Genomic DNA, 54630 nt, shown 5'->3' on the forward strand with positions numbered 1-54630 from the left:
AGCGCCTGCGTGGCGACGAAGTGGAGGCCAGGGAGCCTGCACTGAAGCCCGGCGTGACCGGTGGCCTGTTCCATCCCGGCGACGCGCGACTGCGGCCGGATCGCTACGCCGCCGAACTCGCGCAACGCGTGCTGGCCATGGGCGGCACCATCGAATCGGGCGCGCGCATCGACCAGTTCGGAACGCAGGGAGATCGTATCGCGCACGTGCGCACCACGCGCGGTGTATTCCACGGCGATCGCGTCGTGATGGCACTGGGCGCCTGGTCGCCCCTGCTGGCACGGCAACTTGACCTGCGCCTGCCGATGCAGCCGGGCAAGGGATACTCCATTACCTATTCGCGCCCGGCGCTGGCGCCGCGCCATGCACTGGTGCTGCGCGAGCCGGCGGTGTGCGTCACCACCTGGGAGAGCGGTTTCCGGCTGGGCAGCACCATGGAGTTCTCCGGTTATGCCGAGGGGCTCAATCGCACGCGCCTGGACGCGCTGCGTCGCGGTGCGGCGCAGGGGCTGCACGTGCCCGAGGGGCCGGAACTGAAGGAAGAATGGTGGGGCTGGCGACCGATGAGCGAGGACGAAGTGCCGATCATCGGGCCGAGTTCGCGCTGGTCCAACCTGATGCTGGCGACGGCGCACGGCATGCTGGGCGTCAGCATGTCCGCCGCCACCGGCGAACTGGTGGCATCGATGCTGCGCGGTGGCACCACGGTGCTCGATCCCACGCCTTATGCGCCCTCGCGCTTTGGCGTGTAAGCCTTATGCAAGCAGGAGAACGGCATGGCCGAAACGTTTGACCTGATCGTGCTGGGCGGTGGTTCGGGAGGTTTGGCCACGGCTTTTCGCGCCGCGCACCACGGTGCGCGCGTGGCTCTGCTGGAGCCCGGTGCGCTGGGAGGCACCTGCGTCAACGTGGGGTGCGTGCCGAAGAAGGCGCTGTGGTATGCCGGCCAGCTCGCGCTGGGGCAGCAGCTGGCGCTCGACTATGGCTTTGCCTCCACCCCCGGCCCGCTCGACTGGGAACACTTCCGCCAGCTGCGCCAGCACTACATCGACGGCATTCGGGGACGTTACGCCGCGCGTCTGGCGGATGTGGGCATCGAGCTCTACACCGAGACCGGACGCTTCGTTTCCGCCGATACCGTGGCCACGGCCTGCGGTGAAGAACTGCGCTCTGGGCGTATCGTGATTGCCACCGGAGGGCGCCCGCGCCGGCTTGAGCTGCCTGGCTTCGAGCTGGGCATGGTGTCGGACGACATGTTTTCCCTGCGTTCGCTGCCGCGGCGCATGGCGGTGATCGGCGGCGGTTACATCGCGGTGGAATTCGCCGGCCTGCTTCATGCGCTGGGCTGCGAGGTGACGCTGCATGTGCGCCATCGCATGCTCACCGACTTCGACGAGGAACTGGTGGACGGGCTGGACCGCCGCATGGTGGATGCGGGTGTCCGGCTTATGCGCCAGGTGGAGGTGACCGGGCTGCACCGCGAAGGCGACGCCATCATGGTCGATGACGCCGTCAACGGGTCGAACGGTCCTTACGACGCCGTGTTGTGGGCGATTGGTCGTGAACCCAACAGTGACCGGCTGGATCTCGACGCCGCCGGCGTGAACAGGGATCAAAACGGACGCATCGTTACGGATGCCTGGCAGAACACGAATATCGACGGCATCTTCGCCGTGGGCGACGTCACCGAGCGTCCCGAACTCACGCCGGTTGCCGTGGCGGCAGGGCGTCGCCTGGCCGATCGGCTGTTTGGCGGTCTGCCGGACAGCCGGCTCGACTACGACAACATTCCCAGCGTGGTGTTTGCCGAGCCGCCGATTGCACGGGTCGGGCTTACCGAGGCGCAGGCGCGTCAGTTCCACGGTGATCAGGTGCGCATCTACCGCGCGGCCTTTACGCCGCTGCCGTGGGCGGTGGGTGGGCGCAAGCAGCAGAGCCTGATGAAAATCGTCTGCGAAGGCGCTGACGAGCGCGTGGTTGGCATCCACGTGCTGGGTAGTGGTGCCGACGAGATGCTGCAGGGCTTCGCCGTGGCGATGAAGATGGGTCTGCGCAAGCGGGATCTCGACGCCACGGTGGCGATCCACCCGAGTTCGGCCGAAGAGCTGGTGCTGATGAGTTGATGCACTGGCATCGGCCTTGCGCCGGTCGCGCTAAACTCGGGCGATGACCGACACCTACGTGCTTCATCGCGGCAGCGCGCCGCTGCTGATCAGCCTGCCGCACGATGGCAGCCACATTCCCGACGACATCGCTGCGCGCATGCGCCCCGATGCACGGCGTTCGGTCGACACCGACTGGCACGTGGGGCGGCTGTATGAGCCGCTCGCCAGGGCGCTGGGCGCCAGCGTCATTCGTCCGATGGCATCGCGCTACGTGGTGGACCTCAATCGTCCTGCCGACGGCCATGCGCTTTACCCGGGCAAGCGCGAAACCGGGCTGGTCTCCACCATCGGGTTCGATGGCGAGCCGCTGTACCTCGATGGTGCCGAGCCCACGGCGGAAGAAATGCAACGCCGGGTAAACACGTACTGGCGTCCGTATCACGATGCGTTGTCGCAAGAACTTGGTCGCCTTCGGGCGGAGCATGGCCGCGTGGTGCTGTGGGATGGGCATTCCATCCGCAGTCGCGTGCCCATGCTGTTCGAAGGGCAGTTGCCCGACTTCAACCTGGGTACGGCCGAGGGCGCGAGTTGTTCGGCAGCGCTGCAGCAGAAGCTCAAGGACGTGCTGGAAACCCAGTCGCGCTACAGCTTCGTGGTCAATGGCCGCTTCAAGGGCGGTTACATCACGCGCCATTACGGGCAGCCGGAAAAAGGCGTGCAGGCCGTGCAACTGGAGCTGTCGCAGCTCAACTACATGGATGAAGACAGCTTCGCGTATGCCGAGGATCGCGCCGTGCAGGTGCAGGAAACCATCGCGCGCCTGCTGGCGCTTTGCGTTGGTTGACCGCAAGTAAATTCGGCAGTCGTTAGGGTCGTGCAATGTCAAGGTGCGGGCGCGGGAAATCTGGCGCGCCGCAGGGGAAAAAGCGGTTCCGGGCGATAGGAAAACGTGCGATGTTTCAGCCGTCGCGCCACTCGCGTTGCCGGGTTCCGGCCGGGTCCGTGACGGTTAACAGATAGACACGTCGAGGCTTATCACATGCGCAAGTTCGCGATCGCTTCCCTGCTCGTAGCGGGTATGGCTGTTTCCGGTTCACTGCTGGCCCAGGCCGCAGCTCCGCAGCCTGCGCCCGCGACCCCGTCGGCTGCACCGGCTGCTGCCGCGCCGGCCAGTACTTCGCATCACCACAAGAAGGACAAGAGCAGCAAGAACAACGGCCAGCCCAAGCAGAAGGGCAGCAAGTCTGCCAAGCGTACGGCCAAGTCCACGCTGCCGCAGACCGAAGCCAGCCACTGAGGCGAGGCCCAGCAAAAAGCCCCGGCGCGTGAGCGACGGGGCTTTTTGTTGGAGAAGTGAGTGAAGAGAAGTGAGTAGTGAGAGATGGCGTGAGAGAGACGCTGGTGCTTTCTCTCGTCTCTCACTCCTCTCAACTCACTCCTTGATGGCCGCGACGCACTTCAACTCGATGGCAATGGGCGTGGGCAGCGCCGTGATGCCCAGCGTGGTACGGCAGGCGTCCACGCCTGCGAAGTACTCGGCGTACAGTTTGTTGTAGACCGGGAAGTCGCGCGCCATGTCGGTGAGGAACACGGTGACGTCGACCAGGTCCTCCCAGCGCGCACCGCTGGCTTCCAGCACGGCGCGCACGTTGGCGAACACCTGGCGACACTGCGCCTCGATGTCGTAGCCGACGAGCTTGCCGTCACCGTCATGGACGTTGCCGGGAATGACATTGCTGCCCGGCGTGCGTGGACCCACGCCGGAGAGAAACAGCAGGTGCCCCACGCGACGGGCATGCGGGTACGCACCTACTGGCGCCGGCGCCTGGTTGGTGCGGACGACGTCACTCACCGGTTGAACTCGGGCAGGGTGCCCAGGCGCTGGAACGCATGCTCGTAAGCGGGCAGCAGCCCTTCGCGTGAACTCACGTGCATGCCCAGGTCGTTCACGTGACCGTCGAACAGGCTGTAGCACCACGCATGCACGGAGAGTTTCTGGCCGCGCTCCCAAGCATCCATCACCATCGTGGTGTGGCACACATTGACTACCTGTTCCATCGCGTTGAGTTCGCACAGGCGCGCGTTGCGCAGGTTCATCAGGTCGATGGAGGTGAGCAGCGATTTGTGCTTCTGCGCGACATCGGCCACGTGGCGCAACCAGTTGTCGACCAGGCCAAGGCGGCGGTCGTCCAGCACCGCCTGCACGCCACCGCAGCCATAGTGGCCCACCACGATGATGTGCTCGACCTTGAGCACGTCCACCGCGAACTGGATGGTGCTCAGGCAGTTCAGGTCGGTGTGCGACACCACGTTGGCGACGTTGCGCTGCACGAAGATGTCGCCCGGCGGCAGGTCCACGATCTGCGTGGCGGGCACGCGCGAATCGGAGCAGCCGATCCACAGGTACTTGGGCGCCTGTTGTTCGGCAAGGCGCTCGAAGAAGCGCGGATCCTGGTCACGGACGGCGGCGGACCACTGGCGGTTGCTGTCGAGCAGGTTTTGGAGAGGGCTTTTCACGGCGGCGTCCTCAATAGCGAATGCAGATGTTTTTCGGCTCGGTGAAGAAGCGCAGCGCATCGGCGCCGCCTTCGCGGCCGAGGCCGGATTGTTTGGTGCCACCGAACGGCGTGCGCAGGTCGCGCAGCAGCCAGCAGTTGGTCCACACGATGCCGAAATCAAGCTGGGCGCCGAAGCGGTGCGCGCGCGACAGGTCGCGCGTCCACACCGAGGCGGCCAGGCCATAACCCGTACCGTTGGCGGTGGCGAGCGCTTCGGCTTCGTCCTCGAACGGAATCAGCGTGACCACCGGCCCAAAGATCTCGTGCTGGTTGGTGGCAGCGTCACTGCCCAGGCCTTCGATGACAGTCGGTGCAACGAACCAGCCGTTGCCACAGCGTCCTTCCACGTTCACGGACTCGCCGCCGCAAAGGATGCGGCCACCTTCCTCACGTGCCGTGGCGATGCAGCCCATCACCTTGTCGAAGTGGTCGCGCGATACCAGCGCGCCGAGATCGCTGCCTGCTTCGTTCGGGTCGCCGACACGCAGCGCTTTCACCCGGGCGAGATAACGTTCGCGGAAGGCATCGACGATGGAGCGCTGGACCAGCAGGCGTGACCCGCACAGGCAGATCTCGCCCTGGTTGGCGAAGCCCGAACGCACGATGGTGTCGAGGTTGGCGTCGCTGAGGTCGGCGTCTTCGAACACCACGGCGGGATTCTTGCCACCGAGCTCCAGCGAAACCTTCTTGAACTGCGGTGCGGCGACGGCGGCAATCTGCGCGCCGGTGCGCGTGCTGCCGGTGAAGGACACGGCCTTCACCGCCACGTGTTCCACGATGGCCTGGCCGACCGTGGGGCCGCGTCCCTGCACGATGTTGAACACGCCGGGCGGAAAGCCCGCTTCAATGCTCAGCTCGCCCAGCAGGGCGGCCGTGCACGGCGTGATTTCCGAAGGCTTGGCCACCACGGTATTGCCGCTGGCCAGCGCCGGGGCGATCTTCCAGGTGAACAGATACAGCGGCAGGTTCCACGGGCTGATGCAGCCCACCACGCCCAGCGGCTGGCGCAGCGTGTAGTTGATCGCGCCCATTTCCATGGCGTGCGATTCGCTGCTCCAGCCCATGATGGCGGCCGCGAAAAAACGCAGGTTGGAAACGGCACGCGGAATATCGAGGCTGCGCGCCTGGGCCAGCGGTTTGCCGCTGTCACGCGATTCCAGCGCCACGAACTCGTCCATGCGTGCTTCGACCAGGCTGGCCAGCCGGTGCAGCAGGTTGGCGCGTTGCTCTGCCGGCGTGGCGGCCCAGGCGGGCGCGGCACGCCTGGCGGCGGCCACGGCGTCGGCGACGTCATCGGAAGAGGAATCGGGACAGTGTGCGAAGACCTGGCCGGTAGCCGGTTCGAACACGTCCAGCCATTGATCGTTGCGTGGCGCCGAAAGGCGGCCGTCGATCAGGTTGGCGAGGCGCAGGGTAGGCATCTGCGCAAGCTTAAGGCCTGAGGCCCCCAATTGCACCGGACGCGGGCGTATGCGTTGGGCGTTGGCGGGTGCGCTCCCACAACGTCGCTGGGCCGTTCAACTCAGCGAACGCGTCCTGCCGCCGTCCACCGCGATGCTCACGCCGTTGACGTAGGCCGCGGCCGGCGTGCACAGGAAGGCGATCACGGCAGCGACTTCCTCGGCATCGCCAAAGCGGCGGGCCGGGACGGTTGCCAGCATGCCCTGGGCGATGTCTTCCTCGCTGCGGCCGCTGCTGCGGGCCTGGGCGGTGAGCAGGCCATCGAGGCGGGCGGTGCGGGTGTAGCCGGGCAGCACGTTGTTGACCGTGATGCCATCGGCAGCCAGTTCGCCGGACAGCGTCTTGGCCCAGCTCGCCACGGCAGCGCGGATGGTGTTGGACACGCCCAGCCCGGGGATGGGCTCTTTCACCGACGTGGAAATCACGTTGACGATGCGGCCATAGCCGCTGGCGCGCATGCCGGGCAGCAGGGCCTGCACCAGCGTCTGGCCGGCCAACAGGTGCTGGCGGAACGCCAGCTCGAACGCATCGGCGGTGGCCGTGTGAGCCGGGCCGCCCGGTGGGCCGCCGGTGTTGTTGATCAGGATCTCGAGCGGGTGCTCGGCCACCATGTTGGCCAGCGCGTCGCGCAGGCTGTCGGTCTGCGTCATGTCCACCGCGAACCAGCGGTGCTGCTGGCCGTGCTTGCGGGGCAGGCTGTCGGCGACCGCATTGAGTGCATCGGCCGAGCGCGAAAGCAGGGTGACGCTGGCGCCCAGTTCGGCCAGTTCGATCGCGCTGGCGCGTCCGATGCCCTGTGAGGCACCGCAGACCAGTGCATGGCGTCCGCTCAGATCCAGTTGCATGGCCGGCTCCTGTCCGGAAAAGAGATCAGCGTGCGGTGTACTGCAGGGCGAGTGCGCCGAACCAGCACAGCCACGCGGCCCACAGACTGTAGCGCCACGCGGAGCGCCAGCGGGTGACGGCGTTGTCTTCCAGTGCGGGCAGCACCGGCGAGCGCAGGGCCAGCTGCAGGCGTACCCAGGTGCGCACCGCGTTGGTGGGCTGACCATCGCTTTCGGAGATGATCTTCCACTCGTTCGGATGGCGGCTGCGCAGCAGCGACGCAATGCGGTACTGCGCACCGAAGTGCAGCAGGAAACAGGCGACGCCGGCCAGGAGTAGCGAAAGATAGAGCTGGATCATGCCGTGCCTGTCGTTGAGGGTTTGCCGACGGGGACTCAGCTCTTGGCCGAGCCGTCCGTCGTCTGCGTGGCGTTGGTGTTGTTCGCGCCACCCGGCGCTGCCGCGGGTTTGCCCGCATCCGGTTTGGCGGTGTCCGTGCCGATGCCGGGCAGCGGAATGGCTTCGCGCAGCGTACTCAGCACACCCTTGCCTTGCTCAGGCTTGGCGCAGATCGCGCTGTCCACGGCGTTCTGATAGGTCTTGTCCATCAGGCCAACCCACACGGTGCCATCCGGCCCGTGTGGCACTTTGAAGGTGCCTGCGGCGGCCATCTTCACCGGGGCTTCGGCGGAAAACGCCGCGGGCGACTGCTCCCAGTAGGTGCTGCCGGCCTGCTGCTTGGCCGAGCTGTACAGCACCAGATAGCGCGCACGCTCGTCGGTGATGTCCATGCTGCCGAAGGCGCCGCTGGTTTCGTCAGTCCAGCCCATGTGCTCGCACAGGCTGAGGTCCTTGCTGTCGATCGGCTGGAAGGCCTCGTCCAGCACCACCACGGTGGGTGCGAACAGATAGCTGGCACGCAGCCAGCGGCCGTTCAATTCGGACTTCACGGCCACGCGGTAGGGCGTCTGCGTTTCACGCGGCAGCGCAAAGCTCAGGAAATAACTGCGGTCGCCATTGAGGTTGGCCACCATGCTGCCCGGGCCAAGCTCGAACTTCTTGGGCTGCCACGGCAGCGCGTTCTGGTAGGAGAAATCCGCGAACGTGCTGCAGCAGGGCGTGGCCTGCTGCAGCTGCTTCTTCGCGTGGTCGAGGCTGCTGTTGGCGTTGTCCGGCGCGCGCAGGTTGGGCGGCACCAGCGATTTCACGCTGCAGCCGCCCGCCATGGCGGCGGACACGAAAAGGGCAGTGGCGACGAGAAGACGGTAGCGCATAACTTGACCGGGTATCAGAACTCCGCTGTCCCCGCCGCACGCGGATAGGGGATGGCATCGCGGATGTTGGAAAGGCCGCACACATAGACCAGCAGGCGCTCGAAGCCGAGGCCAAAGCCGGCGTGCGGTACGGTGCCGTAACGGCGCAGGTCACGGTACCAGCCATAAGTGGCAGGATCGAGGCCAAACTGGACCATGCGGCGGTCGAGATAATCCAGGCGCTCTTCGCGCTGCGCACCACCGATGATCTCGCCGATGCCCGGGGCCAGCACGTCCATCGCGGCAACGGTTTTGCCGTCGTCGTTCAGGCGCATGTAGAAGGCCTTGATCTGCTCGGGGTAGTTCATCACCACCACCGGGCGGCCGACGTGCTTTTCGGCGAGGTAACGCTCGTGTTCGGTCTGCAGGTCGATACCCCAGGCCACCGGGAACTCGAATTTCTGTTTGGAGTTCTTGAGGATCTCGATGGCGTCGGTGTAATCGATGCGCTCGAACGGTTCGGCAATAAAGGCTTCCAGACGGCTGATTGCATCCGGCTGCACGCGCTCGGCGAAGAACGCCATGTCATCCGCACGTTCGTCGAGTACAGCCTTGAAGATGGCCTTGAGGAAGCCTTCCGCGCAGTCGGCGTTGTCGTTGAGATCAGCGAAGGCGATCTCCGGTTCCACCATCCAGAACTCGGCTAGGTGACGCGCCGTGTTGGAGTTCTCGGCACGGAAGGTCGGGCCGAAGGTGTACACCTTGCTCATCGCCAGGCAGTAAGCCTCGACGTTGAGCTGGCCGGACACGGTGAGGAAGGCTTCGCGACCGAAGAAATCCTTGCGGAAATCGATCTTGCCATCCGGCGTGCGCGGCAGGTTGGCCAGGTCCAGCGTGGACAGGCGGAACATGTCGCCCGCGCCTTCCGCATCGGACGTGGTGATGATGGGCGTGTTGATCCAGAAAAAGCCCTGTTCGGTGAGCCAGCGATGGATTGCCATCATCATGGTGTGGCGCACGCGGGTGACGGCGCCGAACAGGTTGGTGCGCGGGCGCAGGTGCGCCACTTCGCGCAGGAACTCCATGGTGTGCGGCTTGGGCTGGATCGGATAAGTCAGCGGATCGTCCACGAAACCGGTCACCTCGACCGTGTCGGCCTGGATCTCGAAACGCTGGCCCTTGCCCTGCGACGGCACCAGCGTGCCGGTCACGATCAGGCCCGCGCCGGTGGTGAGGTGCTTCACCTCGGTCTCGTAATTGGCCACCTTGTCGGTGACCACCGCCTGGATGGGGTCGAAGCAGGAACCATCGGTCACATTCACGAAGGACAGGCCGCCCTTCGAATCACGGATCGTGCGCACCCAACCGCGCACGGTCACGGTGCTGCCAGCAGCAATGCTGCCGGAGAGAGCCTGCTTGACGCTAACCACCGTCATGGATTGAAACTCCTGCTGGGCGCCGCATATCGGACGCGTAAGTCGAACTGGGCATGATGCCGAACTGGGCATGATAATGTACGTATCGTTCAGGTTCGACCCTTCGCGTCCCATTTCGGACAGTCTCAGCTGCCAGTAGTTGCATCGCCCATGACCATCACCATCACTCCCGCCGCCAGCGAACGCATGCGCTCCTTCCTTGCCGGCACCCCCGGCGCCGCCGGCGTGCGCTTTGGCGTGAAGAAGACCGGCTGCTCCGGTTTCGGCTACGTGGTGGACCTGGCCCAGTCGCTGGGCGAGGGCGACGAGCTGGTGAACGTGGACGGCGTGCCGCTGATCGTGGACGGCAAGAGCCTGCCCCTGATCGACGGCACGGTGATCGATTTCCAGCGCCAGGGCTTGAATGCCAGCTTCGTGTTCCACAACCCCAACGCCACCGGCGAATGCGGTTGCGGCGAGAGTTTCACCGTCGGCTGAGATACGCCGCGGCGCGGCAGGACGTCGTCCGCTTGCCCCAAAGTACTGAATTCCCTTACACTTCCGCTTCTGTCCAAGCCCCATAGGCCTGGGCAGAACCTTGCCTCACCGCATATGCGGGCGGCTGCCAGGCCCTAAAAAGGCCGCATCCTCAAGGAGTTAACCTACGATGTCCCTGCGACATTACGAAGTCGTGTTCCTGGTCCACCCTGACCAGAGCGAGCAGGTCCCGGCCATGATCGAGCGCTACAAGGCGCTGATCGAGACCGACGGCGGCAAGATCCACCGTCTGGAAGACTGGGGCCGTCGCCAGCTGGCGTACCCCATCGTGAACCTGGCCAAGGCTCACTACGTCATGCTCAACATCGAAGTCAGCCAGAACGCGCTGAACGAACTCGAGTCGGGCTTCCGCTTCAATGACGCCGTCCTGCGTCACCTGGTCATCAAGCGTGACGAGGCTGACACCGAGCAGTCCTTCATCCTGAAGTCCAAGGAAAAGGATGACGCCAAGTCCTCGCGTCGCCGCGATGACGACAGCGATGGTGATGAGCGTCCGGCCCGTCGCGAACGCGACGACCGTGACAACGATCGCGACAGCGACGACTGATCAGGAGCACAGACATGTCCAAGTTCTTCCGCCGCCGCAAGTTCTGCCGCTTCACGGCCGAAAAGGTCAAAGAGATCGACTACAAGGATCTCAACACCCTGCGCCAGTACGTGACCGAGAACGGCAAGATCGTTCCGTCGCGCATCACCGGCACCAAGGCCAAGTACCAGCGTCAGCTGGCGACCGCGATCAAGCGCGCTCGCTTCCTGGCTCTGCTGCCGTACACCGACAACCACGACGTCTGATCGTGGCGTGCGCCGGGTGGTAACGCCCGGCGCACCGTCAAACTCTTCGGACAACCGTCCACGGCTGCGCCGGGCCCATCCGGTGCTAACGAAAAGGAACCATCATGGAACTGATTCTTCTCGAGAAAGTCCGCAACCTCGGCAACCTGGGCGACAAGGTCAAGGTCAAGCCGGGTTACGGTCGTAACTACCTGCTGCCGCAGGGCAAGGCCGTGCCGGTCAACGCCGCCAACCTCGAAGCTTTCGAGAAGCGCCGCGCCGAATACGAAGCCAAGGCTGCCTCGCAGCTGTCGGGCGCTGAAGGCCGCAAGGCCAAGCTGGAAGGCGCTTCGGTGACCCTCACCGTGAACGCCAGCCCGGAAGGCAAGCTGTACGGCTCGGTCGGTCCGCGCGAAATCGCCGAGGCTCTGGAAGCCGCCGGTTTCGAAGTGCACAAGAACGAAGTGATCCAGGGCGAAGGCCCGATCCGTCACACCGGCGAGTTCGAAGCCGTGATCGCGCTGCACGCTGACGTGCAGACCTCGGTCAAGGTGATCGTGGTCGGCGAGAAGTAAGTCGCCCCATCGCCAGCAGTACCCAGACGGGCGCCTCCGGGCGCCCGTTTGTTTTTGCCCGGTTCGCCTCGGTTTATCCACAGCGAACCACAGCTTATCCACAGACTTATTGTCTCGTCGCCTGAGATGGCGCCGCGTATGCTCTGTCGTCATTGCCATACCACCGGCGGCCTGCCGTCGGTTCGCTCCGAGGAACCGCGATGTCCTTCGTTTCCGACCGCTCCGATGAACCCGGGCGCCGGCGCCGCTCTGATCGCGACCGCGATCGCAAGCCGAGCCCGAGCATCGACGCGCTGCGCATGCCGCCGAACTCCATCGATGCGGAGCAGGCCGTGCTGGGCGGTCTCATGCTCTCGCCCGATTCGATGGACAAGGTTGCCGACCGCCTGAGCGAGCAGGACTTCTATCGCAAAGACCATCGCCTGATCTGGCGTGCCATCACCGAGCTGGCGGCCAAGGGCATGCCTTGCGATGCGGTGACGCTGGGTGACTGGTTCGAAAGCAACGGCCTGGCCGAGATGGTGGGTGGTGCCGCCTACCTGATCGAGCTGGCGAACACGACGCCCAGCGCCGCGAACATCGCGGCCTATGCAGAAATCGTGCGCGAAAAGTCGGTGTTGCGCATGCTGATCGACGCCGGCACGGGCATCACCGAAGACGGTTACCAGCCCGAAGGCAAAACCGTGCAGGAGGTGCTGGAGCGCGCCGAGCAGGCGGTATTCAAGATCGCCGAGTCGGGCGCGCGCGGCAAGAAAGACACCGTGTCCATGCGCGAGGCAGTGAAGGATGCGTTCCGCATTCTTTCCGAGCGTTTCGAGATGAAAGGTCAGCTCACCGGTGTGTCCACCGGCTTCAATGACCTGGACGAACTTACCTCGGGCTTGCAACCGTCCGACCTGATCATCGTGGCCGCGCGACCCTCCATGGGCAAAACCGCGTTCTCGGTGAACATGGCCGAAGCCGTGGCCATGCGTGGCAAGAAGGCCGTGGCGATCTTCTCGATGGAAATGTCGGCCTCTCAGCTGGCCTTCCGAATGATTTCCTCGGTGGGCCGCATTCACGCGCAGCACCTGCGCAATGGCGATCTCGCCGAGGAAGATTGGCCGCGCGTCACCAATGCCATTGCGCTGCTGTCCGAAGCCAAGATCTTCATCGACGACACGCCGAGCCTGTCGCCGGTGGAAATGCGTTCCCGTGCGCGTCGCCTGCATCGCGAGCATGGTGGCCTCGGGCTTATCGTCATCGACTACCTGCAGCTCATGCAGGTACCGGGCATGAACGAAAACCGCGCCACCGAAATCTCCGAGATCTCGCGCTCGCTGAAGGGCCTGGCCAAGGAACTCAATTGCCCGGTGATTGCGCTGTCGCAGTTGAACCGCTCGCTGGAACAGCGCGCCGACAAGCGTCCGATGATGTCCGACCTGCGCGAATCGGGCGCTATCGAACAGGACGCGGACGTGATCATGTTCATTTACCGCGACGAGTACTACAACAAGGAATCGCCGGATAAGGGCCTGGCCGAAATCATCATCGGCAAGCAGCGTAACGGCCCGACCGACACGGTGAAGCTGACCTTCCTCGGTCACTACACCAAGTTCGAGAACTACGCGCCCGATTCCTTCGTCGGCGCCTTCGAATAAGCCACAAGCCGCACGTACAGGTGCCGTTCCGCTAGAGGAATGGCGCCTGTACCGCCTTGCGCCCGTTGCGGTTTCTGCACGCGAAAGCCGTGCGCGATTCACATATCGCGGCGCAGTCTCGTAGGCACACTCTTGCACGAGGCACGACACATGTCGCTGATCCTTCTGCTCATCATCGTTTTGCTTCTGCTTGGCGCGTTGCCGTCATGGCCTTATAGCCGCGGATGGGGTTACGGCCCCAGCGGTGGCCTGGGCCTGATCCTGGTGATCCTGATCGTGCTGCTCATCCTGGGTGTCCTCTGAGCGAGGTGCTTTCATGAAGCGGACCCTGACTCCCCTTGCACTGATGTTCGGATGCCTGGCCCTGGCCGGTTGCGGCAGCGACACGCGCATGGTGCAGAACAACGAAACCTGCGGCCGGCAGATGACCGATCTGCAGAATGCGCTGGCCTCCGGCGCGATGACCCAGCACGAATACGACAAGGCACGACGCGTCGCCATAGAGCGCTGCAACTCCCGTGACGATCGCTGAGTGGGGCGTTGGCCACTGGTGAGGGTGGCCCTTGCCCGGGGAATGCCACGGGGGCGCCCCGGGAGTGCCGGACCGTCGGGTTAGGTTGGGCACGTGGGGCCGGATGGTCGTGGACAAGACTGGTAAGCTTCCCGTCCTGTCTGAGGCCAGCCGGCCCGTCCTTTTGACATTCCTCACCGCGCCCACGCGGGCGCCAGGCACGCATGAGCCGCACTACTGTCGCCACCGTCCATCTCGGCGCACTGCGCCACAACCTTGCCCGCATCAAGCAGCTGGCTGCGCCGGCGAAAGTCATGGCGGTGGTCAAGGCCGATGCCTATGGGCATGGCCTGGAGCGCGTGGCACGGGCGCTGGATGGCGAGGCGGACGCGTTCGCCGTGGCGGCCCTTGGCGACGGGTTGCGGCTGCGTGCGGCCGGCCATCGCCAGCGCATCGTGGTGTTGTCCGGGCCGGATCGCGCCAGCGACATCGCCGAGATGCAGCGACTGAACCTCGATGCGGCCATCCATCATGAAGAACAGCTGCATTGGCTGAAGGAAGCCTCGCCATCGCGCGGCCTGCTGCGCGTGTGGCTGAAGGTGGACAGTGGCATGCATCGCCTGGGCTTTGCACCGGAAGCCGTGTCTTTTGTGCACGCGCAGCTGGCGTCGATGCCCGGCATTGATCCGGACATCGGCCTGCTCACCCACTTCGCCGAATCCGAAGTGTTCGACGGCACCGAAACGCCGGCACAGATCGCGCGCTTCACCGAGGCGACGCAAGGGCTGCGCGGTCCCCGTTCGTTGTCCAATTCCGCCGCGGTGCTCGGCTGGGCCAGCGCGCGTGGCGACTGGGTGCGCACCGGCGGCCTGCTGTACGGCTTGTCGGTGGTCGACGGCAAGGTGGGAGCGGATTTCGGCTTCCGCCCGGCGATGACGCTGAGCACTCGCCTGATTGCCATCAATCGCATCGGCAAGGGCGAACGCATCGGTTACAACGGCACCTGGACCTGCCCCGAAGACATGCCCGTCGGCGTGGCAGCGGTAGGTTATGGCGATGGTTATCCCCGCAGCGCGGTGGCGGGCACGCCCGTGCTGGTGGGTGATCGCCGGGTGCCCCTGATCGGTCGCGTGTCGATGGACCTGATTACGCTGGATCTGCGCGAGGCGCCCGATGCGAAGGTGGGGGACCGCGTGATGCTGTGGGGGCCGGAATTGCCGGTGGAAATCATCGCGGCCCAGGCGGGCACGATTTCCTATGACCTGACCTGCGGCATGACCCGGCGCGTGCTGTTCGTTGAGGACGAGGACTGAGCCGGCAATCCGCGCTCAGCCAGGGTTTTTCCCCGCCCGCACCTTGGCCCGTGCCACTTCTTCGGGGTCGAAACCCCAGTCACCCTGCTCGAGCCAGTCGTCACCGAGGACTTCAATCGGGTGGGGTGTGCGGCCTGAGCCGTTGCCGCAACGCAGTGCGTCGGCGGCGCAGTATTTGTCGCAACCCCAGCAGATGCGCTCGGGATGCGTGGGAAAGAGGGCGATCTTCTTGGCCATGGTCGGGGCGGTGGGTAAAGCGCCGACCTCCACGCTAGCAAACGCCCCATGATCGACCCGTGATCCAGGTCAGCCGGGTCCTCCGGCTGCGTCTCGCCGATTGCGATGGCGCCCGGCTAAGCTTGCCCATCTACCGACGTTTTCAGGAAGCCCGCATGGCCAAAGCCAAAACCGCCTATGTCTGCACGGATTGCGGGGCGGAACATTCCAAGTGGCAGGGCCAGTGCGTGGACTGTGGGGTGTGGAACACGCTGAGTGAAATCGTGCTGCAGCCGGCCGTGAAGTCGGCGGGTGCGGCGCGCGGCACGGCGGGCTATGCCGGTGCGGCGGCCGGTTCGCCGAAAGTCACACCGCTCACGTCGGTGGCGCTCCATGCGGAAACGCGCACGCTCACCGGCATCGGCGAGCTGGACCGCGTGCTGGGCGGTGGCCTGGTGGATGGCTCGGTGGTGCTGATCGGCGGTGACCCGGGTATCGGCAAGTCGACCTTGCTGCTGCAGATGCTGGGTACGCTGGGCGCTCAGATTCCCAGCGTGTATGTCACGGGCGAGGAATCGCTGGCGCAGGTGGCATCGCGTGCGCAGCGGCTGGATCTTCCGCTGGGGCCCTTGCATGCGCTCGCGGAAACCTGCATCGAGCGCATCATCGAACAGGCATTGAGCAGCCGCCCGCGCGTGCTGGTGATCGACTCCATCCAGACCATCTGGACCGAACTGCTCACCGCGGCACCGGGTTCGGTGAGCCAGGTGCGTGAATCCGCAGCCAAGCTCACGCGCTTCGCCAAGGAAACCGGTACGTCGGTGTTCCTGGTGGGGCACGTCACGAAGGAGGGCGGCATTGCGGGGCCGCGCGTGCTTGAGCACATGGTCGATGCCGTGCTGTATTTCGAAGGCGAATCCGGCAGCCGTTTCCGGGTGCTGCGCGCGTTCAAGAACCGCTTCGGCGCGGTGAACGAGCTGGGGGTGTTCGCCATGTCGGAGAAGGGGCTGCGTGAAGTGCCCAATCCCTCGGCGATCTTCCTGTCCGCCCACAGCGGGCCGACCTCGGGCAGTGCGGTGATGGTGACGCGCGAAGGCACGCGTCCCTTGCTGGTGGAGGTGCAGGCGCTGGTGGATCAGTCCTCGCTGGGCAACCCGCGTCGCGTGGCGCTGGGCCTGGAGCAGAACCGCCTCGCCATGTTGCTGGCGGTGCTTCACCGTCATGGCGGCGTCGCCGCGTATGACCAGGACGTGTTCGTCAACGTGGTGGGTGGCATTCGCGTGCAGGAGACCGCCGCGGATCTTCCGGTGTTGCTGGCGGTGCTGTCGTCGTTGCGGGATCGGCCCTTGCCTGAAAAGACCATCGCGTTTGGCGAAGTGGGTTTGTCGGGGGAGATCCGTCCGGTGCCCAATGGCGAGGAGCGCCTGAAGGAAGCGGCGCATCATGGCTTCCACAAGGCCATCGTGCCGAAGGCGAATGCGCCAAAGAAGGCGAAGGTGGGGGAGATGGAGATTGTGGCGGTGGAGCGGTTGTCGCAGGCGATCGACGCTTGTCGCTAGCTCTTGCTCCCTCTCCCCTTTGGGGAGAGGGTTGGGGTGAGGGGCGGGTGCTTGCCTCGCCGCGTCTATCCGTCATCCCGGCGCAGGCCGGGATCCAGTTTCCGTAGCGGTCGGTTATCGACCCACCGCTGCATTCTTTTGACCGTCATTCCAGCGAGAGCTGGGGTCCAGTGCCTTTGCTCTCGGCCTTCGGTAGTCACGCAGGCGCCAGGTTGCCGCTTACGCAGCGGAGGCGTTTCGACCTCCTGCCGGAGGCCGAGTCACTTTTCTTTGCTGGCCCAAAGAAAAGTAACCCAAAGAAATGGCCTTAAAAGCTGGCAGCATTCCGTGGGGATAAGCCCGAACGGCCGAGGAACGTTGTTGCTTGGCAACCTTCGCCTCCACACAGCGGGTACTTCAAGGCGCTTCGCAACGCGCCGAAGCGAAGAGGACTTAACGCGGAGCGTCGTGCCGCTGCGCGGCACCTCCTTCCTTGCCACTAGGGTGTTCACGTTGAACATCACCTGTCGCTCGTCCTCTCCCGTTCGGGAGAGGACTGGGGTGAGCACTGAGGCGAGCATGAAGCGGGCTTCACAGGGTGGGTGAGACCCCCTGTAGGAGCGCACCTTGTGCGCGACCGCAGCGCCCTGTCGATTCCGCTCCGTCAGGTTGTCGCGCACAGGGTGCGCTCCTACAGGCAGGCCGCCGATTTGTATCGCGCTTACGTCTGCGGCAATGCCGCGAAATCCGGGTGTTTCTCCGCGCGTTCCGCGAATGCCCGCACGTTGGGGTAGGCCTTGGCATCGACCACGTCCGCCACCACGAGCTGCGCGAATCCCCACGCCACGGCGATGGAAACATCGGCCTGTCCCGGCGTGGTGCCGAACAGCCAGCCGTCCACGTCTTGCAGTTCGCTTTCCAATCGCTGGAAGGCGGCGCGCAGCTGGCCTTTGACGCGGGTCATCCAGCCTTCGTCGCGTTTGTCGGCGTCGCGCTTGTGTTCGTAGACGATCTGCACGCTCTTTTCGCTGGCGGCCAGGGCAAGGCCGACCAGGCGGATGGCGCGGGTGAATGCCAGGCGATCGGCGGGCATCAGGGTGCGTCGGCTGCTCTGCGCCTGGGCCCAGTCGATGATCAGGCTCGATTCGGTGAGCAGGCTGCCGTCATCCAGTACCAGGGTGGGCGCTTTCACCAACGGATTGATCTGCTGGAACTCGTCGAAGTTGCGGAACACCGACAGCGAGCGGTGTTTGAACGGGATGCCCAGCAGTCGCAGCGAAATGGCGGCGCGGCGCACGTAGGGCGAGTCGAGCATGCCGATCAGTTCCACGGGATTCTCCGTCAGGAATGGAAGACCACGGTCTTGGCATCGTTGAGCAGGATGCGGTCGTCGAGGTAAAGGCGCAGGGTGCGTGCCAGCACGCGGCGTTCGATATCGCGGCCGATGCGGATCAGGTCGTCCGGCGTATCGGCATGCGTCACGCGTTCGATGTCCTGTTCGATGATCGGCCCTTCGTCCAGATCCGCCGTCACGAAATGGGCGGTGGCGCCGATCAGCTTGACCCCCCGGCGGTGCGCCTGATGGTAGGGGCGCGCGCCTTTGAAGCCGGGCAGGAAAGAGTGATGGATGTTGATGCACTTGCCCGCGAGCTTGCGCGCGAGGTCGTTGGACAGGATTTGCATGTAGCGTGCGAGCACCACCAGATCCGTGCCGGATTGCTCGATCAGCTGCCACAGCGCCGCTTCCTGCGCGGCGCGGCTGTCGCGGTCCACGGACAGGTGGCGGAACGGAATGCCGTCCAGATCCAGATGGCGATACGTGTCGCGGGGATGGTTGGCCACCACGGCGGCGATATCCATCGGCAGCTCGCCGATGCGCCAGCGATACAGGATGTCCGCCAGGCAATGGTCGAACTTCGACACCAGCAGCATCACGCGGCGACGCTGGTTGCGGTCGCGCAGCGTCCACTGCATGGCGAATTGCCGGGCGAAGTCGGCGAAGGCTGAATCGAGCGCGGCGAGATCACGTTGGGTGTCTTCGAACACCAACCGCATGAAGAATCGCCCGGTTTCGGCGTCGCCGAACTGCTGCGCCTCCAGGATGTTGCCGCCTTGCCCCGCGAGGTGATTGGAGACTGCCGCCACGATGCCAGCACGGTCAGGACAGGAGAGTGTCAGGACGAACTGGCCGGGCGTGGTCATGGTCATGGGGTGCGATGGAGGATGAGTTCCAGCACCGCCTTGGTGCCGAAGAAGGCGAGCAGCAGCACACCCATGCCCACCAGCGTGAGGTTCACCGCGCTGCGGCCGCGCCAGCCGTGTCGCCAGCGACCGTAGAGCAGGGTGCCGAACACCAGCCAGGCGATGATCGACAGCACCGTCTTGTGGATCAGGTGCTGGCCAAACAGGTTGTCGACGAACAGCACGCCCGTCAGCAGCGTCAGCGTCAGCAGCAGGAAGCCCGCGCCGATCAGCCGGAACAGCAACGTTTCCGTCAGCGTCAGCGGGGGCAGGGCGCGCAGCCACGGCCCGAACTGGCGATGGCGCAGCGCGCGTTCCTGCACGGCCAGCAGGATGGCCAGTGCCGCGGCAATGGAGAGCACGCTGAAGGCGAGCAGCGCCACGGTGACGTGCAGCTTGATCTGCCACTCCATCGGCAGCGGCGAGGTGATGGGCGCGGCAAACGTATCCAGCCCCAGCAGCAGCGCGGTCAGCGGAAACACGATGACGCCCAGGGCAGCCACCGGACGCCAGATGTTCACCACCAGGGTTAGCGCGGACACCACGCAGGCCACCAGCGACAGTGCGGAAAAAAAGTGCAGATCCAGTGAGCCGCGATGCACGCTCAGCAAGGTGCCGGCATGGATGGCCACGGCGCTCCCTGCCAGCACCAGGGCGGAGCGGTTCAACGGTTGCCCGCCGCTCAGCAGCGGCCGGGCCAGGGCCGTCGCTGCGGTGAGGTAGAGCACGATGGCGAGCAGGGCAAAGAAGACGATGGCGGCCATAGCCGTCGAGTGTGGCATAGGCCCCGGAGCGGCGGGAGGGGTGAGGCAACGCGGCGCGCGCCCAGTCACCGCAAGGCCCGGCGGGCCGCCCGATGAGCGGGATGTTGATGGCCTCACGACCCGGCCCCATTACCCGGCTATAATCAATCCTTTTCCGCCCAACGGCCCGGTCCATGTTCGAGTCCCTCAGCCAACGCCTCTCCGCCACCGTCAACCGCCTGCGCGGCCGTGGTCGCCTGACCGAGGAAAACATCCGCGAATCGCTGCGCGAGGTGCGCATTGCCCTGCTGGAGGCCGACGTGGCCCTGCCGGTGGTGCAGGCACTGGTCGAGCGCGTGAAGGTGCGTGCGGTCGGCCAGGAAGTGCTCAAGAGCCTTTCCCCGGGCCAGGCGCTGGTCAAGGTGGTCAGCGACGAGCTCACCGCCCTCATGGGCACCGCCAACACCGAGCTCAACCTGGCACAGCAGCCGCCGGCCGTGGTGCTCATGGCGGGCCTGCAGGGTGCCGGCAAGACCACCACGGTGGCCAAGCTCGCGCGCTTCCTGACCGAGCGCAAGAAGAAGAAAGTGATGGTGGTGAGCTGCGACGTTTACCGTCCGGCCGCCATCGAGCAGCTGCGCACGCTGGCCGAACAGGTGGGCGTGAAGTTCTTCCCGTCCGAAGCGGGCCAGAACCCGGTCGACATCGCGAAGAACGCCATCGCTGCCGCGCGCCGCGAAGTGGTCGACGTGCTGCTGGTGGATACCGCCGGCCGTCTGCACGTGGACGAAGCCATGATGGCGGAGATCAAGGCGCTGCATGCCGCGATCACGCCGATCGAAACGCTGTTCGTGGTCGACTCCATGACCGGCCAGGACGCGGCCAACACGGCCAAGGCGTTTGCCGAAGCCCTGCCGCTCACCGGCGTGGTGCTCACCAAGACCGACGGTGACGCCCGCGGTGGTGCCGCGCTCTCGGTGCGCTATGTCACCGGTCGTCCGATCAAGTTTCTGGGCGCCGGCGAAAAGACCGACGCGCTGGAGCCGTTCCATCCCGATCGCGTCGCGCAGCGCATCCTCGGCATGGGCGACGTGCTGTCGCTGGTCGAGGAAGTGGAGCGCAAGGTTGACCAGGAGAAGGCGCAGAAGCTGGCCGAGAAGGTCATCAAGGGCAAGCGTTTCGATCTCAACGACATGCGCGACCAGCTCGAGCAGATGAACAACATGGGCGGCCTTGCCGGCCTGATGGACAAGCTGCCGGGCGTCTCCGCACTGCCGGAGAACGTCAAATCCAAGGTCAACGACGGCGAGATCAAGCGCATGGTCGCGATCATCCAGTCGATGACCAAGAAAGAACGCCGTCATCCGGACCTGCTCAACGGCTCGCGCCGCGCCCGCGTGGCGCGTGGTTCGGGCACCCAGCCGGCCGACGTCAACCGTCTGCTGAAGCAGTACATGCAGATGGAAAAAATGATGTCCAAGCTCTCCAAGGGCGGCACCAAGGGCCTGTTGCGCCAGATGCGTGGCGCCATGAAGGGCATGGGCGGCATGGGTGGTGGTTTTCCCCCGATGCGCTGAGGCTGAACTGACAGGACGGCCTTTTCGGCCGGATCTGCCTGTCAGCTCTTCCTTTTTCTCCAAAATTCATTAAAATGTCGCGTTCACCGCGCACCGCAGTGTGCGTGCTGCCGGCATCCCGGCAACTCTGGAGCTTTTACTTATGGTCAAGATTCGTCTTTCGCGCGGCGGCGCCAAGGGCCGTCCGTTCTACCACATCGTTGTCACCGACCAGCGCAACAAGCGCGACGGCCGCAGCATCGAGAACGTGGGTTTCTACAATCCGGTTGCCTCGGGCAAGGACAAGCGCCTTGAGCTGAACGTTGCCCGCGTGCAGGAGTGGATCGGCAAGGGTGCGCAGCTGACCGACAAGGTCGCCTCCCTGCTGAAGGAAGCCGGCAAGCAGCAGGCTGCCTGAGCATGACGGCAGCCGGCCGGCGCGTCCTGATGGGACGCATCGTCGGGCTGTACGGCGTGCAGGGCTGGATCAAGATCGAATCCTGGTCCGAGCCCCGTACGCGGATCTTCACTTACCAACCCTGGCTGCTGGTTTCGGCGCCGGGTGTGGAAACGGAGGTCACGGGAGTCAAAGGTCGTCCGCAGGGCAAAGGGCTGGTAGCCCAGTTGCCCGGGGTGGATGACCGAGATGCAGCAGAAGCGCTGGTGGGGCAGGACATCTACGTCGCCCGCGAGCTGCTGCCACCTCCCGGCAAGGATGAGTTTTACTGGGTCGATCTAGAGGGTCTCGAGGTCGTCACCACGGAAGGCGTGGCACTGGGTCGGGTCAGTCATCTGTTCGCGACCGGTGCCAACGACGTCGTGGTGGTAAAGGACGGTACGCGCGAGCGGCTGATTCCTTTCATCCAGGGATCTTTCGTGCGTTCGGTGGATTTGTCCGACGGGCGCATGGTGGTGGACTGGGATCCTGAATTCTGAGCGCGCTTCGCGCCGCCAAATGGGTTGAGGATCATGCGCATCGATGTCGTCACGTTGTTTCCCGACTTCATGCGTCAGTGTGCTTCGGTTGGCGTGGTTGGTCGGGCGCAGCAGCGTGAATTGCTCCAGGTGGAAACCTGGAACCCGCGCGATTTCGCCACCGACAATTACCGCACCGTGGACGGCCGCACCTGCGGCGGCGGGCCCGGGATGGTGATGCTGATCCAGCCTTTGCGTGATGCCCTCAAGGCAGTGCGCGAAGCGGCACCGGAACCGGTGCACGTGATTTATCTCAGTCCGCAAGGTGCGAGGCTGACGCAGGGTAGGGTGGAAGCGTTGGCGAAACTGCCGCGCATCGCCTTGCTCTGTGGGCGTTACGAAGGTGTGGACGAGCGTCTGCTGGCGCACGAGGTCGACGAGGAGCTCTCCATCGGCGATTATGTGCTGTCCGGCGGTGAGCTGGGCGCGGCAGTGATCATCGATGCCGTGGGCCGCTTGCAGGACGGTGCGTTGAATGACGCGCAGTCGGCGCAGCAGGATTCGTTCTCGGACGGACTGCTGGATTGCCCGCACTATGCAAAACCGGTGCATGACGCACTGGGCGACGTGCCGGACGTACTGCTCTCCGGTGACCACGCGGCCATCCGCCGCTGGCGCCTGAAGCAATCGCTGGGACGGACCTGGTTGCGGCGTCCCGATCTTTTGGCGCAGCGCGCGCTGGATGCAGAATCCCGAGCGCTGTTGGATGAATTCCGCCGCGAGCATGCTCAGCAGACGCGGCACGACGATACGGCCCATTAAGGGCGAGAAATTAGACAGGTGTTGCCATGAACAAGATCATCGAACAGTTCGAAGCCGAGCAGATCACCCGCCAGCTGCCGGAATTTGGCCCTGGTGACACCGTGGTGGTCAACGTGAAGGTGAAGGAAGGTAACCGCGAGCGCGTCCAGGCGTTCGAGGGTGTCGTCATCGCCAAGCGCAGCCGCGGCCTGCATTCGGCCTTCACCGTGCGCAAGATTTCGCACGGCACCGGCGTGGAGCGCGTGTTCCAGGCTCACAGCCCGGCCATCGACTCGCTGGAAGTGAAGCGCAAGGGCAAGGTGCGTGGCGCCAAGCTGTACTACCTGCGCAACCTGGAAGGCAAGGCTGCCCGCATCAAGGAAGACGTCGCTGCCGTCTCCGCCGCCAAGGCTGCGAAGAAGGCTGCCGGGGAGTAATTCTCCCGGCGTCTTACCGGAATACCAGAAGCCCCGCGGAGCGATCCGCGGGGTTTTTGTTTGTGCGTGGGATTTGTGTTTGCTGCTTCGCGGTGTAATGGCGCGCTTTCTCCCTCTCCCCTCTGGGGAGAGGGTTGGGGTGAGGGGCGGGTGCTCGCCTCACCGCTTCTATTCGTCATCCCGGCGAAGGCCGGGATCCAGAGCCTCGGTGTTTGGTCTTCGACCCGCCGCTTCTTCTTGTCCGTCATTCCCGCGAACCCCGAAAAAAAGGGGGGCTAGGGCGGGAGGCGCTCTTCGACAGCCGAAGGGCTGGTCATCTTGTGCCTTTGCTCTCGGCCTTTGGTCTCGCGCGGTTCCGCGACCGGGCCGCTTACGCAGCGGAGGCGTTTCGACCTCCTGCCGGAGGCCGAGTCACTTTTCTTTTGCTGGCCCAAAAGAAAAGTAACCCAAAGAAAATGGCCTGAAGAGCTGGCAGCATTCCGGTGGGATAAGCCCGAACGGCTGAGGAACGTTGTTGCTTGGCAACCTTCGCCTCTACACAGCGGGTACATCCAAGCGCTTCGCAACGCGCCCAAGCGCAGAGGGCTTAACGCGGAGCGTCGTGCCGCTGCGCGGCACCTCCTTCCTTGCCACTAGGGTGTTCACGTTGAACATCCCCTGTCGCTCGTCCTCTCCCGTTCGGGAGAGGACTGGGGTGAGCACTGAGGCGAGAAAGAAACGGGCTTCACACGGTGCGAGACACCCCTGTAGGAGCGCACCTTGTGCGCGACCGCAGCGCCATGTCGATACCGCTCCGTCAGGCTGTCGCGCACAGGGTGCGCTCCTACAGACAAGCCAAGCCGGCACGCGATATGCCATTGCAGCGCGATGCGATGTGCAGCGAAGCTGCACGAGCCTTCAGCTCGACGCTTTTGACCTACCTCCCCCTCTTGAGCGGCGGTGAGTGCCGGACGACAGGCCCGCAGGGGGATCGGCAGGGATGCCGATCCCTTTTCGACAGGACAGGGACGCCCTGTCGAAAAGCCCGGCCGTCGCTCACGCACTGGCCGGCTCTATCGGCCAGCGCCGCGATGGGGTGCCTTTCTCTTTGGTTACTTTCTGAAGCGAAGCTAATCCCCGTGGGACTTGGGCAAGCAAGAGAAAGTGACCCGGCCTTCCCACAGGGACTAGCTTTGCGTCGCCGGCAGGCGGTCGGAAGCCCGCCGTCCCACAAGGACTACCTTCGGGTCGCAGCGGGCCAGATCGCTGTATCGCGACAATCAAGCGCCTGGTCTTTGGATGACGAGTGAGCAAGGAGGCGCAAAGTTGCCAAGCGGCAGCGATTCCAAAACGCGCAATCCCGCCGCAACTACCTTCGGGACTCAGCGCGCTCAATCACGCGGGCGCGACAACGGGGCGCCACCGACCTCGGCCTTCGGCATGAGAAGGAATCGCGGCCTCAACGGGAAAGGAGGGCCAGCGCAGCAAGCGCCAACCCGTCCTCCCATCACATCAACCGCTGCGGCTCCTGCAGGAAGTTACCCTGCACAAAGTCCACGCCGCAGGCGAACAGCAGGGACGTGCTGGCGGCGTCTTCCACCCACTCGGCAATCGTCTGTTTCTTCAGCTCGCGTGCCTGGCGGCAGATTTCGGCCACGCTCTTCTGGCTTTCCTGCTGCTGTGGCAGGTCGGCCATGTAGCTGCGGTCGATCTTCAGGAAGTCGGCGTTGATGTGGTTGAGGAGCTGGAACGAGCTGAGGCCGGAGCCGAACTGTTCGAGGGCGAACTGGCCGCCGAGCTTCTGCCACGCCTGCACGAATTCCTGGGCAGGGCGCAGCGAGGTCACCACCTTGCTCTCGGTCATTTCCAGCACGAGCTGGCCATGCTTCAGTGCGGCCTGGCGCAGGCGCTCGCCCAGCCAGGGGAGCAGGTCCTGGTCTTCCAGTGAGCCAGCGGTGAGCTTGACGAAGAAGGTGGTCGGCGAGCCCATGCGTTCGCGGGCCTGCAGGTGTTCGATGGCCTGGTTCAACACCCAGCGATCGATGGCCGGCGTGAGGTTGTGCTTCTCGGCGATGGGCATGAAGAAGCCGGGCAGGACTTCGCCCTGCGGACCGTTGAGGCGCAGCAGGATTTCGGAGAACTCGCCTTCGGCGTCCTGCAGGCTGATGGTCTGCTGGTGATAGAGCACGAAGTCGTTCTGCGTGAGCGCCTGCTTGAGCACGCCCAGCCAGTAACGCTCGCGTTCCTCGTCTGCCTTTTCGCGTGCGGCGGGGTCGTGCAGGTCGCTGCGGTTGCCGCCCTGGCTCTGCGCGTTGCGCAGGGACTGGCTGGCCTGGTTCAGGAGCAGCTCGGTGTTGGCGTTGCGTTCGCCCAGCAGGCTGCCGCCGATGCTCGCGGTAATGGTGATGGAGCGCGAGCCGAGGTCGAAGATGCCACCGGCAATGGCCTGTTGAAGGCCGGCGATCCACTGTTTGATGCCTTCGTCGTTGCGCGTGTGCAGCAGCACGCCCACGGTGTGTTCGGCCAGCAGGCCGGCGGTGTCGTGGGCGGTGAGCTGGCCTTCGACGCGACTGGCGAAAGCAGCCAGCAGTTCATCGGCCTTGGCCAGGCCAACGCCGGCCACGATGCTCTGCCAGTTGTCCGGCTCGATCAGCAGCAGGGATTGTCCCTTGGTGCCCTGGGTGGCTGCGGCAACGGCCTCGTCGATGCATTCCAGCATGCGTGCGCGGTTGAACAGGCCGGTGACCGGGTCGCGCTGCAGTTGTTCGATGACGCCGGTGTCGACCATCTGCCGGCGGAACACCACCTGCAGGCAGGGCTCGCCTTCGAACATGGCATGCGCGAATTCCACGCTGGCCTTGAAGGTGGTGGCATCCGCGCGGCGGGCCTGCAGCTCGATGGAGCCGGCGTGCTTCTCTCCCTTGGAGAGTCCCTTGAGGGTAGTCTTGAACTCGTCCGCGTCGTTCGGGCCGATCATGTCCAGCACGGGCAGGCCGAGCAGGTCGTCGAAATCGGCGTAGCCGAAGGTATCGAGGTAGGCCTGGTTGGCGCGCACGTGCATGCCTTCGTGCACGTAGGCAATGGCATCGGTGGACGAATCGAGCAGGGCGTCGCAGCGACGCTCCGATTCACGCAGCGCGGATTCCAGGCGGCGCACCTGACGACGCATGTTGAGCGAGTCGAACTCGCGCTGGATCACTGCCATCAGCTGCTTGGGCTGCGGGCGCAGCGCCACGCTGCGCGCGCCGTTGATGAACAGTTCGGTGATGGTGGCGTTGTCGGCCTGGCTGACCAGCGCGATCAGCGCCAGGTCGCGGCCGTGTGCGTCGAGCATGCGCGACACTTCGCGCAGCTCGAGTGTGCCGATCGAGGGGTCGAACAGCACGATGTCGGGTCCGAGTTCATCGAGCGCCGCCGTGACTTGCTCGGCGTTGGTCGCGCGTGCCGGTCGGACGGCGATGCCGCTGTTTCGCAGCAGGCTGATGATCTGTTCGGCGTCTTCGACTGACTTCTCGATGAAAAGGATCTTGATGACCTGGTCAGTTTTCATGGGCTCGCTGGGCTATCCATTTTTGCGCCGCTGCTGAACCTGACATGACAGGAGGCGGGCCATCCGAGGTTTTTAGCGGATTCTGCCAGCGGCTGCCAGCAGAAATATTCCGGGAGTGACGGAACCCACAACTGTACTGTGCTTCTGTTACACCGGGCGCTTGGACGGTTCGCCGCCCACTTCGCGTACCAGCTTGGGTACGAGGTAGCCAGGCAGGCGATGCCGGACGGCCTCGACCAGGGCCTGGGCACGGTCATCGTCCACCTCGAAATGCGCGGCGCCCTGCACGCGGTCCAGCTGGTGCAGGTAGTAGGGCAGTACGCCGGCGGCAAACAGGCGCTCGGACAGGGCGGCCAGGGCATCGGCGTCGTCGTTGATGCCACGCAGGAGCACCGACTGGTTGAGTAGGGTGGCGCCGGCGTCGCGCAGGCGGGCGCAGGCCGCGTCCACGCGGGCGTCGAACTCGTTGGCGTGGTTGGCGTGCAGCACCACCACCTTCTGCAGCGGCAGCTCGCCCAGCCAGCGGATAAAGGCGTCGTCGATACGCTCCGGCAGCACTACCGGCAGGCGGGTGTGGATGCGCAGGCGGGTCACGTGCGGGATCTGGGCCAGGCCGCGGGTCAGTTCTTCCAGCTTGGCCGTAGCCAGCGAGAGGGGGTCGCCGCCGGAGAGGATCAACTCGCTGATGGAGCTGTCCTCGCGCACATGCTCCAGCGCCTTGCGCCACTGGCCTGCGGCGGCCATCTCGTCCCCGTAGGGAAAGTGGCGGCGGAAGCAGTAGCGGCAGTTGATGGCGCAGCTGCCGCTGGCGATCAGCAGGGCGCGGCCCTCGTACTTGTGCAGCACGCCCTGGGCGGAGCGGGCGGCCATGTCGCCCACCGCGTCCGTGGCGAAGCCCGGCACCACGTCCAGTTCCGCCAGCTGGGGCAGGGCCTGCAGCAGCAGGGGGTCCTGCGGATTACCCTGGCCCATGCGGGCCACGAAGCCCCGGGGTACGCGCACCGCGAAGCCGGCATCGGCGGCCGGCAGGCGGTCGGCCAGGTGCCCCAGCCCCACCAGGCCCAGCAGCTCCTGCGGGTCCGTGACGGCCTCGCGCCACAGCGTGCGCCAGTCAGTTTCGGGCAGTGATAGGCGGGCGGCGTGGCTTGCGGTTATCATAATGGGTCTTGAAACGGGCTTCTGGCCCGGGCAAAGCCCTATTCTAGCCGCCTCACGGCGGCATCACATCTGGAGCTCTACGCATGGCCACCGCCGGTCTCAACGACGTCAAGAAGGGTATGAAGATCCTTCACAACAATGACCCGTGGGTCATTACGGACGCCGACTTCATCAAGCCCGGCAAGGGTCAGGCGTTCACCCGCATCTTCATCCGCAACCTGAAGAACGGCCGCACCAGCGAATCGACCATGAAGTCCAGCGACAGCTTCGAAGTCGCCGACGTGGTCGATACCGACATGCAGTACCTGTACTCCGATGGCGAGTTCTGGCACTTCATGCAGCAGGAGACGTTCGAGCAGCACCAGGCCAGCAAGGCTGGCATGGGCGACGCCGTGAAGTGGCTGAAGGGCGAGGAAGAGTGCGTGGTGACGTTGTTCAACGGCGAAATCATCTCCGTGCAGGCGCCGAACTTCGTCGAACTGAAGATCACCGAGACCGATCCGGGCCTGCGTGGCGACACCTCGGGCGGCGGCGGCAAGCCGGCCACCCTGGAAACCGGCGCCGTGGTGCGCGTGCCGCTGTTCGTCACCACCGAAGAAGTGATCAAGGTCGACACCCGCACGGGCGAATACGTCAGCCGCGTCGGCAAGTGACGAACTGGCGCGCGGGCTGAGCCCGCGCCTTTGCCAGTTCGTCATCCCCGCGCAGGCGGGGATCCAGTGAAACATGTTGTGCGAAGCACGCGAATCGTTCTTCGTCCGGTTCAAAGCAACGTCACTGGATTCCAGCTCTTGCCCCCTTTTGTGGGGTTCGCTGGATTGACGAGCCTGAAAGCGTCATGCCAACAGGCAACCATGGGGCGGCCACCGCGAGGTGATCCGCCCCATGTCGTATCCCACACCAGAAAAAGTGAGCCAACGGATGAGCCAGAACACCCCGCAAACCATCGACCTCCTGATCGAAGCGCGCTGGGTCGTGCCGGTGGAGCCGCATGGCGTCGTGTTCGAGCACCACGCCGTTGCCGTCGACCACGGTGCCATCGTGGCGCTGCTGCCCATTGCCGAGGCCCGCGCCGCCTATGCGCCGCGCGAGCGCGTGGAGCTAGGTGAGCACGTGCTGATCCCCGGCCTGGTCAACACGCATACGCACAACCCGATGACCCTGCTGCGTGGCCTTGCCGACGACCTGCCGCTGATGGTGTGGCTGCAGAAGCACATCTGGCCGGTGGAAGGGCAGGTGATCGGGCCGGAGTTCGTGCGCGACGGCGTGGAACTGGCCGTGGCCGAGATGATCCGTGGCGGCACCACCTGCGCCAACGAGAACTACTTCTTCCCCGATGTCATCGGTGCCACCTATCGCCGCATGGGTTTCCGCGCCGTGGTCGGCCTGCCGGTGATCGAATTTCCCACCGCCTGGGCGAAGACGCAGGACGAATATTTCGACCGCGCCATCGAAGTGCACGACAGCTTCCTGGGCGACGCACTGGTCAGCACCTCGTTCGCGCCGCATGCGCCGTACACGGTGTCTGACGGAAGCTTCGAACGCATCCGCGTGTTGTCCGATCAGTTGGACATCCAGGTGCATCTGCACACGCACGAAACCGCGCACGAAGTGGAAGAAGAAATAGCCAAGTCCGGCCTGCGTCCATTCCAGCGCCTGCAGAAGCTGGGCCTGGTCAATGACCGTCTGATCGCCGTGCACATGACCCAGCTGACCGATGCGGAAATCGAAGCCTGCGCGGAAGCGGGCGTGTCGGTGGTGCATTGTCCCGAATCCAACCTCAAGCTTGCCTCGGGCTTCTGCCCGGCAGAGAAGCTGCGCAAGGCCGGCGTGAACGTGGCCCTCGGCACGGACGGCTGCGCCTCCAACAATGATCTGGACATGTTTGGCGAAATGCGCACCGCCGCGCTGCTGGCCAAGGCCGTGGCCGGTGACGCCGCTGCGTTCGATGCGGCCTACGCGCTGCGCGCCGCCACGCTCAATGGTGCGCGCGCCATGGGCCTGGAAGATCGCATCGGTTCCATCGAGGCCGGCAAGCAGGCCGACCTCGCCGCGGTGCGTGTTTCGGACCTGGAGACGCAGCCCCTGTATCACGTGGCTTCGCAGCTGGCGTATGCCACGGGCCGCCACCAGGTGACCGACGTGTGGATCAACGGCGTGCGCAAGCTGGCGGGTCGCCTGCTCACCGACATCGACACCGATGCCGTGCTGGCCAAGACGCACGCGTGGCGCGAACGCATCGCGGCGATCGACGCGGGCTGAGGAAACCAGCATGAACCGATATCTCGTCATGGCCATGCGCCGCCCCGGTTTCGACCCCGCCGTGGTACAGCCGCACAAGGACTTCCTGGAAGGCCTGCGTGCCGGCGGCCGGCTGGAAATGTCCGGCGGTTTCAGCGACCAGACCGGTGGCGCCTACCTCATGCGCGCCGCCGACATGGACGAGGCGTTGTCCATCGCGCATCAGGACCCGGCCCACACCAGTGGCGGCTGGGATATCACCGTTTACGAATGGAACGCGCGCTAAGCTGCGCGCACGCTCCGAAGGAAGCTTTCGATGCAAGCTGCAACCAATGTCAGTCCCGAGGAAATCGCGCGCTTCGGCAAGCTGGCCGCGCGTTGGTGGGATCCGGATGGCGAATCGCGTCCGCTGCATGACCTCAACCCCGTGCGTGCCGGCTATGTCGCCGAACGCCTGAATCTGCGTGGTGCACGGGTGGCGGACGTCGGTTGCGGCGGCGGCCTGCTCAGCGAGGCGCTGGCGAAGTCCGGTGCCCACGTCACCGGCATCGACATGGGCGAAAAGGTGATCGAGATCGCCCGCTTGCACATGCATGAGTCGCGACTGGAAACGCCGGACCTCGATATCGACTACCGCGTGCAGTCCTCCGCCGAACTTGCGGCCGCCGAGCCGGAAAGTTTCGATGCCGTGTGCTGCATGGAGCTGATCGAACACGTGCCCGATCCGGCCGCACTGGTGAACGACCTCGTACGCATGGTGAAGCCGGGCGGCCTGGTGGTGATGTCCACGCTCAACCGCACGCCGGTGGCGTTCGGTGCCGCCATCCTCGGTGCCGAATACATCATGCGCATGCTGCCGCGTGGCACCCATCACTACGCGCAGTTCCTCAAGCCGTCGGAGCTGGGGCGCCTGATGCGCCATGCCGGGCTGGAGATCGACGATGTGTCCGGCCTCGGTTACAACCCGCTCAACCGCAAGGCGTGGGTGAGCCGCATGACCGCCGTGAATTACCTGATCAGCGCCCACAAGCCCGCATGAAGCCCATACCGGAAAACCTCCAGGGTGTGCTGTTCGATCTCGACGGCACGTTGCTCGACAGCGCCCCCGATCTTTTCGCCGCGCTGAAAGCGCAGTGCGGCGAGATGCAGGTCGCGGTGCCGCCCTACGCGATGGTTCGCGACGTGGTGTCGCGCGGTTCGCGCGCGATCCTGCGCTGCGCCTTTCCCGACCTCGATGAAGAAGCGCTGCTTGCGCTGGTGCCGCGTTACCTCGAGCTCTATCAGGAGCTGATGGCCGAGCACACGCGCCCGTTCGATGGCGTGGACGAACTGCTGGCCTCGCTCGAAGCGCAGGGCATCGCGTGGGGCGTGGTCACCAACAAGCCGGGTTTTCTCACCGACGACCTGCTGGTGCGCATCGGCTGGATGCCGCGCGCCGCGGCCGTGGTATCCGGTGACACGCTACCGGTGAAGAAGCCCGATCCGGCGCCGGTGCTGCTCGCCTGCGAGCGGGCCGGGCTCGATCCGTCGCGTTGCCTGTTCGTGGGCGACGACCGCCGTGACGTGATGGCCGGTGCGGCCGCCGGCCTGGTCACGGTCGCCGTGCGCTGGGGTTACCTCGATGGTGGCGATCCGTACGCATGGAACGCGGATCTGGTGGTGGATCACCCGTCCGACCTCACCCGTCGCCTCAAGGTGACGGCATGAGTGGCACGGCGCTGCAGAGTTATATCGACAAGTGGCTGGCCGTGCAGCCGCAGCAGCGCATCGCGTTGGCGTTCGTTGACCAGAATGCCTACCCCGGCCACATCGCGCTGGCGGCGTTCGAGCAGGAACTGCTGGGTGCCGCCTACGGCATCCGCGAACCGCACGTGGCGGCGACCAAGCTCAACTGGTGGGCGGAAGAACTGTCGGGCGCGGCGGCCAGTGGCGGACGCCACCCGCTGACACAGGTGCTGTTCGACGACGATCGCGCCCATGCCATCGCGGCCGAGCGCTGGGTGGCCCCGGTGCTGGCGGCCATGGGGCAGCTGGAAGAGGGCACGGCGGCTGATTTCCCGGCGCAGCTCGCGGCCGGTTCGCTGTTGCATGGAGCCATTGCCGATCTGGAAACCACCTGGTGGTTTGGCGACCAGGCTTCCAGCGAGCGCGCCACGCGCGTGGCGACGCTGTCGCATCTGCTGTACTCGCTGCTGCGCCTGGAAGAAGACGCTGATCGCGACCGCCTGGCGTTGCCCATGTCGCGCCTGGCCAAGTTCGGCCTGAGCCGCAACGAATTGCGTGAAGCGAGCACCGCCCGCAACGACGCCATCCGCGCCCAGCTGGACGACCTGCATCAGGCCTGGCGCGACGCGGACAGGCTGCCGGGGCCGCTGAGCGCCTTCCGCGGTCTGGAATCGCGCCTGGGCAAGGCCCTGGTGGCCAAGGCACGCAAGGCGAACGACCCGCTCGACGTGCTGCGCAAAGGGCAGGCAAGGCAGGGGCTGGGCGTGACCTGGCAGGCGTGGCAGGCCGCGCGCAGCTGGCGCAGCAAGGTCGATTGAACAGGGCCGGGACGCAGCGTTTCCCCCACGCCACTATTGCGAGGCACCCCGGGTGCCCCAAGATTGAGATCTCCCGCGCGCCGATGGCGCCAGTCGGATAGACAGGATTCACCCCATGTACACCGAGGAAAACACCGCCCGCCTGCTGCCCGACGTGGCAGTCCACGCCCAGCCGCATCTTGTCGGCGAGCTGGATTGGGTCGGCATGGACGGCATCGAAGTGCCGGTGCGCTTCGACGCCGGCGATGGTGACGTGCAGCGCGCCAGTGCGCGCGTCGGCGCCTTCGTCAACCTGCGTCGCCCGGACAAGCGTGGCATCCACATGTCGCGCCTCTACCTCCAGGTGGAGCAGGCGCTGAGCACGCAGACGCTGAGCACGGATACCCTGCGCGACCTGCTGCGCGGCTTCCTGGACTCGCACAAGGATCTCTCCGACCGCGCCTGCCTCAGTATCCGCTTCGAGCATCTGGTGCGTCGTCCCGCCCTGCGCAGTGCGAACAGCGGCTGGCGCTCGTATCCCGTCACCATCGAAGCGAGCATGGTAGGTGACGAGTTCCTGCTCGAGTTCGGCACGGAAATCGTCTACTCCTCCACCTGTCCGGCGTCCGCGGCGCTGTCGCGCCAGCTGATCCAGGACCAGTTCGCCAAGGACTTCGACGCCGGCAAGCCCGTGGATCACGCCGCCGTGTTCGCGTGGCTGGGCAGCGAGAAGGGCATCGTTGCCACGCCGCATGCACAGCGCAGCGTGGCGCGCCTGCGCGTGCGTCCGAGCGAAGGTGCTGCGTTCAACCTGATCGACCTGATCAACGTCACCGAACAGGCCCTGGGCACGCCGGTGCAGACCGCTGTGAAACGCGAGGACGAACAGGCCTTCGCGCTCGCCAATGGCGGCAACCTGATGTTCTGTGAAGACGCCGCGCGCCGTATCCAGAAGGCACTGGACGTGGACAAGGCGCTGAGTGATTTCCACATCCGCGTGGAGCACCAGGAAAGCCTGCATCCGCATGACGCCGTGGCGTATGCGAGCAAGGGCGTCGAAGGTGGTTATGCCGGCAAGGGCTGCGCCTGAGCCCGTACGCCGTCACTGCCTGTTAGCATGATGGGAGCCCGTGAGCGGGCTTTCATCGTCTGGAGAACCGCATGTCGTTCCGTCTTCCCTTGCTGGTTGCTGGCGTGCTCGCGCTGTCCGCGTGCTCGTGGCTTCCGTTCCACCACAAGCAGGCGGCGACTCCCGAGTCGACCACGACGAGCGCGCCCGCCGCGCCGGTGCATCAGGCCTTGATGAAGACCATGATCGGCGACGTGCGTTACGACCTGCCCAATGCCGTACCCGCCGATGCCGTGCTCATCGTGACGCTGGCCGACGTGAGTCGTCAGGATGTCGCGGCGCGTACCGTCTCCGAAGAGCGCATTCAGCCCGTCGGGCCTTCGCCGGTGGACTTCATGCTGAGCTACGACCCGGCTGACCTGCGCGACGGCGTGGATTTCGCCATCAACGTGCGCCTGCAGCAGGGCGAGAAGCTGCTCGCCATCAACGACACGCGCACCAGCGTGCTGGGGCGTTCCAGCGAGAACGGCCCGGTGAGCATCACGCTCAAGGCCGTGCCGTAAGCGCGTTCTTGCGTGGCCCGCTCAGTGCGGGCTGGTGCCTGCGATACCGGGCAGCAGCATCGGATCCAGTCGCACCTCGAACCAGTTGAAGCCCCAGTGCACATGCGGCCCGGTGGCGCGTCCGGTCATGCCGGCGGCGCCGATCACGTCGCCTTGCTGCACGGATTGCCCGACCTTCACGTCGATGCGTGACAGGTGCAGGAAGTTGGAGCTCAGGCCGAATCCGTGATCGATCAGCACGGTGCCGCCGGTGAGGTAGAGGTCCGGCTTGGCAAACGTGACCACGCCATCGGCCGGCGCCTTGACCGGTGTGCCCTGGGGCACGGCGATATCCATGCCCGGGTGGGGCGATTTCGGCGTGCCGTTGAAGATGCGCTGGCTGCCAAAGCGGCCGGAGATGCGGCCGACCACCGGCCAGATGAAGCCGCGCGAAAAACCTTCGCGATCGTCGTCCCGCTTGCGCGCGGCAGCCACGTCCGCCTGCTCGCGCTGGATGCGCGCGGCGATGTCCGGCGGCGGGTTCACCGTCTTGGGCGGCACGCCGTTGACGCGCTCCATCGGCCAGTCGCGTGGTGTCACGTCGATACGCGTCGTTTCGCGCTGGCCACCGGGCAGGTTGAGCACCACGGTGATCGGCCCCTTTTCATCGCGGCCCGCACCAAACACGAGCATGCCGTCGGCGCCCACGCGCACGTTCTTGCCGTTGACGGTGGCGGTGGAGCCGTCCGGCACGATGGTCGCCACCAGTCCGCCCTGCGACACGCTGGGCGGCAGTGATGCCGCCGCCACGGGCAGTGCAGCCAGGCATAGGGCGAGCAGGGCGCCCGCCCTTGCCCGTTTCCTCATCGGGCGAAGGCCAGGCGTTGGCCACGCACGCTCTGGTCCACGCTCTTGCCGTCCCACACGCGCTGGCCGTTGACGAAGGTGGACACGATGGAGCTGTTGAAGGTGGTGCCCTCGAACGGCGACCAGCCGCACTTGGAGAGCACTTCCTCGCGGGTCACGGTGTGCGGCTTTTTCGGGTCCACCAGCACGAGATCGGCGGCATAGCCCTCGCGCAGGTAGCCGCGATCCTTCACGTCGAACAGCGTGGCCGGCGCGTGCGTCACCGCTTCCACCACGCGTTCCAGCGTCAGCTGGCCGTCGAATACGCGCTGCAGGGCGGCCTGCAGGGCGAACTGCACCAGCGGCAGGCCGCCGGGTGCCTTGTCGTACAGCTGGCCCTTTTCTTCCAGCAGGTGCGGCGCGTGGTCGGTGGCGAGCACGTCCAGTCGGCCTTCGGCCAGCGCCTTGATGATCGCCTCGCGGTCGGCGGACGTCTTGATCGCCGGGTTGCATTTGATCAGGAAGCCGAGACGTTCGTAGTCGCGGTCGTCGAAGTGCAGGAAGTGCACGCAGGTTTCCGCGGTGATGCGCTTGCCCTTGAGCGGGCCCGGCTGGAACAGCGCCAGCTCGTCCGCGGTGGAGATATGCAGCACGTGCAGGCGGCTGTTGTGGCGCTTGGCCAGCTCGATGGCAAGGCGGGTGGACTTGATGCAGGCCTCGCGCGAGCGGATCAGCGGATGCTCGCGGGGCGGGATGTCGTCGCCGTATTTCTCGTGGGCCTTGGCCAGGTTGATATCGATCATCGGCGTGTCTTCGCAGTGCGTGATGATCGGCGTCGGCGCGTACTTGAAGATGCCGTCCAGCACCTCGGGGTTGTCCACCAGCATGTTGCCGGTGGAGGCGCCCATGAAAACCTTGACGCCCGGGGCTGCCAGCGGGTCGAGGCGCTTGATGGCTTCGAGGTTGTCGTTGCTGGCGCCCATGTAGAACGCGTAGTTGACGGCCGACACGTCGGCCGCGCGTGCGTACTTGGCTTCCAGTGTCTCGCGGTCCAGGGCGGGCGGCTTGGTGTTGGGCATCTCCATGTAGCTGGTGATGCCGCCGGCGGCGCAGGCGCGCGATTCGTGGGCGATGTCGGCCTTCTGCGTCAGGCCGGGTTCACGGAAATGCACTTGGTCGTCGATCATGCCGGGGAGCAGCCAGAGGCCGCTGGCATCGACCACCTGCTCACCGGGGCGGGCGTCAAGGTCGCCGGCAATGGCGTCGATGCGCCCTTGCTTCACGCGGACGTCGGCGTGGAACCGGCGGCCTTCATTGACCAGTTCGGCGTTCTTGATCAGCCAGTCAGTGGACATGGGGTTTTCCTTGGGAGTGGCAACGGCGGAAGGTAAAATGCCCGGGGACAGGGTCCTCACCCCCCTCGCACAGGGGCTGGCACCGTAGCAGGCGCCAGCCGGCGAGCGCGCCACCTTTGAGCGGACCAAAGCGCACGACGGCAATCCGTGCATAATCGGAACAGCTGGGATGGAAACGGCAGCGCTGACCCAGCAGGGGGCTTAGCCAGCGCTTGTAGAAGCCGAGCAGTAAAAGTATCAGTCGGGTCACGACGGTTTGACGCTGCCGAAACAGCTTGCGGCATGTAGTGTCACAAGTATTCCAGAAGCGAGGTTGCCGGTGTAAGCCGCATGGGCTATAACACCCGGCCGCCAAGGCCAAAAATGGTGAAGGGATATGGCGAAAACGACGCGTAGTGCGACAGCCACCAAGCCGCAGAAGGGAAAGACTGCCGGCAAGGTGAAAGACGTCAAGGCAGTCAAGAAGGCCGCTGCCAGCCGCAGTGCGGCTCCGGCCAAGGCCGTTGCTGCCAAGAAACCGGCTGCCAAGAAGGCGCCGGTGAAGAAGGTTGCCGCCGCCAAGAAGCCCGCCGCCAAGAAGGTTGTCGCCAAGGCCCCGGCCAAGAGCGTCGCCAAGAAGGCAGCCCCCAAGCCCCAGGCCAAGAAACCGGCACCGGCCAAGAAACCGGTCGTGGCCAAGAAGATAGAGAAGCCGGTCGCCAAGAAAGTTGCGGCGCCCGCCAAGAAACAGCCGCCCAAGCCAGTGGCCAAGCCGGTAAAGCCGGCGGCGGCACCGGCGAAGGCCGCAGCCCCCAAGGCTGCACCCGCCAAGCCGGCGGCCAAGGCCGTCCCCGCCAAGCAGCCTGTGGCTGCGCGGCAGGCGACGCCGGCCCCGGTCAAGGCAGCCCCGGTTCCCCCCGCGGCGCCGGCCAAGCCGGCTTCCTCGGCCCTTGCGGGCAAGGTAGCCAGCGCGACCGCGCGACATACCCCCATTAAATCTCAGAAAGCCCAGCAGTCCTCGATGAACAAATCCGCAACTCTCGACAATGGCATCACCCGCGAAGACGGTCGCTATGCGCTGCCTTCCACCACGCTGATCGACCTGCCCAAGGGTTACCGTCCTTCCTCGAACGACGAGGAGTACATGAACCCCAAGCATCTGGCGTACTTCCGCAACAAGCTGCGCGAATGGCGCGAGCAGTTGGTGGAAGAATCCCGTCAGACCATGGAAAACCTGCGTGACGAAGTGCGTGACGTGGGCGACGAGGCCGAGCGCGCCACCCGCGAGACCGAAAACTCGCTGGAACTGCGCACGCGTGACCGCTACCGCAAGCTGATCTCCAAGATCGACAAGGCGCTGCGTCGCATCGAAGAAGGTCGCTACGGTTACTGCGAAGAGACCGACGAGGAAATCGGCCTGGAGCGCCTCGACGCCCGTCCGATCGCCACCCTATCGCTCGATGCGCAGGAGCGTCGCGAACATCTGCAGAAGCAGATGGGCGACTGACGGCGAGCTTCATGCTGCCTGCCGCTTGAACCAAAGCCCCGTCCTGCACGGGGCTTTGTGTTTCTGCGACCCGTCCGGCGATCAGGCTTTCAGCATGGCCGCCGCGTACGCCTTGATCTTCGCCAGCATGGCGGCAAGGCCGTTGGAGCGGGTGGGCGAAAGGTGCTTGGCCAGGCCGATGGCCTCGATGAAGCGTGGATCGGTGGCGACGATGTCGCGCGCCGAGCGGTCCGAATACACGCGAAGCACCAGTGCGATCAGGCCCGAGACGATGGCGGAGTCGCTGGTGGCCTGGAAATGCAGCTTGTCGGCATTGCCGCTGGGCACCAGCCACACCATCGACTGGCAACCGTGGACGCGGTAGTCCTCGATTTTCAGATCGTCCGGAAACTCGGGCAGTTGCTTGCCCAGGTCGATCAGGTACTGGTAGCGCTCGGTCCAGTCTCCAAAGAAGGCAAATTCGTCGACGATTTCTTGCTGCGCCTGGTCGGCGCTCAGGTGGGCGATGGCATTCATGGGGGGATTATCGCGCGTTTGGGGGTGGGGCGCCTTTTGCTTTCTTTTCCTATCTGGAAAAGGGGGGGCGTGCGTCGCCGCTTCATCAATGCCGTCATCCCAGCGAAGGCTGGGATCCAGTGACTTTGTTCTTGGCCTTTGGTCTCGCGCGTTTCCGCGATCGGGCCGCTTACGCCGCGGGGGCGTTTCGACCTTCTGCCGAAGGCCGAGTCACTTTTCTTTGCTGGCCCAAAGAAAAGTAACCCAAAGAAATGGCCTTAAAGGCTCGCAGCATGCCGTTAGGAAAAGCCCGAACGGCTGAGGATCGTTGTTGCTTGGCAACCTCCGCCTCTACACAGCGGGTACTGCAATGCGCTTCGCAACGCGCCGAAGCGGAGAGGACTTAACGCCGAGCGTCGTGCCGCAGGGCGGCACCTCCTTCCTTGCCACTTGGGTGTTCACGTTGAACATCACCTGTCGCTCGTCCTCTCCCGTTCGGGAGAGGACTGGGGTGTGCACTGAGGCGAGAAAGAACGGGCTTTGAACGTTGCGGGAAACTCACTGTAGGAGCGCACCTTGTGCGCGACCGCAGCGCCGCGCCGATACCGCTCCGCCAGATTGCCGCACACCGGCGGCGCCCCGCGGCTCAACCCTTGATCACACTCCACCGCGTCCCCTGCGCACCATCCTCAATCGCAATACCCATCGCAGTCAGTTCTTCACGAATGGCATCGGCGCGCTTGAAATCCTTCCCTGCACGTGCGGCGCGGCGCTCTTCCAGCAAGGCTTCGATGCGGGCTTCGTCCACTTCGGTGGCCGCGCCGCCGGCCTGCTTGAACCAGCTTTCCGGATCCTGCTGCAGCAGGCCCAGCACGGCGCCGGCGCCAAGCAGGGCGGCCTTGGCTTCGGCGCTGCCGGACTGGCGGGCTTCATCGGCCAGCTGGGACAGTTCGGCCAGGGCCTGCGGGGTGTTCAGGTCGTCGCACAGCGCCGCTTCAACGGTGGCCGGAATGGGCAGGTTGGCGGTGTCCACTTCCACATCGACCAGATCGCGCAGCACGCGGTACCAGCCGTCGAGGGTGCTGATGGACTGGGTGATGGCGCCATCGGACCAGTCCAGCGGCTGGCGGTAGTGGCCGCGCAGCAGCAGCAGGCGCAGGGCTTCGGCCGGGTGCTCCTTCAGCAGTTCGTGCACCAGCATCACGTTGCCCAGCGACTTGGACATCTTGCGGCCGCTGAAGGTGAGCATGCCGTTGTGCAGCCAGAAGCGCGCGAACACCTTGCCACCGTGCGCGCAGGTGGACTGGGCGATCTCGTTCTCGTGGTGCGGAAACTGCAGGTCGACGCCGCCGGCGTGAATGTCGATGGTGTCGCCCAGGTGGGCTTCGCTCATGGCCGAGCACTCGATGTGCCAGCCCGGACGGCCGCGGCCCCAGGGGCTGTCCCAGCCGGGGAGTTCCGGCGTGGACGGCTTCCACAGCACGAAGTCGCCGGGACTCTTCTTGTACGGGGCCACCTCCACGCGGGCGCCAGCCAGCAGTTCTTCCGGGTCGCGCCCGGACAGCTCGCCATAGGCCGGGTACGAATCCACCTCGAACAGCACGTGGCCTTCGGCGGCGTAGGCGTGGCCGCCGGCGATCAGGCGCTCGATCATGGCGATGATCTGGGGGATGTGCGCGGTGGCAAGGGGTTCCACGTCCGGCGGGGCAATGCCCAGCCCCGCCATGTCTTCCCGGTAAGCCTGGGCGTAGCTGGTGGTGATGGTTTCGATGCCCACGCCCAACTGCTGGGCGGCGGCATTGATCTTGTCGTCGACGTCGGTGATGTTGCGGGCGTAGACCACGTTCGGGTAATGGCGGCGCAGCAGTTTGGCCAGCACGTCGAACACCACCGGGCCGCGCGCGTTGCCGATGTGCACGTAGTTGTAGACCGTTGGCCCGCACAGATACATGGTGACCCGGTTGGGGTCGAGCGGGGCGAACGCTTCCACGCGGCGCGTCAGGTTGTTGTGCAGCGAAATCGGCATCGGTCAGGTGGTCCGGACGGTGGGGCCGGCGCCGGGCGGCGCGGGCCAGTCGCGCATCTTAACAAGGCAAGGGGCGGGCCGCAGGCGACGGCTCCCGTGGACGACCGGGTGGGCAGGGCGGCACGGGCGACGAATGTCGACCAACAAGGGGCGGGCGTAAGCCGATTCTCTAAGCGTTGATTCAGTGTGAATTTGGTGGAATGGATGCTAGAGGTGCACAGATGCGCCCGTAGTTGCTCCTAGCGGAGGTCGTAATGACCAAGTGGTTGTTCCCCGCGCTGGTGCTGTCCCTGGTGACCACCGGCGTGTTTGCGCAGGATGCGCGGTACCCGAATCAGCAAAATGACGACAACAACACCCACTATGGATGGGCGGATGTGTTGCGCGTCGATCCCGTCTATGGCGTGGCACGCACCGAAGTGCCGCGCCAGGAATGCTATGACCAGCAGGTGGTGCGCCAGGCTCCGAGCCAGGGCTCGACGGCCGGCACCATTCTGGGTGCCGTCGTGGGCGGTGTGCTGGGCAGCACGGTGGGCAAGGGCAATGGCCGTACCGCGGCGACGGTGGCCGGCGCAGTGGCCGGCGGGGCGGTGGGCAATGGGGTGACCCAGTCGGGTGGTGGCGAGTACGCCAGCACCGAAACCCATTGCCGCCAGGTCAGCGAGGTCAGCGAGCAGCGCCGGATCATGGGCTACGACGTGGAATACCGTTACCGGGGCGAGGTGTACCTGTCCCGGCTCAACTACGACCCCGGCGAGCGCCTGCGCGTGCGGGTGAGCGTTTCTCCCGCCGACTGAGATTCGCCAGATCGCCGCCTTCGGGCGGCGATCTGCTGCCGGGGCTTGCCTTTTGGATCGTTTCTTGTTGCATGGCAGCGAAATTCCCGTCATGATGGGTGTTCAACCTACCGGAACGTCCATGTCCGCAGCCGTCTATACCGCCACTGTCCTCACTAGCGCCCGCATGGCCGCTGGGATGACGTCGCGTGCTCGCCGACCGCTGCTCCGCCAATTGGCCGGGTAGGCTGTCGCACGCGTTTAACGTGCATAGACGACAAAACCCGGCCTACAGCCGGGTTTTTTTGTTTCCGGGATTTGAATTTCGACAAAGGCAACTTCCACCATGACGCTTCGCCACTTTCTGACCACCCAGGATTACAGCCGCGCCGAGATCGACGCACTGCTCGATGAAGCCGCGGCCTTCAAGCGCTCTCCCCGTGGCCAGCAGCTGGCCGGCAAGTCGGTGGCGCTGATGTTCTTCAATCCCTCCATGCGTACGCGCACCAGCTTCGAGCTGGGTGCCTTCCATATGGGCGGCCACGCCATCGTGCTGGCGCCGGGCAAGGACGCGTGGCCGATCGAGTTTGAAGCCGGCACCGTGATGGACGGCGATACGGAAGAGCACATCGCCGAAGTGGCGCGCGTGCTGTCGCGTTACGTGGACCTGATTGCCGTGCGCGCCTTTCCCAAGTTCCAGGACTGGGCGGTGGATCGCGAGGACAACGTCATCAAGGCGTTCGCCAAGTACGCCACGGTGCCGGTGATCAACATGGAAACCATCACCCATCCGTGCCAGGAGCTGGCCCACGCGCTGGCACTGAAGGAGCACCTGGGCAACCTGCAGAACAAGAAATACGTGCTCACCTGGACGTACCACCCCAAGCCGCTCAACACGGCCGTGGCCAACTCCGCGTTGCTCATCGCCACCAAGATGGGCATGGACGTGACCTTGCTGTGCCCCACGCCCGACTACGTGCTGGACGATCGCTACATGCAATTCGGTTACCAGAACGCGAAGGAGAACGGCGGTTCGCTCAAGGTGAGCCACGACATCGAAGAGGCTTATCGCGGCGCGGACGTGGTCTATGCCAAGAGCTGGGGCGCGCTGCCGTTCTTCGGTCGCTGGGAACAGGAAAAGCCCATCCGCGAGGCCAACAAGCACTTCATCGTGGACGAGGCCAAGATGGCGCTGACCAACAACGGGCTTTTCAGTCACTGCCTGCCGCTGCGCCGCAACGTCAAGGCAACCGACGCCGTGATGGATTCGCCTGCCTGCATCGCCATCGATGAAGCGGAAAACCGCCTGCATGTGCAGAAGGCCGTGATGGCCTCGCTGATCGGCCAGCGCTGACCATGTACCAGCCCGCGCACTTCAAGGAGGCTGACGGCGAAACGCTGCACGCGCTGATGCGCGCGTACCCGTTCGCCACCGTGGTGACGGGCGGGGAAGGCGGACTTGCCGCCAATCATCTGCCGCTGGAGCTGGTTGATGGCCAGCTGCATGGGCACGTGGCGGGCGGCAACGAGCTGGCGCGCATGGATGGCGCCGAGGTGTTGGTGATCTTCCGCGGTCCGGACGGCTATATCAGCCCGAACTGGTACCCGAGCAAGCACGAAACCCATCGCGAAGTGCCCACCTGGAACTACGCGGTGGTGCATGTGCATGGTCGCCTGCGCACCACCCGCGATGCCGCCTGGCTGCGCCAGCTGCTGGATCGCCTGACCGATCGCCATGAGGCCGGGCAGCCGGTGCCGTGGCAGGTGTCCGATGCGCCGGAAGACCAAGTCGAGAAGATGCTGCGCGCCATCGTCGGGCTGGAGATCTCCATCGACCGCATCGAAGGCAAGTTCAAGCTAAGCCAGAACCACCCGGCCGCCAATCGGGCAGGCGTGCGTGCCGGCCTGGGCGAACGCGCCGGTCGCGGCGATGCCGAGTTGGCGGAACTCATGTCACAACAAGAGGGCAGGTCGTGAGCCATACGCATCAACACCGCTACCAGGTCGACGTCACCTGGACGGGCAATCAGGGAACCGGAACCAAGACCTATCAGGGTTATGGTCGCGGCCACGAGATCCGCATCGCGGGCAAGCCCACGCTGGAGGGTTCGTCCGACCCGATGTTTCGCGGCGACGCCAGCAAGCACAACCCTGAAGACATGCTGGTGACGGCGCTTTCCACCTGCCACATGCTGTCCTACCTGCACCAGGCGGTACTGGCGGGCGTGGTGGTGACCACCTATGCGGACAGCGCCGAGGGCGCGATGGAAACGGACGTCCATGGCGGCCATTTCACCGAGGTGGTGCTGCATCCAGTGGTCACCATCAGCGCCGACAGCGACCCGGCCAAGGCCGAGGCAGCGCACGAACCCGCGCACCATGGCTGTTTCATTGCCAATTCCGTGAACTTCCCGGTGCGCGTGGAGCCGCGTATCGTGGTTGAATCTATCTAGTCATTTATCCGTTTAGCCATCCATTTCAGGATCCGCAAGTCATGAGCAAAGACATCGTTCTCGCCTTCTCCGGTGGCCTCGACACCAGTTTCTGCGTGCCTTACCTCAAGGAACGCGGCTGGGCCGTGCACACCGTCTTCGCTGATACCGGCGGCGTGGATGCCGAGGAGCGCGCCTACATTGAGCAGCGCGCCAAGGAACTGGGCGTGGCCAGCCATGTCACGGTCGACGGCGGCCCGGCGATCTGGAACGGTTTCGTGAAGCCCTTCGTGCAGGCGGGCGAGGCCTATCAGGGCCAGTACCCGCTGCTGGTGTCCGACCGCTACCTGATCGTGGATGCCGCCATTGCCCGCGCCAAGGAGCTGGGCACCAAGGCCATCGCGCACGGCTGCACCGGCATGGGCAACGACCAGGTGCGTTTCGACCTGGCCGTGAAGGCGCTGGGCGACTACCAGATCGTGGCGCCGATCCGCGAGATCCAGAAGGAACACACCCAGACCCGCGCCTACGAGCAGGCCTATCTGGAAGAGCGCGGCTTCGATGTGCGCGCCAAGCAGAAGAGCTACACCATCAACGAGAACCTGCTGGGCGTGACCCTTTCCGGTGGCGAGATCGACCACTGGAAGACGCCGGGTGAAGGTGCGCGTGGCTGGTGCAAGCCGCGTTCCGAATGGCCGTCCGAGAAGCTGTCGGTCACCGTGGGCTTCGAGAAGGGCGAAGCCGTGTCGCTCAATGGCGAAAAGCTGCCGGGCGCCAAGCTGCTGGCCAAGCTCAACGAGCTGTTCGCGCCGTACGGCGTGGGCCGTGGCATGTACACCGGCGACACCACCATCGGCCTCAAGGGCCGCATCGTGTATGAAGCGCCGGGCCTGATTTCCCTGCTCACCGCGCATCGTGCGCTGGAAGAAGCCGTGCTGACCAAGCAGCAGAACCGCTTCAAGCCGGACGTGGCACGCAAGTGGGTGGAAGTGGTGTACGAAGGTTTCTTCCACGATCCGATCAAGACCGACCTGGAGGCCTACCTGACCTCCAGCCAGAGCACGGTCAATGGCGAAGTGGTGCTGGAAACCTCGGGCGCGCAGGTGACGGCGGTGGAAGTGCGTTCGCCGCACATCCTCAATGCCAAGGGCGCGACCTACGCGCAGTCGGCCGACTGGGGCGTGGAAGAGGCCGAGGGCTTCATCAAGCTGTTCGGCATGAGCAGCACCCTGTGGGCGGAAATCAACCGCAGCTGAGCGACGGAAGGAGCGCGGCACGATGGGCGACAATCTGCACATTTCCACGGACAAGGATCAGCTCGACCTCGCGCTGATCCATGATTTCCTTTCGACCGGCTCAAGCTGGGCGCAGGGGATTTCGTTGTCGACGGTGCGTCGTTCCATCGAGCATTCGCTGTGTTTCGGCGGCTACGTGGGCAGCGGCCAGGTGGCGTTCGCGCGGGTCATTTCCGACTTCGCCACCTTCGCCAATCTTGTCGACGTGTTCGTGCTCCCAGCCCATCGCGGCAAGGGCTATGGCAAGTGCGTGGTGGATGCGGTGATGTCGCATCCCCATCTGCAGGGGCTGCGCCGGTTCACCCTGGCCACCTTCGACGCACACGAGCTTTACGCACGCCATGGCTTCACCACGCCTGTCCGCCCGGACACGCTGATGGAAATCTATCGGCCCGGCATTTATCAATCGGCTCCGTGATTACGGAGCCGTCGATGCACTTTCTACGACGGACCTCATGAGCGCATTACTGGACGACACCCTTCGACATCTTCGCGCGCTGGTCAGCTACGACACGCGCAATCCGCCACGTGAGATCGGCACCGGTGGCATTTTCGATTACCTGCGGGACAACCTGCCGGGCTTCGACGTCACCGTGACCGACTACGGCGCGGGTGCCGTGACGCTTTACGCCGTGCGCGGCAAGCCGAAGGTGCTGTTCAACGTGCATCTGGATACGGTGCCCGATTCCCCGCACTGGACGGCCAGCCCGCACGAACTGCGCGTGACCGAAGACCGCGCCATCGGCCTGGGTGCCTGCGACATCAAGGGTGCTGCCGCCGCGCTGGTGGCCGTGGCCAATGTCACCAAGGGTGACATGGCGCTGCTGCTGTCCACCGACGAGGAAGCCAACGATCCGCGCTGCATCGCCGGGTTCCTGAAGGACAAGCCCGCTTACGACGCGATTATCGTGGCCGAGCCCACCAAGGGTGAGGCGGTGCTCGCACATCGCGGCATCCACTCCGTGCACATGCGCTTCAAGGGTCAGGCCGGTCACGCGTCGGGCGAGCAGAAGCCCAGCGACAGCGCCGTGCACCAGGCGGTGCGCTGGGGCGCGGCCGCGCTGGATCACGTGGAGAAGCTGGCGCACGAGCGTTTCGGTGGCCTGACCGGCCTGCGCTTCAACATCGGTCGTGTGGATGGCGGCATCAAGGCGAACATGATCGCCCCGTCGGCGGAGGTCCGTTTTGGCTTCCGCCCGTTGCCGACCATGGCGCCTGCCCAGTTGCTGGAAACCTTCCGCACGCTGGTCGAGCCGCATCCGGTGTCGTTCGAAGAACTGTTCCATGGCGATTCGCTGCCGGCCGGCGACACCGCCACTGCCGAAGCACGCCGCCTCGCCGCGCGTGACCTGGCTGACGAACTCAACATTCCCATTGGCAATGCCGTGGACTTCTGGACCGAGGCGGCGCTGTTCTCCGCCGCCGGCTACATCAGCTTCGTGTACGGCCCCGGCGATATCGCGCAGGCGCACACCGCCGACGAGTGGGTCTCGCTCGATCAGCTGAAGCATTACGCCGACACCATTTACCGCATCATCGACAAGAGTTGAACAACGTGGAAGCCCACAAGCACACCCGGAAAACCATCGTGCGCCTGCTTTCGAGCATGGGGAGCGCGAAGGAGATCCAGCAATACCTCAAGCGCTTCTCGCAGCTCGACGCCAAGCGCTTCGCCGTGGTCAAGGTCGGTGGCGCGGTGCTGCGCGATGACCTGCCGGCACTGACTTCGTCGCTGACCTTCCTGCAGCAGGTGGGCCTGACCCCGATCGTGCTGCACGGCGCGGGTCCGCAGCTGGACGAGGAGCTCTCGGCCGCCGGCATCGAGAAGCACACGGTGAATGGCCTGCGCGTGACCACGCCCAAGGCGCTGGCCATCGTGCGCAAGGTGTTCCAGGAGCAGAACCTGCGCCTGGTCGAGGCGCTGCAGACCATGGATACGCGTGCCACGTCCGTGCCGTCTGGCGTGTTCACGGCCAGCTATCTGGACCGCGATACCTATGGTCTGGTCGGCAAGGTCAGCAGCATCAACCTGGCACCGATCGAAGCCAGCCTGCGTGCCGGCTCCATTCCGGTGATTGCCAGCCTGGGCGAAACGGAAGAGGGTCAGATCCTCAACGTCAACGCCGACTTCGCCGCCAATGAACTGGTGCGCGTGCTGCAGCCGTACAAGATCGTGTTCCTTACCGGCACCGGCGGCCTGCTGGACGACAAGGGCAACATCATCGACTCGATCAACCTGAGCACCGAGTTCGACCACCTGATGTCGCAGCCCTGGATCAACGGCGGCATGCGCCTGAAGATCGAACAGATCGCGGACCTGCTGGGCGACCTGCCGCTGACCTCGTCGGTGTCGATCACCAAGCCGTCGGAACTGGCCAAGGAGCTGTTCACCCACAAGGGGTCGGGCACGCTGGTGCGTCGTGGCGAAAAGGTGAAGCGCTTCGAGTCGTGGGAGGGCATCGACCAGGCGCGCATGCGCGAGCTGATCGAATCCAGCTTCGGTCGCTCGCTGGTGCCCGATTACTTCGAGCGCACCACGCCATTCCGCGTGTACGTAAGTGAAAACTATCGCACCGCGATGATCCTTACCATGGAAGACGGCCTGCCGTACCTGGACAAGTTCGCCGTGCTCGACGACGCGCAGGGCGAAGGCCTTGGCCGTGCCGTATGGCAGGTGATGCGCGAGGAGAATCCGCAGCTGTTCTGGCGTTCGCGCCACGGCAACGCCGTCAACCATTTCTACTACGCCGAATCGGATGGCTGTCTCAAGCAGCCGCGCTGGAAAGTGTTCTGGTACGGCATCGAAGACTTCGACACGATCGCCAGCTGCGTCGCGCATTGCGCGCAGCGCCTGCCGACCCTGGTGGACTGACCCATGAGCACGACAAAACATCGCATCGGCATTGTCGGCGCCCGTGGCCATACCGGTGCGGAGCTCATCCGCCTGGTGGCCGCGCATCCGGCGCTGGAACTGTCTTTTGTCTCTTCGCGTGAGCTGGATGGCCAGCGCGTGGCCGACCACGTGGACGGTTTCCCCAGCGAACTGCGCTACGCCAGCCTCGACGCCGATGCCGTGGCGGCGCAGGGCGCCGACGTGGTGGTGCTCGCGCTGCCGAACGGCAAGGCTGCGCCGTACGTGGAAGCCATCGACAAGGCCAAGCCCGACACGCTGGTCGTCGACCTGTCGGCCGACTATCGCTTCAACGAGAAGTGGTACTACGGCCTGCCGGAGCTGACCCGTCAGTTGTGGCGTGGCGAAAAGCGCATCAGCAATCCGGGTTGCTATGCCACGGCGATCCAGCTGTCCATCGCGCCGCTGAAGGACCTGCTGGCGGCGCCGCCGGTGAGCTTCGGCGTGTCCGGCTACTCGGGTGCGGGTACCACCCCGTCCGACAAGAACGATCCGGAAAAGCTGCGCGACAACCTGATGCCGTATTCGCTCACCGGCCACATGCACGAGAAAGAGGCCAGCCGCCACCTCAATGTGCCGGTGGAATTCATGCCGCACGTGGCGCCGCATTTCCGTGGCCTCACGGTCACCACCAACCTCTATCTGGCCCGCCAGGTGAAGCGCGAAGACATCGTCAACCGCTTCAAGGGTGCCTACGAGGGCGAGAAGCTGGTGCACGTGGTGGATGAGGCACCCTGGGTTAGCCATATCGCGCACAAGCACCACGTGGATATCGGCGGTTTCGCCGTGTCCAACGACGGCAAGCGCGTGGTGGTGGTGGCGACGCTCGACAACCTGCTCAAGGGCGCAGCGACGCAGGCCATGCAGAACATCAATCGCGCCATTGGCGTGGACGAATACACCGCGATTCCGGTTTAAGAGCGAGAAGTGAGTTGAGAAGAGTGAGTGGCGAGAGAAGGGCGCGCATGCACCGGCTCTCTCTCGTTCCTCACTTCTGTCTTCTATTTTCCAAGGATTTGTTATGGCTCAGCCTCTCTGGCAAAAATCCAACATCAAGATCGACGCGCGCATCATGGCGTTCCTCGCCGGCGACGACGTGGTGCTGGACCGCGAGTTCTTCCTGCACGACATCACCGCCAGCAAGGCCCATGTGGAAGGTCTGGCGAATATCGGCGTGGTGAGCGCCGACGAGGCCGCCGCGCTCAAGCGCGAGCTGGACGTGCTGGCGGATGATTTCCGTGCCGGCAACTTCGTGCTGGACGACCGCTATGAAGACGGCCACTCGGCCATCGAGGCGCGCCTGACCGAGCGCCTGGGCGATGCGGGGCGTCGCGTGCACACGGGCCGCAGCCGCAATGACCAGATTCTGGTGGCCACGCGCCTGTGGCTGAAGGAGCAGCTGGCTGCGCTGGAGCAGTATTCCCGCGCCATTGCCAAGGTCTGCCTCGATCGCGCCGCCCAGCCGGCCGTGCCGCTGCCGGGGTACACGCACCTGCAACGCGCGGTGGTGTCCTCTACTGGCATGTGGTTCGCCGGTTTCGCCGAGGCGTTCATCGACAACACGCTGCGGGCGAAGCAGACCGCCTTGCTCATTGATGCCAACCCGCTGGGCACGGCTGCCGGTTATGGCGTGAACCTGAAGCTGGATCGCGAGCACACCACGCAGGCGCTGGGCTTTGCCCGCATGCAGGTATCGCCGATCTACGCGCAGCTGTCGCGTGGCAAGTTCGAAATGGCTGTGCTTGAAGCCATTGCCGCCGCGCTGCTGGACGTGCGCCGCCTCGCCTGGGATCTCTCGCTGTTCACCACGGCGGAATTCAATTTCGTGAAGCTGCCGAGCGAATACACCACCGGCAGCTCCATCATGCCGAACAAGCGCAACCCGGACGTGGTAGAACTGCTGCGCGCCAGCTACGCCAGCGTGGCTGCTGCCCGCACCGAGATCGAGCAGCTGCTGTCGTTGCCGTCGGGCTATCAGCGCGACCTTCAGTTCTCCAAGGGCTCGCTGTTCCATGGCTGCCGGCATGGCCTGGCCGCGCTGGAGCTGGTGCCAGACCTGCTGGCCCGCATGGAGTGGAACGAGCCGGCCATGCGCGCCGCCATCGAGCCGGCCATGTACGCCACCGACGTGGCGATCGAGCAGGCCGCGGCAGGTGTGCCGTTCCGTGACGCCTACCGCGCGGCTGCCGATGCGGCGGCTTCCGCGGGCGAAGGGCGCACGCCCGAGGCCAGCCTGGCGGCCCGCGTGTCGCCCGGATCTGGCCATGACCTGCGCCTGGATGAATTGCGCGATAGACTCAGCCGTCTGGACGGCTAAACGGTGAAAGGCATGGGGACCGTCAGTACGGGGAATGCCGAACATTACACATGGGGTCAGGGGTGCGATGGCTGGCATTTGCTGGCCGGCGACGACCTCAGCATCATCGAGGAGCGCATGCCGCCGGGCACGTGGGAAGCCCGCCACCGGCATGCGCGGTCCCGCCAGTTCTTCCGTGTACTGGAAGGCGAGCTGACCATCGAGCTCGAAGGGGTCACCCATCGGGTCGCTGCGGGGTGTGGCTTGCACGTACCTCCGGGCACGGCCCATCAGGTGCGCAACGACAGCCAGGGCGACGCGCGGATGCTGGTGGTGTCCTCGCCACGCAGCCATGGGGATCGCATCGACGCTCCGCCGGAGCCGCAGCCATGAGCGGTGCGATGCAGGCGCAAGCCATTCCCGAACAGGCGCTGCCAGCCTGGCGCCGCGCCGTGCTGAAGGTGGGCAGTAACCTGCTGGCCGCTGACGGTGGCGGCCTCACGCCGCACTACGCCAAGGCGCTGGCGGGTTTCATCCAGGCCAGCCGCGATGCCGGCCGGCAGGTCGTGCTGGTGTCGTCCGGTGCGGTGGCCGCAGGGCGTGCTCAGTTGCGGGCCCATGCTCCCAGCGGTGGCGATCTGGCGGCCCGGCAGGCGCTGGCCGCACTGGGACAGGCGCCGATGATCGCGCTCTGGCAGTCGCTGAGCCCGCGGCCAGTGGCGCAGGTGCTGCTGACCCATGACGACCTGCGCAATCGCCGGCGTTACCTCAATGCCCGTGCCACCTTGCGTGAACTGCTCGCGCTGGACGTGTTGCCTGTGGTGAACGAGAACGACACGGTGGCCGTCGACGAGCTGAAGCTGGGCGACAACGACAACCTTGCCGCCATCGTCGCGGCGCTGGTCGATGCCGACCTGCTGCTGATCGCCTCGGACATTGACGCGCTCTACACCGCCGACCCGCGTCGCGACCCCACGGCCGTGCCGTTGGGGCGAGTGGAGGCGCTCACGCCCGAGGTGCTGGCCATGGCCGGGGGCAGCGGCAGCAGCGTCGGCACGGGTGGCATGCGCACCAAGCTGGAGGCTGCGGCCAAGGCAGCCGCGGCCGGCGTGCCCACCGCGCTGTTCAGCGGCCGGAACGAGGACGCGGCACGGGCGCTTGTCCACGGCCGGCTCCGCGGCACCTATTTCGCCGTCGCCCGCAGTCGCATGCAGGCCCGCAAATACTGGCTGCGCCACGCACCTGCCGCACCGGGACGCATCCACGTGGATGAGGGCGCGGTGCGCGCGCTCACCGGCGGTCGTGCTTCGCTGCTCCCGGGCGGCGTTCGCGACGTCAGTGGCGAGTTTCATCGCGGCGACCTAGTGGAGATCGTCGATGCCGCCGGACATCCGGTGGCGCGTGGCCTGTGCCAGTACGGCGATGGCGAAGTGAGGCGCCTGGCGGGGCGACACAGCCGCGATATCGAAGCCGTGCTGGGTTACAGCTACGGTTCGGAGATCGTGCACCGGGACGATCTCGCCACGCTGGCGGATATCGAAACGACGGGAGAGATCGACGCATGAGCGACATTCGTTCGCAGGCCCTGGCATGCCGCGATGCGGCCCCGCTATTGGCCATGCTGGACAGCACGGCCAAGCGCGCGTTGCTGGCCGACATGGCGGCGGCGCTGGAGCGCCACGAAGACGACATCCTCGCGGCCAACGCGAAGGACATGCAGCACGCGGCAGGAAAGGGCGTGCATGGCGCGATGCTCGACCGGCTTCGCCTGGATGAATCGCGCATCAGGGCGATGGCCGATGGCCTGCGCGACGTGGCTGCGCTGCCCGACCCGGTCGGCGTGGTCACGCATCGCGATACGCTGGCCAACGGCGTGGTGGTCGAGCGCGTGCGCATTCCGCTGGGCGTGGTGGCGATGATCTACGAGGCTCGCCCCAACGTAACCGCGGACGCTGCCGCGCTGTGCCTGATGGCGGGCAATGCGGTGATCCTGCGTGGCGGCTCCGAAGCGGTCGAATCCAATCGTGCGATCGCAGCGGCACTTCACGAGGCGCTGCACGCCCACGGATTACCCGCCGCCGCGGTCACCGTGGTGGACGACCTGCGTCGCGACACCATGGTGGAGCTGCTGCAACTGAGCGACATCGTGGATCTGGCCATTCCTCGCGGCGGCGAAGGGCTGATTCGGTTCGTGACCGAGCACGCGCGCGTACCCGTGATCAAGCACTACAAGGGCGTATGCCACTTGTACGTGGATGGTTCGGCGGACCTCACGCTGGCGCTGAACCTGCTGGTCGATGGCAAGGCTTCGCGACCCGGGGTGTGCAACGCACTTGAAACCGTGCTGATCCATCGCGATGTCGCCGCGGAATTCCTGCCGCGTGCCGCAGCGGCACTGCGCGAGCGTGGCGTGGACCTGCGCGGCGACGAGGCCACCCGCGAGCTCGTGCCGGACGCCAGCATGGCCACCGATGACGACTACGCCGCCGAATTCCTGGACCTGATCATTGCCGTGCGCGTGGTCGATGGCCTGGGTGAAGCCATTGCCCATATTCGTCGTTACGGTTCGGATCACACGGAAGTCATCGCCACCAGCGATGAGGCGGCCGCGCAGCGCTTCGTGCAGTCATTGCGCTCGGCGGTGGTGATGGTCAATGCGTCCTCTCGTTTCTCCGATGGCAGCCAGCTCGGGCTGGGTGCAGAGATCGGCATCTCCACCACGCGACTGCATGCCTACGGGCCCATGGGTGCGGAATCGCTGACCATCGAGCGCTACGTGGTGCGCGGGAGAGGGCAGGTGCGGCATCAGGAAAGCCGCATCGGTTGAGGACGCCACCCTTCGTGGTGCGGCTTTTGTAGGAGCGCACCCTGTGCGCGATCGGGCCAGCGGATGCCTTCGCAAAGTCCGGTCGCGCACAGGGTGCGCTCCTACACGGGTGGGAAGGCAGCTTATTTGCCGGTATCGATGGCGTGGTGGTCGTAGCTCACCACGCGTGTCATCTGCCACTGGCCGTTCTGGTAGCGCCAGATGTTCATGAACTTGCCCATGCCCTCGCACTTGCCGGTATCCATCTGGCAGAAGCGGTGCGTGCCCATCTCGATGGCGCCGTAATCCTTGATCGGATACACCTCGAGCGTGCCGACCAGTTCACGCCGTACCTTGTGGCAGATGTTCTTGCGGGTGGCTTCCACCACCGCCTCGCGTGAGTGCTGCACGCCGCCCTTGTCGTGATAGAACTCCACGTCGTCGCTGAAGTAGTCGCCGAAGGTCTTCATGTCACAGGTGTTGAAGGCGTCGAACACCTTGGTATCCAGCGAGGCGATGGTGCGGTTGAGGGCATCCCCCGTGGGCAGGGCATCCGTGTCGGCGGCGTGCGCCATGGCCATGGCGAACAGCGGGGCGATCAGGCTGGTCAAACGGACGATCTGCGTGTGGCGCATGGTCATTCCTTGTCTTGGGTATGCCGATCATCCAGCAATCGGCATGCAAGGGCGAGTTATGAGGCCAAGTGCTTGATAACGCGGCATCAGTATGGCCCGGTGTGGTCCCAGGCCGGTGTCCATGGACATAGTCCGGACGGATGGACGTCCGTTTGGACGCCCTGGCTCAGGTCGTTGCAGTCCAGCGGCGAACGGCCTCGGCGAACACCACGCAATCGGCGTAACGGTTGTATAGCGGCGTCGGTGAGATGCGGATGACGTCCGGTTCGCGCCAATCGCCGACGATGCCCTGTTCCATCAGGTACTCGAACAGGGCCCGGCCGCGCGCGCGGCCGCCCTGCACGCGGATGGAAAGCTGCGAGCCGCGGCGCGCCGGGTCCGCCGGCGTCACCACGTCCAGCACGTCGCTGAGCTGTGTCTGCACCAGCCATTCCAGGTAGCCGGTGAGGCGCACGGCTTTGTCGCGCAGGTTCGACATGCCGGCGCGAACGAAAATCTCCAGCGACACGCGCAGCGGCGCCAGCGCCAGGATGGGTGGGTTGCTCAGCTGCCAGCCGTCCGCGCCATAAGTGGGCACGAATTCCGGACCCATCTGGAAACGCGTGGTCTTGTCATGACCCCACCAGCCAGCGAAGCGCGGCAGGGTAGTGCGTGCGTGGCGTTCGTGCACGAAGGCGCCGCCGACCGCGCCGGGGCCGCTGTTGAGGTACTTGTAGCTGCACCAGATGGCGAAATCGCAGCCGACGTCGTGCAACTGCAGCGGGAGGTTGCCCACGGC

The 54630-nt window shown here is 65.2% G+C and carries 60 protein-coding genes (2 of these 60 running past the window's edge); 40 read left to right on the plus strand and 20 right to left on the minus strand.

The window, feature by feature from the left end:
- The 4 genes from H8F01_RS15780 to H8F01_RS15795 all read left to right on the plus strand — a co-directional run.
- A protein-coding gene (locus H8F01_RS15780; protein ID WP_187056016.1) for an NAD(P)/FAD-dependent oxidoreductase crosses the window boundary here: on the plus strand, window positions 1-752 show its 3' portion. It extends 508 nt beyond the left edge of the window; the window shows 752 of its 1260 coding nt (coding positions 509-1260); the start codon falls outside the window, past its left edge; it ends in the stop codon at window positions 750-752.
- Window positions 753-776: 24 nt separating this feature from the next.
- The gene (gene gorA, locus H8F01_RS15785; protein WP_187056017.1) at window positions 777-2123 is read left to right on the plus strand and encodes a glutathione-disulfide reductase; all 1347 of its coding nucleotides are present in this window, start codon (window positions 777-779) and stop codon (window positions 2121-2123) included.
- Between the two features lie 43 nt (window positions 2124-2166).
- On the plus strand, window positions 2167-2949 hold the full coding sequence (hutG, locus tag H8F01_RS15790; protein WP_187056018.1) for an N-formylglutamate deformylase: 783 nt from the start codon (window positions 2167-2169) through the stop codon (window positions 2947-2949).
- 195 nt (window positions 2950-3144) lie between these two features.
- Window positions 3145-3402, plus strand: coding sequence for a hypothetical protein (locus H8F01_RS15795; RefSeq protein ID WP_187056019.1), 258 nt, complete (start codon window positions 3145-3147; stop codon window positions 3400-3402).
- A 135-nt stretch (window positions 3403-3537) separates the two neighbouring features.
- Here the strand turns inward: H8F01_RS15795 and H8F01_RS15800 are convergent, their stop codons facing one another.
- The 7 genes from H8F01_RS15800 to asnS form a co-directional block, all read right to left on the minus strand.
- Window positions 3538-3957: a RidA family protein gene (locus H8F01_RS15800; protein ID WP_187056020.1), complete on the minus strand. Its 420-nt coding sequence runs from the start codon at window positions 3955-3957 to the stop codon at window positions 3538-3540.
- On the minus strand, window positions 3954-4622 hold the full coding sequence (gene can / locus H8F01_RS15805) for a carbonate dehydratase (protein ID WP_187056021.1): 669 nt from the start codon (window positions 4620-4622) through the stop codon (window positions 3954-3956). Before can ends, H8F01_RS15800 begins: the two co-directional genes overlap by 4 nt.
- A 10-nt stretch (window positions 4623-4632) precedes the next feature.
- Window positions 4633-6084: an aldehyde dehydrogenase gene (locus tag H8F01_RS15810; protein ID WP_187056022.1), complete on the minus strand. Its 1452-nt coding sequence runs from the start codon at window positions 6082-6084 to the stop codon at window positions 4633-4635.
- A 96-nt stretch (window positions 6085-6180) separates the two neighbouring features.
- Window positions 6181-6969, minus strand: coding sequence for an SDR family oxidoreductase (locus H8F01_RS15815; RefSeq protein ID WP_187056023.1), 789 nt, complete (start codon window positions 6967-6969; stop codon window positions 6181-6183).
- Between the two features lie 25 nt (window positions 6970-6994).
- On the minus strand, window positions 6995-7309 hold the full coding sequence (locus H8F01_RS15820; protein WP_187056024.1) for a hypothetical protein: 315 nt from the start codon (window positions 7307-7309) through the stop codon (window positions 6995-6997).
- A 35-nt stretch (window positions 7310-7344) separates the two neighbouring features.
- Entirely contained in the window at window positions 7345-8223 is an 879-nt protein-coding gene (locus H8F01_RS15825; RefSeq protein WP_187056025.1) for a MalM family protein, read from the minus strand.
- Between the two features lie 14 nt (window positions 8224-8237).
- Entirely contained in the window at window positions 8238-9638 is a 1401-nt protein-coding gene (asnS, locus tag H8F01_RS15830) for an asparagine--tRNA ligase (RefSeq protein ID WP_187056026.1), read from the minus strand.
- Between the two features lie 150 nt (window positions 9639-9788).
- Here asnS and H8F01_RS15835 point away from each other — a divergent pair, with 150 nt between their 5' ends.
- From H8F01_RS15835 to alr, 8 genes are all read left to right on the plus strand, one after another.
- Window positions 9789-10115: a HesB/IscA family protein gene (locus H8F01_RS15835; protein WP_187056027.1), complete on the plus strand. Its 327-nt coding sequence runs from the start codon at window positions 9789-9791 to the stop codon at window positions 10113-10115.
- Between the two features lie 169 nt (window positions 10116-10284).
- Complete coding sequence (gene rpsF / locus H8F01_RS15840) at window positions 10285-10722, plus strand: 30S ribosomal protein S6 (protein WP_187056028.1); 438 nt, start codon at window positions 10285-10287, stop codon at window positions 10720-10722.
- Window positions 10723-10736: 14 nt separating this feature from the next.
- A complete protein-coding gene (gene rpsR / locus H8F01_RS15845) occupies window positions 10737-10967 on the plus strand; it encodes a 30S ribosomal protein S18 (protein ID WP_187056029.1) in 231 nt (76 codons plus the stop codon).
- Between the two features lie 104 nt (window positions 10968-11071).
- Window positions 11072-11521, plus strand: coding sequence for a 50S ribosomal protein L9 (gene rplI, locus H8F01_RS15850; protein WP_187056030.1), 450 nt, complete (start codon window positions 11072-11074; stop codon window positions 11519-11521).
- Between the two features lie 200 nt (window positions 11522-11721).
- Window positions 11722-13161 carry a replicative DNA helicase gene (locus H8F01_RS15855; RefSeq protein WP_187056031.1) on the plus strand — a complete coding sequence of 480 codons (1440 nt, stop codon included), beginning with the start codon at window positions 11722-11724 and terminating at the stop codon, window positions 13159-13161.
- A 150-nt stretch (window positions 13162-13311) separates the two neighbouring features.
- Window positions 13312-13464, plus strand: coding sequence for a DUF3309 family protein (locus H8F01_RS15860; RefSeq protein ID WP_187056032.1), 153 nt, complete (start codon window positions 13312-13314; stop codon window positions 13462-13464).
- A gap of 13 nt (window positions 13465-13477) precedes the next feature.
- The gene (locus H8F01_RS15865) at window positions 13478-13693 is read left to right on the plus strand and encodes a YgdI/YgdR family lipoprotein (RefSeq protein ID WP_187056033.1); all 216 of its coding nucleotides are present in this window, start codon (window positions 13478-13480) and stop codon (window positions 13691-13693) included.
- A 203-nt stretch (window positions 13694-13896) separates the two neighbouring features.
- Window positions 13897-14985 (plus strand): alanine racemase, encoded by a 1089-nt coding sequence (alr, locus tag H8F01_RS15870; RefSeq protein ID WP_187056034.1) that lies wholly within the window; start codon window positions 13897-13899, stop codon window positions 14983-14985.
- 15 nt (window positions 14986-15000) lie between these two features.
- Here alr and H8F01_RS15875 read toward each other — a convergent pair whose 3' ends face one another.
- Window positions 15001-15222 (minus strand): DUF3079 domain-containing protein, encoded by a 222-nt coding sequence (locus H8F01_RS15875; RefSeq protein WP_187056035.1) that lies wholly within the window; start codon window positions 15220-15222, stop codon window positions 15001-15003.
- A 155-nt stretch (window positions 15223-15377) separates the two neighbouring features.
- Here H8F01_RS15875 and radA point away from each other — a divergent pair, with 155 nt between their 5' ends.
- A complete protein-coding gene (radA, locus tag H8F01_RS15880; RefSeq protein ID WP_187056036.1) occupies window positions 15378-16760 on the plus strand; it encodes a DNA repair protein RadA in 1383 nt (460 codons plus the stop codon).
- Between the two features lie 700 nt (window positions 16761-17460).
- Here radA and H8F01_RS15885 read toward each other — a convergent pair.
- From H8F01_RS15885 to H8F01_RS15895, 3 genes are read right to left on the minus strand one after another with little or no spacing between them, the layout of a single operon-like run.
- Window positions 17461-18069, minus strand: coding sequence for a glutathione S-transferase family protein (locus tag H8F01_RS15885; RefSeq protein WP_187056037.1), 609 nt, complete (start codon window positions 18067-18069; stop codon window positions 17461-17463).
- An 11-nt stretch (window positions 18070-18080) separates the two neighbouring features.
- Window positions 18081-18941: a formyltetrahydrofolate deformylase gene (gene purU / locus H8F01_RS15890; protein WP_222615779.1), complete on the minus strand. Its 861-nt coding sequence runs from the start codon at window positions 18939-18941 to the stop codon at window positions 18081-18083.
- 2 nt (window positions 18942-18943) lie between these two features.
- On the minus strand, window positions 18944-19744 hold the full coding sequence (locus H8F01_RS15895; protein WP_187056039.1) for a cytochrome C assembly family protein: 801 nt from the start codon (window positions 19742-19744) through the stop codon (window positions 18944-18946).
- A gap of 173 nt (window positions 19745-19917) precedes the next feature.
- Between H8F01_RS15895 and ffh the strand changes: the two genes are divergently transcribed.
- The 5 genes from ffh (at window position 19918) to rplS (ending at window position 23432) form a co-directional block, all read left to right on the plus strand.
- Window positions 19918-21300: a signal recognition particle protein gene (gene ffh / locus H8F01_RS15900; RefSeq protein WP_187056040.1), complete on the plus strand. Its 1383-nt coding sequence runs from the start codon at window positions 19918-19920 to the stop codon at window positions 21298-21300.
- A gap of 142 nt (window positions 21301-21442) precedes the next feature.
- Window positions 21443-21697, plus strand: coding sequence for a 30S ribosomal protein S16 (rpsP, locus tag H8F01_RS15905; RefSeq protein ID WP_187056041.1), 255 nt, complete (start codon window positions 21443-21445; stop codon window positions 21695-21697).
- Window positions 21698-21699: 2 nt separating this feature from the next.
- Window positions 21700-22215: a ribosome maturation factor RimM gene (rimM, locus tag H8F01_RS15910; protein ID WP_187056042.1), complete on the plus strand. Its 516-nt coding sequence runs from the start codon at window positions 21700-21702 to the stop codon at window positions 22213-22215.
- A gap of 33 nt (window positions 22216-22248) precedes the next feature.
- A complete protein-coding gene (gene trmD, locus H8F01_RS15915; protein ID WP_187056043.1) occupies window positions 22249-23016 on the plus strand; it encodes a tRNA (guanosine(37)-N1)-methyltransferase TrmD in 768 nt (255 codons plus the stop codon).
- A 26-nt stretch (window positions 23017-23042) separates the two neighbouring features.
- Window positions 23043-23432 carry a 50S ribosomal protein L19 gene (rplS, locus tag H8F01_RS15920; RefSeq protein WP_109125563.1) on the plus strand — a complete coding sequence of 130 codons (390 nt, stop codon included), beginning with the start codon at window positions 23043-23045 and terminating at the stop codon, window positions 23430-23432.
- 1486 nt (window positions 23433-24918) lie between these two features.
- Here the strand turns inward: rplS and H8F01_RS15925 are convergent.
- Window positions 24919-26961 (minus strand): EAL domain-containing response regulator, encoded by a 2043-nt coding sequence (locus H8F01_RS15925; protein ID WP_187056044.1) that lies wholly within the window; start codon window positions 26959-26961, stop codon window positions 24919-24921.
- A gap of 147 nt (window positions 26962-27108) precedes the next feature.
- Entirely contained in the window at window positions 27109-28119 is a 1011-nt protein-coding gene (gene epmB, locus H8F01_RS15930) for an EF-P beta-lysylation protein EpmB (protein ID WP_187056045.1), read from the minus strand.
- An 83-nt stretch (window positions 28120-28202) separates the two neighbouring features.
- Between epmB and efp the strand changes: the two genes are divergently transcribed.
- From efp to H8F01_RS15970, 8 genes are all read left to right on the plus strand, one after another.
- Window positions 28203-28772, plus strand: coding sequence for an elongation factor P (efp, locus tag H8F01_RS15935; RefSeq protein ID WP_187056046.1), 570 nt, complete (start codon window positions 28203-28205; stop codon window positions 28770-28772).
- Between the two features lie 268 nt (window positions 28773-29040).
- A complete protein-coding gene (locus H8F01_RS15940) occupies window positions 29041-30381 on the plus strand; it encodes a TRZ/ATZ family hydrolase (protein ID WP_187056047.1) in 1341 nt (446 codons plus the stop codon).
- 10 nt (window positions 30382-30391) lie between these two features.
- A complete protein-coding gene (locus tag H8F01_RS15945; RefSeq protein ID WP_187056048.1) occupies window positions 30392-30646 on the plus strand; it encodes a YciI family protein in 255 nt (84 codons plus the stop codon).
- A gap of 30 nt (window positions 30647-30676) precedes the next feature.
- Window positions 30677-31399: a bifunctional 2-polyprenyl-6-hydroxyphenol methylase/3-demethylubiquinol 3-O-methyltransferase UbiG gene (gene ubiG, locus H8F01_RS15950; RefSeq protein ID WP_187056049.1), complete on the plus strand. Its 723-nt coding sequence runs from the start codon at window positions 30677-30679 to the stop codon at window positions 31397-31399.
- The gene (gene gph / locus H8F01_RS15955) at window positions 31396-32067 is read left to right on the plus strand and encodes a phosphoglycolate phosphatase (protein ID WP_187056050.1); all 672 of its coding nucleotides are present in this window, start codon (window positions 31396-31398) and stop codon (window positions 32065-32067) included. Before ubiG ends, gph begins: the two co-directional genes overlap by 4 nt.
- Entirely contained in the window at window positions 32064-32903 is an 840-nt protein-coding gene (locus H8F01_RS15960) for a squalene/phytoene synthase family protein (protein ID WP_187056051.1), read from the plus strand. Before gph ends, H8F01_RS15960 begins: the two co-directional genes overlap by 4 nt.
- A gap of 115 nt (window positions 32904-33018) precedes the next feature.
- A complete protein-coding gene (folE2, locus tag H8F01_RS15965; RefSeq protein WP_187056052.1) occupies window positions 33019-33972 on the plus strand; it encodes a GTP cyclohydrolase FolE2 in 954 nt (317 codons plus the stop codon).
- A gap of 71 nt (window positions 33973-34043) precedes the next feature.
- A complete protein-coding gene (locus tag H8F01_RS15970; RefSeq protein WP_187056053.1) occupies window positions 34044-34514 on the plus strand; it encodes a YbaY family lipoprotein in 471 nt (156 codons plus the stop codon).
- Between the two features lie 21 nt (window positions 34515-34535).
- On the opposite strand, the gene H8F01_RS15975 is transcribed toward H8F01_RS15970, so the two are convergent.
- Genes H8F01_RS15975 through yidD form a run of 3 tightly spaced genes read right to left on the minus strand, consistent with a single transcriptional unit; the run spans window position 34536 to window position 36968 of the window.
- Window positions 34536-35360: a M23 family metallopeptidase gene (locus tag H8F01_RS15975; protein WP_187056054.1), complete on the minus strand. Its 825-nt coding sequence runs from the start codon at window positions 35358-35360 to the stop codon at window positions 34536-34538.
- Entirely contained in the window at window positions 35357-36694 is a 1338-nt protein-coding gene (locus tag H8F01_RS15980) for a dihydroorotase (protein ID WP_187056055.1), read from the minus strand. Before H8F01_RS15980 ends, H8F01_RS15975 begins: the two co-directional genes overlap by 4 nt.
- A complete protein-coding gene (gene yidD, locus H8F01_RS15985) occupies window positions 36684-36968 on the minus strand; it encodes a membrane protein insertion efficiency factor YidD (protein ID WP_425490120.1) in 285 nt (94 codons plus the stop codon). The genes H8F01_RS15980 and yidD overlap by 11 nt, the downstream gene beginning before the upstream one ends.
- Before the next feature lie 102 nt (window positions 36969-37070).
- On the opposite strand from yidD, the gene dksA reads away from it, so the two are divergent.
- Window positions 37071-38180 (plus strand): RNA polymerase-binding protein DksA, encoded by a 1110-nt coding sequence (gene dksA / locus H8F01_RS15990; RefSeq protein ID WP_187056057.1) that lies wholly within the window; start codon window positions 37071-37073, stop codon window positions 38178-38180.
- A gap of 81 nt (window positions 38181-38261) precedes the next feature.
- Here dksA and H8F01_RS15995 read toward each other — a convergent pair whose 3' ends face one another.
- Window positions 38262-38696, minus strand: a complete 435-nt coding sequence (locus H8F01_RS15995; RefSeq protein WP_187056058.1) for a SufE family protein — start codon at window positions 38694-38696, stop codon at window positions 38262-38264.
- A 625-nt stretch (window positions 38697-39321) separates the two neighbouring features.
- On the minus strand, window positions 39322-40701 hold the full coding sequence (cysS, locus tag H8F01_RS16000; RefSeq protein WP_187056059.1) for a cysteine--tRNA ligase: 1380 nt from the start codon (window positions 40699-40701) through the stop codon (window positions 39322-39324).
- A 254-nt stretch (window positions 40702-40955) separates the two neighbouring features.
- Between cysS and H8F01_RS16005 the strand changes: the two genes are divergently transcribed.
- The 13 genes from H8F01_RS16005 to H8F01_RS16065 all read left to right on the plus strand — a co-directional run bounded on the left by H8F01_RS16005 (window position 40956) and on the right by H8F01_RS16065 (window position 53238).
- Window positions 40956-41498, plus strand: a complete 543-nt coding sequence (locus H8F01_RS16005; RefSeq protein ID WP_187056060.1) for a glycine zipper 2TM domain-containing protein — start codon at window positions 40956-40958, stop codon at window positions 41496-41498.
- A 325-nt stretch (window positions 41499-41823) separates the two neighbouring features.
- A complete protein-coding gene (locus H8F01_RS16010; protein WP_187056061.1) occupies window positions 41824-42831 on the plus strand; it encodes an N-acetylornithine carbamoyltransferase in 1008 nt (335 codons plus the stop codon).
- Window positions 42832-42833: 2 nt separating this feature from the next.
- A complete protein-coding gene (locus H8F01_RS16015) occupies window positions 42834-43454 on the plus strand; it encodes an FMN-binding negative transcriptional regulator (RefSeq protein WP_187056062.1) in 621 nt (206 codons plus the stop codon).
- Complete coding sequence (locus tag H8F01_RS16020; RefSeq protein ID WP_187056063.1) at window positions 43451-43930, plus strand: OsmC family protein; 480 nt, start codon at window positions 43451-43453, stop codon at window positions 43928-43930. The genes H8F01_RS16015 and H8F01_RS16020 overlap by 4 nt, the downstream gene beginning before the upstream one ends.
- 41 nt (window positions 43931-43971) lie before the next feature.
- Window positions 43972-45165, plus strand: coding sequence for an argininosuccinate synthase (locus H8F01_RS16025; RefSeq protein WP_187056064.1), 1194 nt, complete (start codon window positions 43972-43974; stop codon window positions 45163-45165).
- 22 nt (window positions 45166-45187) lie between these two features.
- Window positions 45188-45622 (plus strand): GNAT family N-acetyltransferase, encoded by a 435-nt coding sequence (locus H8F01_RS16030; RefSeq protein WP_187056065.1) that lies wholly within the window; start codon window positions 45188-45190, stop codon window positions 45620-45622.
- Window positions 45623-45659: 37 nt separating this feature from the next.
- Window positions 45660-46754 carry an acetylornithine deacetylase gene (locus H8F01_RS16035; protein ID WP_187056066.1) on the plus strand — a complete coding sequence of 365 codons (1095 nt, stop codon included), beginning with the start codon at window positions 45660-45662 and terminating at the stop codon, window positions 46752-46754.
- Between the two features lie 56 nt (window positions 46755-46810).
- Window positions 46811-48076, plus strand: coding sequence for an acetylglutamate kinase (locus H8F01_RS16040; RefSeq protein WP_238481266.1), 1266 nt, complete (start codon window positions 46811-46813; stop codon window positions 48074-48076).
- Window positions 48077-48079: 3 nt separating this feature from the next.
- Window positions 48080-49033: an N-acetyl-gamma-glutamyl-phosphate reductase gene (argC, locus tag H8F01_RS16045; protein ID WP_187056068.1), complete on the plus strand. Its 954-nt coding sequence runs from the start codon at window positions 48080-48082 to the stop codon at window positions 49031-49033.
- Between the two features lie 103 nt (window positions 49034-49136).
- On the plus strand, window positions 49137-50432 hold the full coding sequence (gene argH, locus H8F01_RS16050; RefSeq protein ID WP_187056069.1) for an argininosuccinate lyase: 1296 nt from the start codon (window positions 49137-49139) through the stop codon (window positions 50430-50432).
- 12 nt (window positions 50433-50444) lie between these two features.
- Complete coding sequence (locus H8F01_RS16055; protein ID WP_187056070.1) at window positions 50445-50804, plus strand: cupin domain-containing protein; 360 nt, start codon at window positions 50445-50447, stop codon at window positions 50802-50804.
- A complete protein-coding gene (gene proB / locus H8F01_RS16060) occupies window positions 50801-51976 on the plus strand; it encodes a glutamate 5-kinase (RefSeq protein ID WP_187056071.1) in 1176 nt (391 codons plus the stop codon). Before H8F01_RS16055 ends, proB begins: the two co-directional genes overlap by 4 nt.
- Window positions 51973-53238, plus strand: a complete 1266-nt coding sequence (locus tag H8F01_RS16065; protein WP_187056072.1) for a glutamate-5-semialdehyde dehydrogenase — start codon at window positions 51973-51975, stop codon at window positions 53236-53238. The genes proB and H8F01_RS16065 overlap by 4 nt, the downstream gene beginning before the upstream one ends.
- Before the next feature lie 122 nt (window positions 53239-53360).
- Here the strand turns inward: H8F01_RS16065 and H8F01_RS16070 are convergent, their stop codons facing one another.
- A complete protein-coding gene (locus H8F01_RS16070; RefSeq protein WP_238481012.1) occupies window positions 53361-53852 on the minus strand; it encodes a nuclear transport factor 2 family protein in 492 nt (163 codons plus the stop codon).
- Between the two features lie 166 nt (window positions 53853-54018).
- Window positions 54019-54630 carry the end of a kynureninase gene (kynU, locus tag H8F01_RS16075; RefSeq protein ID WP_187056073.1) on the minus strand. Its footprint extends 669 nt past the window's final position, so only the last 612 of its 1281 coding nucleotides appear in the window; its start codon lies beyond the right edge, outside the window; it ends in the stop codon at window positions 54019-54021.

This window comes from Dyella telluris (assembly GCF_014297575.1).
Taxonomy (GTDB): Bacteria; Pseudomonadota; Gammaproteobacteria; order Xanthomonadales; family Rhodanobacteraceae; genus Dyella; species Dyella telluris.

Excerpts from the sequence above, each read along its gene's own strand:
- gorA (WP_187056017.1), top strand. The coding sequence starts at position 777 with ATGGCCGAAACGTTTGACCTGATCGTGCTGGGCGGTGGTTCGGGAGGT.
- hutG (WP_187056018.1), top strand. The coding sequence starts at position 2,167 with ATGACCGACACCTACGTGCTTCATCGCGGCAGCGCGCCGCTGCTGATC.
- H8F01_RS15795 (WP_187056019.1), top strand. The coding sequence starts at position 3,145 with ATGCGCAAGTTCGCGATCGCTTCCCTGCTCGTAGCGGGTATGGCTGTT.
- H8F01_RS15810 (WP_187056022.1), bottom strand. The coding sequence starts at position 6,084 with ATGCCTACCCTGCGCCTCGCCAACCTGATCGACGGCCGCCTTTCGGCG.
- H8F01_RS15815 (WP_187056023.1), bottom strand. The coding sequence starts at position 6,969 with ATGCAACTGGATCTGAGCGGACGCCATGCACTGGTCTGCGGTGCCTCA.
- H8F01_RS15820 (WP_187056024.1), bottom strand. The coding sequence starts at position 7,309 with ATGATCCAGCTCTATCTTTCGCTACTCCTGGCCGGCGTCGCCTGTTTC.
- H8F01_RS15825 (WP_187056025.1), bottom strand. The coding sequence starts at position 8,223 with ATGCGCTACCGTCTTCTCGTCGCCACTGCCCTTTTCGTGTCCGCCGCC.
- asnS (WP_187056026.1), bottom strand. The coding sequence starts at position 9,638 with ATGACGGTGGTTAGCGTCAAGCAGGCTCTCTCCGGCAGCATTGCTGCT.
- H8F01_RS15835 (WP_187056027.1), top strand. The coding sequence starts at position 9,789 with ATGACCATCACCATCACTCCCGCCGCCAGCGAACGCATGCGCTCCTTC.
- rpsF (WP_187056028.1), top strand. The coding sequence starts at position 10,285 with ATGTCCCTGCGACATTACGAAGTCGTGTTCCTGGTCCACCCTGACCAG.
- rpsR (WP_187056029.1), top strand. The coding sequence starts at position 10,737 with ATGTCCAAGTTCTTCCGCCGCCGCAAGTTCTGCCGCTTCACGGCCGAA.
- rplI (WP_187056030.1), top strand. The coding sequence starts at position 11,072 with ATGGAACTGATTCTTCTCGAGAAAGTCCGCAACCTCGGCAACCTGGGC.
- H8F01_RS15855 (WP_187056031.1), top strand. The coding sequence starts at position 11,722 with ATGTCCTTCGTTTCCGACCGCTCCGATGAACCCGGGCGCCGGCGCCGC.
- H8F01_RS15860 (WP_187056032.1), top strand. The coding sequence starts at position 13,312 with ATGTCGCTGATCCTTCTGCTCATCATCGTTTTGCTTCTGCTTGGCGCG.
- H8F01_RS15865 (WP_187056033.1), top strand. The coding sequence starts at position 13,478 with ATGAAGCGGACCCTGACTCCCCTTGCACTGATGTTCGGATGCCTGGCC.
- alr (WP_187056034.1), top strand. The coding sequence starts at position 13,897 with ATGAGCCGCACTACTGTCGCCACCGTCCATCTCGGCGCACTGCGCCAC.
- H8F01_RS15875 (WP_187056035.1), bottom strand. The coding sequence starts at position 15,222 with ATGGCCAAGAAGATCGCCCTCTTTCCCACGCATCCCGAGCGCATCTGC.
- radA (WP_187056036.1), top strand. The coding sequence starts at position 15,378 with ATGGCCAAAGCCAAAACCGCCTATGTCTGCACGGATTGCGGGGCGGAA.
- purU (WP_222615779.1), bottom strand. The coding sequence starts at position 18,941 with ATGACCACGCCCGGCCAGTTCGTCCTGACACTCTCCTGTCCTGACCGT.
- H8F01_RS15895 (WP_187056039.1), bottom strand. The coding sequence starts at position 19,744 with ATGGCCGCCATCGTCTTCTTTGCCCTGCTCGCCATCGTGCTCTACCTC.
- ffh (WP_187056040.1), top strand. The coding sequence starts at position 19,918 with ATGTTCGAGTCCCTCAGCCAACGCCTCTCCGCCACCGTCAACCGCCTG.
- rpsP (WP_187056041.1), top strand. The coding sequence starts at position 21,443 with ATGGTCAAGATTCGTCTTTCGCGCGGCGGCGCCAAGGGCCGTCCGTTC.
- rimM (WP_187056042.1), top strand. The coding sequence starts at position 21,700 with ATGACGGCAGCCGGCCGGCGCGTCCTGATGGGACGCATCGTCGGGCTG.
- trmD (WP_187056043.1), top strand. The coding sequence starts at position 22,249 with ATGCGCATCGATGTCGTCACGTTGTTTCCCGACTTCATGCGTCAGTGT.
- rplS (WP_109125563.1), top strand. The coding sequence starts at position 23,043 with ATGAACAAGATCATCGAACAGTTCGAAGCCGAGCAGATCACCCGCCAG.
- H8F01_RS15925 (WP_187056044.1), bottom strand. The coding sequence starts at position 26,961 with ATGAAAACTGACCAGGTCATCAAGATCCTTTTCATCGAGAAGTCAGTC.
- epmB (WP_187056045.1), bottom strand. The coding sequence starts at position 28,119 with ATGATAACCGCAAGCCACGCCGCCCGCCTATCACTGCCCGAAACTGAC.
- efp (WP_187056046.1), top strand. The coding sequence starts at position 28,203 with ATGGCCACCGCCGGTCTCAACGACGTCAAGAAGGGTATGAAGATCCTT.
- H8F01_RS15940 (WP_187056047.1), top strand. The coding sequence starts at position 29,041 with ATGAGCCAGAACACCCCGCAAACCATCGACCTCCTGATCGAAGCGCGC.
- H8F01_RS15945 (WP_187056048.1), top strand. The coding sequence starts at position 30,392 with ATGAACCGATATCTCGTCATGGCCATGCGCCGCCCCGGTTTCGACCCC.
- ubiG (WP_187056049.1), top strand. The coding sequence starts at position 30,677 with ATGCAAGCTGCAACCAATGTCAGTCCCGAGGAAATCGCGCGCTTCGGC.
- gph (WP_187056050.1), top strand. The coding sequence starts at position 31,396 with ATGAAGCCCATACCGGAAAACCTCCAGGGTGTGCTGTTCGATCTCGAC.
- H8F01_RS15960 (WP_187056051.1), top strand. The coding sequence starts at position 32,064 with ATGAGTGGCACGGCGCTGCAGAGTTATATCGACAAGTGGCTGGCCGTG.
- folE2 (WP_187056052.1), top strand. The coding sequence starts at position 33,019 with ATGTACACCGAGGAAAACACCGCCCGCCTGCTGCCCGACGTGGCAGTC.
- H8F01_RS15970 (WP_187056053.1), top strand. The coding sequence starts at position 34,044 with ATGTCGTTCCGTCTTCCCTTGCTGGTTGCTGGCGTGCTCGCGCTGTCC.
- H8F01_RS15975 (WP_187056054.1), bottom strand. The coding sequence starts at position 35,360 with ATGAGGAAACGGGCAAGGGCGGGCGCCCTGCTCGCCCTATGCCTGGCT.
- H8F01_RS15980 (WP_187056055.1), bottom strand. The coding sequence starts at position 36,694 with ATGTCCACTGACTGGCTGATCAAGAACGCCGAACTGGTCAATGAAGGC.
- dksA (WP_187056057.1), top strand. The coding sequence starts at position 37,071 with ATGGCGAAAACGACGCGTAGTGCGACAGCCACCAAGCCGCAGAAGGGA.
- H8F01_RS15995 (WP_187056058.1), bottom strand. The coding sequence starts at position 38,696 with ATGAATGCCATCGCCCACCTGAGCGCCGACCAGGCGCAGCAAGAAATC.
- cysS (WP_187056059.1), bottom strand. The coding sequence starts at position 40,701 with ATGCCGATTTCGCTGCACAACAACCTGACGCGCCGCGTGGAAGCGTTC.
- H8F01_RS16005 (WP_187056060.1), top strand. The coding sequence starts at position 40,956 with ATGACCAAGTGGTTGTTCCCCGCGCTGGTGCTGTCCCTGGTGACCACC.
- H8F01_RS16010 (WP_187056061.1), top strand. The coding sequence starts at position 41,824 with ATGACGCTTCGCCACTTTCTGACCACCCAGGATTACAGCCGCGCCGAG.
- H8F01_RS16015 (WP_187056062.1), top strand. The coding sequence starts at position 42,834 with ATGTACCAGCCCGCGCACTTCAAGGAGGCTGACGGCGAAACGCTGCAC.
- H8F01_RS16025 (WP_187056064.1), top strand. The coding sequence starts at position 43,972 with ATGAGCAAAGACATCGTTCTCGCCTTCTCCGGTGGCCTCGACACCAGT.
- H8F01_RS16030 (WP_187056065.1), top strand. The coding sequence starts at position 45,188 with ATGGGCGACAATCTGCACATTTCCACGGACAAGGATCAGCTCGACCTC.
- H8F01_RS16035 (WP_187056066.1), top strand. The coding sequence starts at position 45,660 with ATGAGCGCATTACTGGACGACACCCTTCGACATCTTCGCGCGCTGGTC.
- H8F01_RS16040 (WP_238481266.1), top strand. The coding sequence starts at position 46,811 with ATGGGGAGCGCGAAGGAGATCCAGCAATACCTCAAGCGCTTCTCGCAG.
- argC (WP_187056068.1), top strand. The coding sequence starts at position 48,080 with ATGAGCACGACAAAACATCGCATCGGCATTGTCGGCGCCCGTGGCCAT.
- argH (WP_187056069.1), top strand. The coding sequence starts at position 49,137 with ATGGCTCAGCCTCTCTGGCAAAAATCCAACATCAAGATCGACGCGCGC.
- H8F01_RS16055 (WP_187056070.1), top strand. The coding sequence starts at position 50,445 with ATGGGGACCGTCAGTACGGGGAATGCCGAACATTACACATGGGGTCAG.
- proB (WP_187056071.1), top strand. The coding sequence starts at position 50,801 with ATGAGCGGTGCGATGCAGGCGCAAGCCATTCCCGAACAGGCGCTGCCA.
- H8F01_RS16065 (WP_187056072.1), top strand. The coding sequence starts at position 51,973 with ATGAGCGACATTCGTTCGCAGGCCCTGGCATGCCGCGATGCGGCCCCG.
- H8F01_RS16070 (WP_238481012.1), bottom strand. The coding sequence starts at position 53,852 with ATGCGCCACACGCAGATCGTCCGTTTGACCAGCCTGATCGCCCCGCTG.